The following is a 56,035-nucleotide window of genomic DNA, read 5'->3' as shown; positions in this document are numbered from 1 at the left end:
CCGGCGTGGGTCAGTCCTTACCCCGGACCACGGTGACAGGGCAGTGCGCATGATGCAGCAGGGCCTGGCTGACCGAGCCGAGCAACATGCCCGTGAAACCGCCGCGTCCACGTGCACCGGCCACGACCACTTGAGCGTCACGGCTGGCCTCGAGCAGAGCCGGGCGGATCCGGGAGCGCACCAGGCGTCGCTCAACAGCAACCCCGGGACAGCGCTTCTCCCATTCAGACAGCGTCTCGTCGAGCAGCCGCTGCTCCTCCTCACGGAGCCGCTCGATGTCGACCACCATATTGAGAGGGTCGCCGGGCCCCTCGTAGGCCCGTTCGCTCCAGGTGTTCCACACGTGCACGGCCAGCAGGCCCGCGCCGCGCAGTGCGGCTTCGGAGAAGGCGAACTCGACGGCTGCTTCGCCCGCCGGTGAACCGTCGACCGCCAGGAGCACGGGACCGGCAGGCTTCGGAGTGCCGCGTACCACCAGCACCGGGCAGCGGCCGTGTGCGGCCAGATGTACCGCGGTGGATCCGAGCAGCAGGCTGCCGAACGCACCCAGTCCGCGGCTGCCGACCACGACGAGCGAGGCGGTGCGCGACTCGATCTCCAGCACCATCAGCGGCTCACCGACGGTGACCTCGCGGATGATCTCCACGTGCGGCTCGGCCTGGCGCGCTCGCTGTTCGGCCTTGATCAGTGTGCCGTCCACCAGCTCGCGCACACCCGCCATGGCCGGGTTCCACGGGGGTCCACCGGGCGGTACATGGATAGACGGCCACCCAAAAGCGTGCACCAGCCGCAGCCCCGTCCCGCGCAGTGCAGCTTCCCGCGCTGCGACTTCCACCGCGTCCAGGCTGGACGGGGAACCGTCCACACCCACCACGACCGGATCTGTCATCCTGCACCTCCCCGTCGAGCAGCGTGCGCTGCTCGCACGTCCTGCTCCATCCAGCGTCCGCCAACCTGTCACGCATCGCATAGGGCCAGGCGGGCCAACAGAGCCACATGCTCCACGCGACCCGCCCGACTGGCCCACACCCTTCCCGGTTACGGCGCCGACAGGGTCCTGACCGACGCAGCCCTCACCTCGACTTCGACCAGACCGGTCCTGCTCATTGCGCTTGTGTGGCTCGGTGCCCTCACGCTGGCCGCTGCCGCACTGTTCCACCGCGCCGTCGCATCCTCCGCCAGCGGGAACCGGGGACCTGCAAACGTGCGCAGGACCCGGGGTGGCTTGCACATCCGGTGTCGACAGGACCCAACTGCGCCTGCGTGAGGTCATCGAGGCGATCGGCTGCACCTACGAGGCTCTGGCGAAGGACATTCGGCGTCTCGCGGCCGAGGAGGGCGAGATCCTCCAGTCCCACAAGTCGGCCGTCTCCGATTGGGCTGACGGCGGCATACGTCGGCCGACCGGGAGGACCGGCCAGTACCCCCTTAGGTGCTGTCCCGCCGGACAGGCGGCCCCATCGCTCTGGACGAGATCCGGCCGTCCCACACCTCCACGGTCACCGATGCGGTGTGCGTGTGGGCGGCACTTTGACATCCTCGCCCTCCTTTAGGTGGGCGAGGATGTCAGATCAGACAGTCTGTCAGAACGCGATCGAGCGCTGCCCGGCCAGCGGGTCCCCATGTCGGCTTGCCGCCAGGAAGGCCCCGATCTCCGTTCTGGCCCATGAGCATGAGGAACAGGCCTTTCATAGCAGCCAGCCCGCGGGCACGCCGGATCGTCGCCTCGTCCGCATGCGCGTACACGTCGAAGAACCGTGAGGCGGCGCCCGAGGGAAGGAGTACCCATGCGGCCGCGAGGTCCCAGGCCGGATCGCCGGCGAACATGGCGTCGAAATCGATCACGCCCGAGAGCGTCCCGTCCGAGACGACGACATTCGCGGGATGGAGGTCACCGTGCAGCCATACCGGTGGGCCCTCCCACTCGGGGGCCGCTACGGCATCGTCCCAGACGGCTCGGACGCCGGCAGCGGTGTCGCCAGGGTCAACGGCTTGCAGGAACTTCTCGAAGCCGTCCGCGCACTCCTTGGGGTGACCGCCGCGGTCCGAACTGGCTGGTGCCTCGGCGGGCGCCTCCACGTGGAGTGCCCTGAGGAAGCCCGCCAGAGTGTCGGCCGCGTGGTTACCGCGGCTGATCGAGGTGCAGTCCAGCGGCTCGCCGGGAACCCACGTCATCACAGTCCAGTGCTTGGGGAAGCGCGCAGACGGTTCACCGATCCGCACCGGGGTCGGCACCGGGAGCGGCAGGCGCGGGGCCAAGACGGGCAGCCATCTGCGCTCCTTGAGCAGGAGCTCTGGGGTGGGGGCCATGCGCTGCATGCGCACGGCCAACTCGTCCCCGAGCCGCCACATTTGGTTGCCCCAGCCGCCCGCCACCTCGCGGATGGCCAGCCCTGCAAGGTCCGGATGCTGCTCCTGCAACAGCTCGCGGACCAGGTCTGCGGTGATCTCGATCTCGGAGTTGGTCATGCGAAGCCACGGTACTGGGGCAGGCGAGGCGGCTCTTGCTGTCCGGAAGATCCAGCCACTCAACCTTCGCTTCAAGAGCTCAGCAGGCACCCTCCGCGGCCGAGAATGCGCCCTTCGACGGCACCCAGCGGCGATCCGGCAGAACCTCGGTCAGGGAGAGACGCTCGGCGCGGCGGAACTTACGGTTTGTGGGTTACCCAGAGCAGTTCCGCCGGCCAGCGGTGTGCCCAGTCGGGTGGGTCGGTTTCGTTGTAGCCGTTGGGTGTTCCGAGTTCGGGCCGCGGCTCGATGAGGTCGTCGATGACGAGACCCGCGCCGCGCAGGACCTTGACCCAGTCGCCGTAGGTGAGCTGATAGCTGGTGGCGCCGTCGCCTTCGGCGATGGTGTTCAGCCCGAAGTAGTCCTGCTGCAGCGTCGTGGTCACGCGGCCGGCGGATTCGTCGTAGCAGGCTTCGAACCATGGGCTGGCGACGTTGAACACCAGGCGCCCGCCTCGGCCCAAGACGCGTGCGGCCTGCGGGACGGCCAGGTGCGGGGGCGCCCAGCTGAGCCCACCGAAGTCGCAGAACACCAGGTCGAAGCTGCTGGCGGCGAAGGGGAGTTGTTCGGCGGCACCTTGCACCAGCGGGTAGCGGGCCGCTCCCATCGCGCGGGCCGCTGCGGCGAGTTGGGCTTCGGACAGGTCGAGCCCGACCACGACGGCGCCCTCTGCGGCGAGCGCCCTGGACCACTGGCCGGCGCCGCAGCCGAGTTCGAGGACGCGTTTGCCGGTGACGTCGCCCAGGGCGTGCAGGTGCGCGTCGGGGATCGAGTACATGCCCCACAGGCGGGGTGCGGCGCCGATTTGCGGGTCGTGCTCGTGCTGGTAGGCGCTGCTGATCTGGTTCCAGAGCCGCCGGTTGGCGGGGATGCTGTCCACGTGCCGACTCCAGCACTGCCTGCCGGGGGCGGTCAACACGATTAGATAGCTTGCGGGCACTGACTTCTTCCTTCCGAAGGTCAACGCGCTGGCCCAGATCGTGCGCGGACCCACGCCGCCGAGCCGCCGACTGCTCGCCTGGCGCATCGTCCAGAAGCTCCCCCGTCAGCATCGCCGAGGTCGCCGACCGCATGGGTCAGCCTCGCGAGCGCATCGTGGAACTCGTCGAGCAGCTGTCCCGGTTCCACTCGCGGCCGCCGATGAGGACGAGTGGCCTCACCTGCTTGTGCTGTTGACGGCGTGGCGCTCCGTCGGAGCCGGTCCCGAGCCGTTCGCGGGATGGTCCCAGTTCTGGGAGGACCCTGCGCGACCACATGGCCGACCGCACCGACGCCGGCCTGGAGGACGTCATCATGGCCCTGGACTCCTCACTCCTCGACGGCCCCGCGCCGAACCACACGTAGCGGCAGCAGTCGAAGTCATGCCCGAGATCCTCGCTGATGCCACTGACATCGGTGGCTGAGGCTGAAACTCCAGGGGTGCGGTCTGCTCGGCGGTCTCCTGGACCGAGTGCGCGAGGACGCGTAGCTGGCGCAGGAATCAAAGCACCAGGCCGGTGTTGTCGGAGCGGCGGACGAAGAAGTCCGGCGTATGCCGCACCCGCTGCCCGTGGCCAATCGCGACCGCCTCGGCGCCTGGGCGGACTCACACCAAAGCCCCCGGCGATTAACGGCCGGGGACTCGGGTGTTTGTGTCTGCCCCGTGTGCGGCGGCGATGAGCTCTTGAAGTCGGCGTACATCTCACCGGCCGCCGCGTCCACGGAGAGGATGAGGGTTCGAAGGGGAGGAAAGCCTGAATCAGCCCGGCGTAGCGGTGCAGGCGTACCGTCACCCCGGCCGTGCGAACGACCTCGGCACGAGTTCGCCACCCTGGAAGCCTCGTGCGTGCCGGGCAGGCCCCGAATTCAGGGGTGGATCACCAGGCCATCTCACCGTGACGGTCACGGAAGGTTCCGGTCGGTCCGTCCGCCCCGACGGTGGCGAGTTCGACGATCGCGTCGGTCCCCTCGGTCACCGTCTGCGGGCCGCTGTGCCCGTTGAAGTCGGTCGCGGTGTAGCCCGGGTCAGCCGCGTTCACCTTCACATCCGGCAAGGACTTCGCGTACTGCGTGGTCAGCATGGTCACCGCGGCCTTCGACGCCGTGTAGAGCGGCGCGAGGTTCCTCGACTCGACGCGCCCGGGGTCGTGAGTGGCCGCGAACGACCCCATGCCGCTGGACACATTGACGATGACCGGGTTCGCGGCCTTGCGCAGCAGCGGCAGGAACGCGTGCGTCACCCGGACGAGCCCCACGACATTGACCTCGAACACCTCGCCGGCGTCAGCGGCCGTGATCTGGTCGGCGGGGCTGTGTGTCCCGAAGACACCGGCGTTGTTGATCAGGACGTCGATGCCGCCCTCGAGAGCCGCGATGTCGGCGGCGGCCGCGGCGACCGACGCGTCGTCCGTGACGTCGATCTGGACGAAACGGGCACCGAGCGAGTCGGCGGCTGCCCGCCCGCGCTGCGGATCACGCGCACCGATGAGGACGGTGTGGCCGGCCTCGATCAAGCGGCGGGCGGTCTCGTACCCGAGGGACTTGTTGGCTCCAGTGATGAATGTGGTCGTCATGCGTCCACTCTCGGCCCGCGACGAGAGGCCGGCCAGTGCCCCCTGCGACGGTAGGACAGCCAGTACCAGGCACGACGACGGCCCGGCGGACACAATGGCCGAGTGGACGAGACCCTGGGCACGGCACTGCACCGCTGGCGCGACCGCCTCTCTCCCGCCGACGTCGGACTGCCTTTACGGCCCGGACGACGCGCTGTGGGGCTGCGACGCGAGGAACTGGCCGACCTTGCCGGGCTGTCGGTCGACTACGTGGTCCGCCTGGAACAGGGCCGCGCCAAACGCCCTTCGGCGCAGGTCGTCGCGAGCCTGACCAGGGCACTGCAATTGCAGCCCATGGAGCGCGATCACGCCTACCGGCTGGCCGGCCTTCTCCCTCCCCAGGAGGGAACGGTCTCCACGTATGTTCCGGCCGGCATCCAGCGGATGCTGGCCCGCCTCGGGGAGCTCCCCGTGGGCGTGTTCAGCGCCGACTGGACCTTGCTGTCCTGGACCCCCGCATGGTCAGTACTGATGGGCGACCCCAGCGCACGGACACACGACGAGCGCAACCTGGCACGGGCGGTCTTCGCCACAGGGCCCAGCCGGCTCGCGTCCTGGCCCGTGCTCCAGGACGACGACGCCCTGAAACTCGCCCTCATCGCCGACCTGCGCACGGCTCTCATCGACTACCCCCGCGACCGCGGCCTGACCGACCTTGTCGAGGAACTGCGTTCCACCAGCGCGGAGTTCGCCCGACTGTGGGACGAGGGCACGGTCGGCCCGCACGTCTCGGCCCGCAAGACCGTCGTACACCCCAAGGTGGGTGAGGTGATCTGCGACTGCGACGTGCTCACCGTCCCGGGCTGCGACATCCGACTCGTCGTCTACACGGTGGCCGCGGGTTCCGCTGACGCGGAGAAGCTGGAGTTCCTGCGGGTCACCAACGGCGTCCACGCCGACGGCCCCGCGTCTTCGGGACCCGGCCTGTTCTCCACGCCGTGACGATCGGGCCGGCCGCATCTCGTCGATTCCCGACTTCCAGTGGACAACGGACAGCGCCAAACCCTGTCCATGACTTCGGCTCCAGGGTCCAGCCCGGCGACTCGGGGAGGGCAGTGACGGCGCGGGCAAGGCTGCCCACGGCCACTGCCCGCTGGTGGTGGTGCGAGGGCGCCCCGACCGGCCGGTGCGGCGCTGCTGGCCGTGGACGGCTCGCCAGCGGGACAGGCGGCGGTGGAGTTCGCGTTCGCGGTGTTGGCGGCCTGAGGCCCACGCGGTCCCGGATCCGCGGTGTCGAGCGGCCGTGGCCGCACAGGAGTCCTCCGACCGAGCCGCCTCGGACCCGATCGGGCGGATCGTAGACTTGGTCGCGGCTATCGAGCGTGAGCCGGAGCCCGACCCGGTCCGCGCCCTCGGTCGTCAGCGTCGCGGGCGGCCGCGCCAGGTTACGCCGCCTCGCGTCACATCCGGCCGGGCATCCCAGCGTGCTTGCCGACGGCCGCTCGCCGGCACCCCCGTGCCACCGGTGACCTGCTCATCGGAATCCTTCCGCGCTCCCGCGGCCACCTGTACTACGTGGCCGCCGAGATCGCCGGGATCGTCGCCCTGCTCTGCCTCGGGGTCAGCCTGCTCACCGTGTGACCGGGCCCAGCGTTCGGTGTCTCTATCGCGATCACACGCGGTCGTAGACGAGAAGCCCGTCACCACGCAGACGCGCGCCTGTCGTTGGACGGTGCTCGGTGAGCCGCCCGTCGTGTCCCAGGTGCAGCACGCGGGCATGCGAAGCCATGACGGCAAAGTCGGCGATGATCCGCCGATGGCAGCGCCACCACAGGGTCTCCGCGCACATGATGGCCGTACGGACGGCGGCCGCCTGCCGCAGCACGTCCTCCATGGCCGAGAGGAAATCCGGGTGGCGGGTGTAACCCGCGTACCCCCGGAAGGAGTCGTTCTCCCAGAAGACATCGGGCGAGTCGCGCTCGACCTTGCGAAAGCCGCCCAGCCGCTTCTCCCACCGGTAGTCGATCCCCTGCGCCGGCAGCCACTCGCGGAGCACTTCCCTGCCCACGTCGGGGTTGCGCCGGCTGCCCGGCGCGGTCCGCACGTCGATGACTGCCCCTACACCGGCACCGTGAAGCAAGGCGGCCAGTGGCTCGCGTGTGGCAAGGCCGTGTCCGAAGGTGAGCAGCGTCGCGGGAGACGTCACGGCACGCTGTTCGCAGCGCACGCCGATGAGTGGATGACGGCGTGCGCCGGCTTCCGGCTCTGCAGGGCGGGTTCCCACTCGGCTGCGGTGGTCGATGAATCGCGGGGCCGCGTACGGGGTGTGAGGGCCGCCCACATTCGCGAGCAGCACCCGTGCTGCGTTGCGAGCGAGTCCGCACGCCTCTGGTTCTCGGCGCCGGTGAACTGTTCGGCGTCAGGCGCACGCACGATTGGCTTCTCCCTTCCGAGTCCGTGGGATGCCGGGGCTGTGGCTGGTGGCTGGTTGAGCGGCCATGTTCCGCGGCGAGACGGCGACTCCCCCCTCTCTTACGGTCCCATCACGGGGCGCGCCCGGCATCTCTCCTGCCGGGCGGGGTGTTGTCAGGCTTCTGGCAGGGCAGCCCGGCAGCGGAACTTGCATGGACGGGATGGCGGCGGGACGGTGGAAGGGTGTTCCGTTGGCGGGTTGGTCGTGCCGTCAGTGCCGTCGTACGCGCTCAGTCAGTGCGGTCTGCCCCGTGCTGTTCTGCGGATGTGAGGTGGGCCAGGCACAGCGAGGGCTCGACGAACGGCTCCAGTCGGTCGACGCCCAGGGGGGCGCGTACTTCCTTGAGGGCTCCGCGCATGAGGCCCAGGTGTAGGGAACACACGACGTCGCGGTGCTCCCCCGCGATTTCCCTGAACGGGCAGTGGCGCAGCGGGATGACCGCGCCCGGCCGGTTCTCGGCGGGGCCGGGGTCGAAGCCGACGTCCGCGAGCACTTGGGTCAGCCGCCGGATGGCCTCTTCGGTGTCGATGCGCTGGGCGGGAGAGGGTGTGTCGGCGAGGTAGCGGCCCCATGCCTCCCCGGCGTTGACCGCGGCCTGCGCGGGTTGCGGCAGCGCTTCGGTGATGAGGCCGGTGAGCATCTGGGCGAGCAGTTGGTAGCTGCGGCGGCCTGCCGGTACCCGGGAGGCGGCGGCGCGGTAGATGGTGCGGGGCCTGCCCGGGCGGCCGAGTCCCTCGGTACTGCTCTCGGCGAGCCCCTCCTTGACCAGCGTGTCGAGGTGGAAGCGGACGGTGTTGGAGTGCAGGCCCGTCTGTGCGGCGATCTCCCGGACGCCCACTGCTTCGGGCGTGGCGCGCAGTACGTCGAGTACATGGGCCCGGCTCTCGCCCACGGCGGGAGTGCCGGTCGGATCATGCAACGTCTGCTCACTCATTTCACTGATTTTACCCAGCGTGCGTCGTAGAAACGAGGGAAAAATCTGTCGGGTGCTTTCGGCTGTCCCCGGCGTTCGTCTTCGGGGTCGTCGAGCCGGGCAAGCCATGTCGCGAGGCGGTCGATGGGGATCTCGGACTCCGGGTTCAGGTCGACGAAGTACTGCAGCCGGTCGGCGAGCCAGGCCATGCTCACGGCCTTCCTCTCCCCGGTGGTCCTGGAGTTCCCTCGATCGCCTGGTCGAGGAGCTGTATCGCTCACTTTCCCGCGGGCCGTGGTGGTGTCACTGACTGTCGGGCTGCGCCGCTACCGGGGTGGGTTCGGAGTGGCGGCGGATCTGCATACCGGGGCGGCGGCGGTGCACCGTCACGTAGGCCAGGCCGTGGGAGCCTGCGGTGATGCTGCGTGTCGAGCCGTGGGGCAGCCACAGGAGTGCCCCTTCGGCCAGCGGCAGCGCGCCTTCGGGGGTGTCCATCACGCCGTCACCGGTGACGACGAGGACCAGGACGTCCAGGTCGGGTTCGGTGTGGGTGCCGATACGCTCCCCGGCGGCCAGCCGGATCAGGTTGGCGTCGAGCTGGCGGCCGGACTCGGCCAGTTTCCACAGGACGCCGGCGGGCTCGGGGGATGTGCCGGTGAGGGCCTGGACGTCGCACAGCATGCGTGCCACGGCCGCCTCTCCCGGCTGCCCGGCGGTCTGTGCCTCAGACATCGCCGTTCACCCGTGTGATGCGGATCTGCCACTGCTCGGGCCCGGACCGGACGTACTCCCAGGTGAAACAGCCGGGGTGGGTGGCCTCGAACTCGCGGCGCAGCGGCTTTGGGTCGTGGTTGTTGACCAGGACGAAGGACTCTCCGCTTGCGAGGCGGGCAAACCGGGTGAAGATGCGCGGGTGGCGCCAGCCGTGCGGGATCTCGCGCACGTCGACGACCACCGGATCCTCCAGTCGGCCGCCCTGAAGGACGGTGGCGAAGTCGCCGACGAGGGCGGACAGGTCGGCTCCCGGCAGCTCCGCCAGGGCGGGCAGGAGCACGGCACGCTCCATTCCGAGATGGACGGTGAGCATGCCCGCGAGGGTGCGGGCCGCCCCGGCGTGTTCAGCGCGGTCGGCCGCGGCGGTCAGTGAGTCGGCATGCCGGCCGATCGTGACGGCTGCAGCGCGAAGTGCCCGGACCAGCAGCCGGGTTTCGGCCGCGCCGGACGCCGCGGCGTACAGCGTCTGCTCCGTGGCCGTCAGGAGGCGGTGCATCTGCCCGGCGAACGCGAGGGTGAGCTCCTCATGGGGCTCGGTGAGCGCGGCCAGCCGTTCCAGCAGCTGCCGGTGGGCCTCCTCGACGACGGCCTGTGCCCGGACGTCAGGGTCGGTGTCGGTTGCCTTGATGAACACCTCTGCGGCGGGTGGCATGCGTGGTCCAATCTCTTGCGGCTGGGGCGGGAATGTTCGCGAACATCCACTCAATTATTACATGTGGCGTCGTAAAAATGCTGCGTGGTCGGCGGCTCCGATGAGTATCCCCGTCGTGTCAGTGAGCGCGCGGTCGCGGCATCGACATGCAGGATGCAGGACTCCGTCGGGTTGATCACCGCTGATTGCCGCGTCGCCGCGGCAGCCGCAGCATTGCCCCGTCGCTTCGCCGTCGGCCCGGCGGTCGGTCTGCCCCTTCTGCCGTCAGTTGAGTGGACAAGTCTGTCAGCAGAGCCACTTGGGCCAGCCCGGCTGCGTCGTGTCGCCCAGTGGGGCTGGGGCGTGCCGGGCCGTTGCCGTCGGGCGCTGTGCTGCGCGCGGCGGGTCGGTGCATCGGGAGGGCGTCGGCGGACCGCGAGACAGGACAGGCCGGTCTCGCCTGCTGTGAGGTCGGCCGTGGACCCGTGCGGCAGCCACAGCAGCGTTCCCGTGGTCAGATGTCGCGGTCCGTTTGGGGTGGTGAGGGTGGCGTCCCAGGCGAGGATCAGCAGGAGGACGTCCGGGTCCGCTTCGTGTAGTTGTTCACGCGTTGCCCGGACAGCAGGCGGGTGACGCCGGCGTCGAAGCTTCGCCGCGGGCCATGCGGGAGTAGCGGGCCAGGACGTGCAGACGGCGCCGGTCGTGGGGGACGCCGGTGACGTCCAGGGCGGCTGCGTCGTCGAAGAGGGTCGTGAAGTCCGCGGCGAGGGTGGCGAATTCGCCGTCGGTCAGGGCGGCGAGGGCGGGCAGGAGCACGGTCTGCTCCACCGTGAGGTGGGTGGTCAGGTGCGCGTCGATGCTCTGGGCGATGGCCTTCGCTCGGTGTGCGTCGTCGGTGCGGGTGAGGGTGTCGATGTCCTGGTCGAGCGCGGCGGCGGCGGTACGCAGGGCCTGGATGAGCAGGCGGGTTTCCGGGAAGCCTGCCGCGGGGGCGTACAGGGCCTGGTCGGTGGCGTTCAGGTGGCGGCGCACCGGGCCGGTGCAGAAGTCGGCCAGGGTCGCCAGGGCGGCCTCCCGCGCGTCGGCGCCCAGTTCCAGTTTGGTCAGCAGTGCGACCTTCGGCCGCAGCGCGGCGAGCAGCCGCTGCTGGCCGGCGCGGATCACGCTCCCCGCCTTGGTGGCCGGGGCCCCTCGGACGTCAGCGTCGCGGCTGTGCCCCTTCTGTCCCGCCCTGACGGACGCGGTCAATTATTACATGTATTATTTGTAGAAACTTGATGCGCTAAACCTCTGCCGATGGGAGGAAGGTGCGCCGATGACCTACGTGATCGCGCAGCCCTGTGTGGATGTGAAGGACAAAGGCGTGCGTCGAGGAATGTCCGGTCGACTGCATCTACGAGGGGCAGCGGTCGCTGTACATCCACCCGGACGAATGCGTGGACTGCGGGGCGTGCGAGCCGGTCTGCCCGGTCGAGGCGATCTTCTACGAGGAGGACGTACCGGCCGAGTGGCGGCAGTACACCCGGGCGAACGCCGAGTTCTTCGACGCGCTCGGGTCGCCTGGCGGTGCGGCCGAGCAGGGATTGATCGAGCGTGACCATCAGCTGATCGCCGCTCTTCCGCCACCGGGGGAGTGAGGGGGCCGGAACCCGTCATGCGCTGGGCGCCGAGCCCGACACCCGCCTGTGCCGCTGGGAGCGTGCCGGTTCCGCTCGGCCCGCACCGCGTTACCCGTGCACCGAGGAAGGAACATCATGTACGTCACCGAGATCGCCACCTCCCCCCGCCGCCGCCCGCCCATGTCGGACGGCCCGACAGCGGCCCTGCTCACTTCCGCGGAAACTTCCGATCAAGTCGCCGTACTCCACGTCGAGTTGCCCGCGGGCGCCGTCATGCCCGAACACGACCACGGTGCCTCGCAGATCGTGCTCATCCCCCTGACCGGTTCCGTCGAGCTGCACCACGACGGCCAGGCCCGGACACTGACGGCCGGTACGGCCGCGGCGCACATCGCCACTGGCGAACGCGTCAGCCTGGCCAACCCCGGTGCGGAGCCGGCCTCGCTCATCGTCGTGGCCTCGCCACCGGAGTTCGCGGGCCGGCTGGCATCCTGGCCGCTGGCCTGATTCGCCACACCCGACAGCCGTCCTTCGCCACGGTAGAGAGGCAACGCATCGATGAACACCACGTCGTCCGCGACCGCGGGCGCGGTCACCTTCCTCTGGCTCGGAATGGTGCTGGCGATCTCCTTCCTGGAGGCGCCGTTGAAGTTCCGCGCTCCTGGAGTGACCATCCCCATCGGGCTGGGCATCGGCCGCATGGTCTTCCGTGCGCTGAACCTCGTTGAGACCGTCCTGGCCGCCGTCGTTGTTGCGGCGGTGGCCGTCGGCGACCCTCCGGCGGCCGTCCTGGTGCTCACCACCGTGGTGGCGGTCCTGCTCGCCGTGCAGTTGGGGGTGGTCCGCCCCAAGTTGAACCGCAGGTCGGACCGGGTTCTTGCCGGGGAGGACCTGCCCCGCTCGCGTGGACACGTGTACTACGTGGCCTTCGAGACCGCCAAGGTCATCGTCCTTACGGTGCTGGGGATCAGTCTGCTGGCGCAGTAGCCCGTCGCCGGGCCCGGCCGCCCGGGCCGGGCGGGCAGCACGGGGAAAAGGTTCCCTGCCGTGCGCTCCCACACACCGTCACTGCGCCCTCGGCCACGTGGCAGCGTTGCCTGCCTGGCCCGGATTTCACGCCCGTCGCCGCCCGCGGTTCATGGTCGGCCATGACTCCCGGACTCGGCGCCTCCCCAAACACTTCGCCGGGTCACATCGTCTCGGGCACGAGTGGGTGGGTCGGATGACAGCGGTACCCACGGATCCTGATCGTGGGCGGCAATGGGGGCTGGGTCGGTACCCGTGTGGATGGCCCGCCACGCGCACTGCCCCCTCGTCATCGTGCCCTGAGCCCGCTCCACATGTGGTCCGCGCGGCAGGCAGCGGCCATCTCGGACGGGAGCAGGCAGCGCGCCGTTGAGGCCTGCTTCCGACCAGGTGAGCGCGTAGTGTGACAGAGCAGGGCGACGTGATGATGTGCCCGACGGCGCCGGGAGGAAGCACCATGGCGCACGACCCGTGGCAGCAGCGGGGCCGGGACCGGGTGGCCGCGCGGCCACCGCAGCGTGCTCTGGACCGGCGGCAGCTGCGGCACCTGCTGGACGGGGTCACGGCGGTCAGCGCCGACCTGGATACCCGCAGCATGCTGCACCGCATCGTGGAAGCAGCCACCGACCTCGTCGCCGCACGCTATGGGGCACTGGGTGTGCTCGACGAGAGCGGCAAGGTGATCGACCTGATCACCGTGGGCATCGACGACCCGCGTCTGTGCGTAGTCATGGGACTGCCGCAGGGCCATGGCCTGTTGCACACCATGGTCGACGACCGGGAGCCGTTGCGAGTGGCCGAGGTGGCCGCGCACCCTCGTTCGGCCGGCTTTCCGCCCGGGCACCCGGTCATGCGGACGCTGCTGGGCGTTCCACTCCTGATGCGCGGCACGGTCTACGGTGACCTGTACGTCGCCGACAAGACGGACGGTACGCCCTTCGATGACGACGACGAGGGCCTGCTGACGGCGTTGGCCAGTGCCGCGGGCGTCAGCCTCGAAAACGCCCGCCTGTACGAGCACCTCAAACACGCCGCCGAGCACTTCCAGCGCCGTATGCTGCCCGTTCTTCCCGACCTGGCACCGCTTTAGGTCGCCACCCGTTATGAGCCTGCCTCCGAGCTGCCCAGGCTGGGCGGGGACTGGTACGACGCCATGGTCCTGCCTGACGGCGCCACGTGTGTGGTGGTCGGTGACGTGACCGGCCACAATGTGGAGGCCGCCCCGCTGATGGGACAGATCCGCAACATGCTGCGGGCGATCGCTTTCGACCGAGGCGAACCGCCCGGCCTGGTCGTGGCCCGACTGGACCGGGCCCTGACGATGTTCGACGAGCCGCCCACGGCCACCCTGGTGTTCGGCCGCATCGAGCGCAGCCGGACAGAGGGCGGCCCGTACACGTTCAGCTGGAGCAACGCCGGGCATCTGCCGCCGCTGCTGGTCGGCGCGGACGGCAGCACCCGCTACCTGGCACCCGCCCGTCACGGAATCCCGGTGGGCATCGAGACGTCCGTCGCCCGGTTCAGCCACGAACACCTCCTCCCGCCCGGCAGTACCCTTCTGCTGTTCACCGACGGGCTGGTCGAGCGCCGCGATCAGGACATCGACACCGGCCTGGACGACCTGGCCGAGCAGGCCGCCCGCTTGGCCACGGCCCCGCTGGAAGAACTGTGCGACGCGCTGATCAGCCGGAGCCGTCAGGTGTTCGACGACGATGTCGCTCTGCTCGCCCTGCGCACCCCTTCGGACGGCCCGTCCTCGGCCGGCATCGATGGGTCGTAGAACGCACCGTCGCCTGGCTCGGGTTGGGAGTTCTCGAGCCCGCGGGGCGATACGTGGCGTGATCCCTCATATACGTAACCACCGTCGCAGGTGGGGGTAGTCGTATCCCTTGTCCCCGTGGAGTTTCGCCGGGCGGCGTCGGCGTGGGCCACGGCGTGAACGGATAGGAGGTATGCCTCGGATCAGTGACTCGAAGGCCTGGCTGTCGTGCACATTGGCGCCGGAGACGCCGATGGAAAGTGGTAGGCCGTTGCGGTCGACGATGGGGTGGATTTTCGATCCACTCTTGCCACGGTCAGTCGGATTCGGTCCCGTCAGCGCCCCCCCCTTTGACCGCGCGGACACTGGCCAAGTCGATGGCGCACAGCGACCAGTCGAGCTCTCCCTGACCGCCGAGTTCGTCCAGCACCAGGCGATGCAGTTTGGCCCAGACACGGGCCCGGGACCACTCGGTGAACCGCCGGAACGCGGTGACGCCCGACGGCCCGAATCCAGGCGGCAACTGGTTCCATGTGCATTCTGACGTGGCCACGAACACGATCGCGGCCAGAACCTCCCGGTCACCGTGCGACCGACGACGGCCTTCGCCCTGCGGTCGCTCCGGCGCCGGCGGCACCACCCTCTGAAAGAGCTCCCCCAAACCGTCCGGCACCAACCGCTCGACAAGCTCGCTCGCCATACAGCCAGCATCCCGCAAGATCACACCAAACGAAATGGCCTGTAAGCCGCGTAACCTGCCTTCTGGCGTGCCGGACTTGGCGCGGGCACCGGGCCCGACGGGAGGCGCTCAGGTGGGCTAGTGCCGCATCAGGCAACATTCGCCCTGTCGATGGCTACTCTGACGACGTGGCCGATGAGAAGGGCAGTGAGAGCGGCTCGATCCGACGCCGCTCGTGGGACCACCCGGTAGTGTCCACCGCCGCGCTGGAACTGGGCGGCCTCGCTGTCTCCGGGTTGGTCGCTCTGGTGGGGTGGCCGTTCGGGTGGCTGCCCGACACTGATTTCGTCCTCCTCGTGACGGGCCTGATCGCGATCGGGCCTGCGGCTGAGTTGTACCGCGGGGCGGGCCCGCCGCGTCGGCTTGCTGTTGTTGCCGCTCTCCTTGCGCTGGCAACGGTGAGACTGCTCCTGGCTGCAGCAGTGAACTGGGCCTTTCCTGCGCTGGCTGATCCGGGCGTCGGTGTCCTCGTCGGCTACCTTGTTGCGTTACCCATCGGCGTGGCTGTGTTGGCTTGGTTCCTCACCAGGGCGAACGGTGCTTGATACGGCACTAGGGCGTGTATCGAAAGTGGATCTTGAACGTGAGATGATCTTGGTTCGGGACACGTGGAGATCTGGCGGATGCGCAATGGGCGGTGCTGGAACCGCTGTTGCCGAAGGGCAAGAAGCCCGGACGGCCGCCGACGTGGGCCAGGCGGCAGCTGATCGACGGCATACGGTTTCGGGTCCGCACCGGCATCCCCTGGCGGGACCTGCCAGCCGAGTACGGGCCGTGGGGCCGGGCGTACGACCTGTTCCGCCGGTGGCAGCGGGGCGCTGGCATCGGATCTTCACCGCGCTGCAGGCCTGGGCCGACGCGAAAGAGCTGATCACCTGGGACATCAACGTCGACTCCACGGTGTGCCGGGCCCACCAGCATGCCGCCGGGGCGAGGAAAAGGGGGAGCTGCAGAAGGAGCCGCCCGGCGGCGTCGCCGTCGAGCCGGACGACCACGGGCTCGGGCGCTCGCGCGGTGGCCTTACCACCAAGCTGCACCTGGCTGTCGAACAGGGCCAGAAGCCCATGTCCATCGTGATCACGGCCGGGCAGCGGGGTGATTCCCCGCAGTTCGAGCCTGTCCTGAACAAGGTCCGTGTCCCGCGTCTCGGGCCGGGCAGGCCGCGTACCCGGCCAGGTCGGGTGCGCGCCGACAAGGCGTACGCCTCCCGGAAGAACCGCGCTTACCTGCGGCGGCAGCGGGATCCTCTGCACCATCCCGGACAAGGCCGATCAGGCCCGCAACCGCAAGAAACGCGGTTCGCGCGGCGGCCGGCCGCCGAAGTTCGACCCGCAGGACTACAAGGCTCGGCACGCGGTCGAGTGCGGTATCAATCGCCTCAAGAGGCACCGTGCCGTGGCCACGAGGTACGACAAACTCGCGGTCCGCTACGAGGCCACTGTCCTCGTTGCCGCCATCAACGAGTGGTTGTGACGTACTGGTCCGACGACAACTCGAACACCCGTACTCGCCGACCCCCGGTGGGATTGACCGTCTCACGGACCGGATGCATCCCCAGTTTGGTCATGATTCGTTCGGAGGCGTCGTTGCCCACTTGAGTGATGCTGACGATCCGCTCCAGTTCTCGCTCTTCGAACCCGAACCGTACAGCGGCCGCAGCGGCCTCGGTGGCCAAGCCCTGTCCCCAGTGGGAACGTCCCAGCCGCCAGCCGACCTCAACCGCCGGCAGTACCTCCGGCAAGAAGTTGGGCACCGAAAGGCCGGTGAACCCGGCCAGCTCGCCGGTGGACCGGATTTCCACGGCGAACAGGCCGAAGCCCTGTGACTCCCACTCGCTCTCCCATGCCTGGACCCGGCCGCGAGTCTGCTGTTCGTCAAGGACTCTGCCATCACGGATCCACCGCATAACCTCGGGGTCGGCATTGACGGCAGCCATGGGCGCAACGTCTTCCTCGCGCCAGCGACGCAGGATCAAACGGGGAGTCTCAAGCGTGACCATCCAGTCATTCTGGATCACAAATGGGCTGTCCTCCATCCTCACCAGGCACTTTCGATACACGCACTGGAGGGGGGCCTCCCCCTGACTGGTGGACACGCTGATACTGGATCTGCTTGATCCGGAGGAAGCGAGAAGACCGCCGATGGCGATGAAGGACTACTCGGACGAGTTCAAGGCCGATGCCGTGGCCCTGTACCAGTCCACACCCGGGGCGACATACAAGAGCATCGCCACCGACCTGGGCATCAACCGGGCCACCCTGCGGGAGTGGGTGCTACGGGACCGCGAACGCCGCGGTGTCACCGCTGCGGCCGCGCAGCCGGCCGTCCAACCGGGGGCAGCGGTGCCGTCCGACGATCCCGACGAGCGGATCAGGCAACTTGAGGCGAGGGTGGCCGAGCTCGAGGCGAGCGAGCGGAAGCTCGCCACTGAGCGGGACATACTCCGCAAGGCAGCCAAGTATTTCGCCGGAGAGACGAACTGGTGAGGAGCCGCTTCCAGTTCGTCGACGACCACCGGGACATCTACGAGGGGAAGCGGCTCTGCCAGGTCCTGGACGTGAACCGGTCCAGCTACTACAAGTGGCTTGCCGGCCGCCAGGCGAGGACGCTGCGGCAGAGTAAGGACCGGCTCCTGGCCGAGCGGATCCGCGAGGTCCACCGCGAGTCCGCAGGCGCCTACGGCTCCCCACGGGTGACCGCCGAGCTCCGGGACAAGGGCCTGCGGGTCAACGAGAAACGCGTCGCCCGCGTCATGCGGACGTTCTCCATCACCGGCATCCGCCTGCGCAGACGCGTCCGCACCACGATCCCGGACCCGGCTGCCGCGCTGGTTCCCGACCTGTTCCAGCGGGACTTCACCGCCCCCGAACCCGGCCTGAAATACATGGGCGACATCACCTATCTGCCCGTGGAAGACGGAGAGTTCCTCTATCTCGCGACCGTGCTGGACTGCTTCAGCCGCAAAGTCGTCGGCTGGTCCATCGCCGACCACATACGCACCGGCCTGGTCACCGACGCACTGCAGATGGCGGCCTCGACCCGCGACGGCCTGGACGGCGCCGTGTTCCACTCCGACCACGGAGCCCAATACGGCTCGCGGGCCTTCGCCGATCTCTGCGACCGGCTCGGGGTCACCCGGTCGATGGGCGCGGTCGGCACCAGCGCGGACAACGCGGCCTGCGAGAGTTCCCACGCGTCCCTGAAACGCGAGACCCTCCAGGGCGCCCGCGACTACGGCGACGCCGGCACCTGCAGAAGGACGGCATTTGCCTGGCTGGCCCGCTAACACCCGCCGCCGGCACTCCGCCAACGGCAGCTCAGCCCCAACGAATACGAACGCCGACATCACGCGGCTAAGCTCACGCTCGCCGCGTGATCAACGAAGCGTGTCCACCATCACGGGGGAAGGCCCGGGTGCGCAGGGCAGGATGCCCGCCATGGCGGTAGTAGTCGGCCTCGGTGGGAGTGTCGATGCGTACCCGCGCGGTGAATGGGGTGGGGCCGGCGGTGACGGTGGGGTGCCGAACCCGAGCCGCACCCGTGAAGCCACCACGGTTGCCAGCCTCACGCCACCGTCCCTCACCGGCGCGATGCCTCAAACCAGGGCGCGCTGCTTCAAGCCGGACGAGGCTCGGCCAACGCTACGGGAGAGGGAAGCAGGCCGTTCCTGTGAGCGTTCCTCAGGTTGATTGGCGAGGCCAGTGTTTCAGGTTGCCGGATGAAGGTGTGGACTGCGTCGCTTCCGCTGTTGAGGGGTAGATCTCGTAGCTCTCGCGCATGCCGCTGAGGTCGAAGAGCCTGAGTATCCGGCCGGAGACGGACGCGATACGCAGCGAGCCTTCGTGTTCACGGATGCGTTTAGTGATTGCCACGATCACGCCCAGCCCCATCGAGTCCATGAAGGGGACGAAGCTCAGGTCCAGGACGAAGTGGCGGTGGCCCTCGTCGAGGAGCTTGATCACGCCTTCCCTGATCATGGGGGCGGTGTGGGTGTCCACCTCACCGTCGACCTCGACAACGCTCCAGCCATTGACCACGTCGTAGCTCACCATCACGCTCTCGCGCCGGATGATGTTCGTTCGCATTGCCTTCCCTCTTCACGTCTGCGGGCGGCGCACGGTGGTGCGGTGCGGCGGAGGCAAGGGTGAGTTCGCGTGAACGACGGTGACCGCCACTCCCGTTTCCTCACGTGCTGGTCACCGGGTCCTACTTGGTCAGCCACTCCGCGAGGACAGCGGCCTGGCTGTGGTCCACGTCCTTGGTGGCGGTCAGCAGCATCACCTTGTCGTGCGCGGCCAGGTCACGCAGATGTTCGGCCGCCTCGCGGTGCCCGGCGTCGCGCAGCTCCGCCAGGTAGCGGTGACGGAACTCGGTGAAGCGGCTGGGCTCATGGCCGTACCACTTGCGCAGTTCGCTGGAGGGGGCGACATCACGCAGCCACTCGTCCAGGTGCGCGTCCTCCTTGCGCATACCCCGGGGCCAGACCCGGTCGACCAGCACGCGCTTGCCGTCCTGCGGCGCGGTCTCCTCGTAGACTCTGCGACAGGTGATCTGTTTGGCCATCATGGCTGCCCTTCCAGATCGGTCGTCCACCCGCGCCTTGATCGGGTGGACAGTTCCGTGCCCTGCCGCGAAGCGGGTGGTCCCGACTCGCCCATTTTATCGGGGACAGCTCATGCGAACCCATCGGGATCCTGCCGGTCCACCCACCACAAAGGGACGGCGTCGGGTACGGCGTATTGACGAGGAGCATGCTGTGCCCAGCAGACGTCTCCCGTCCGCATCACACGACGTTCCCGCGCAGACGGCCCCGGGGTTGAGCTCCCTGAGCGCACTGGACGCGGCGGTGGCCACCTGCCGGGCGTGCCCCCGTCTGGTGGCCTGTCGGGAGGCCGCCAGGGTCAAGGTCAGGGCGTTTCGAGTCTGGAAATACTGGGCGCGTCCCGTAGCCGGATTCGGCCCGCCGGAGGCACCGCTGACGATCGTCGGTCTGGCGCCGGCCGCGCACGGCGGCAACCGGACCCGGACCGGGCGGATCTTCACCGGCGACCCGTCCGGCGACGCGCCGCCCGCCGCCCGCTACGACGTCGGGCCGGCCTCCCAGCCGACCGCCACCCACCGCGGCGACGGTCTGGAACTGTACGGGGTGCGGATCCCGGTACCGGTGCGCTTCGCCCCACCCGACAACCGGCCCACCACCACCGAGCGCGACACCTGCTGCCTGTGGCTGGCGCTGGACACCTTGGCAGACCAGCAGGTCGCCAAGCTCGAGAATCGCGTTCGTGGTGGATGCCACCGTCCAGACCCGCTCACGCAACGTAACGAGGGGCCTCAAGATTCTTGATCCTGTCGCGCGTGCTTCTGGGCCGGTGTCCTGTCCGAGGGCGGGTCGTCTCGCTCGCCGGTAACTCAGTGTGGATGCTCGGTCGTATCTCCACGATGGCGTCGGCGTCCTTGTCGTCGCTCTCCGTTTCGCGCCAGAGGAGGACGCGCACGGATTTCGCCTGGTGAAGCCCGGCCGCCTTCCACTCTGTCATCAGGGCGGTGATGACGAGGGAGAGGGCATATTGAGGGTTCTCGCTCGAAGCTTCGGCGGTGATCGTGCCTCGCCATCGTTCGGGGTCGGTGCCGTAGGGGCGCCATCCCTGTGAGCCGTGCGGCTCGTCCACCCGGTACGCCCAGTTGGTCTCGGTGCCCATGGCACGATCCTGTCACCAAGGAGTCCCATGCGCCGTGTCGGATCGACGCCTGCCGAGCGCGCTTGGACCGGGTACAACATTGCCCGGACGTCATCGAGCGCGAGGACGGTGACTTCGTCGTCATGGGGAAGCTCGCCTTTGGGGCTCGGCCTCGGCGGGGGCATCGCGCTGCTGTCTTGGCTGAAGGTGTCCGTGCCCGGGAGGGCAGGGTGTCGTCGTACTCGATCGATGTGACGCGCCCGCCACTGGCGGTATCACCGTCACGTCTGATTCGGTGCCGGTGGCTCCGCCCACCCGTGTCGGACGGCGTGGCCGCCGAGCTGCATGCGAGTGCGGACTCCGGCAATGTCCATGAGGTGGCGCAGGCGTCGGTGCAGTGTGCGTGGTGACAGACCGAGCTGTGTCGCGGTCGTCGGGTCGGTCACGCCGGCCAGCAGGAGCGCGAGGATCCTTCGGTCGAGGTCGGTCGGGCCCTCCGTCCCGAGCTCGACAGCCCGTTCGGCTTCTCCGCCGGTGACTGACAGCTCCAGCGGGTGGGCGGTGCGCCATACCGTCTCGAACAGCGCGTCCATCGCGTCCAGCAGGCCGCTGCGGTGCAGCAGCACCGCGCCGGGCTCTCCGGTCGGCGTGGTCGCGAGCGGGACGAGGCCGAGTTCGGCGTCGGCCAGCATGAGTTTCATGGGCAGCTGGTCGGCGACACGCAGGTGCACGCCGTTGCGCAGGGAATCGATCGCGTCCTTGACGATGCCCGGCTCCGCCAGCACGGCCCGGTCCAGTACCGCCCGGAAGTGCACGCCGCGGCCGATGGCCATGGGTTCGGCCGTGTTCTCGTCGGGAGGCAGGGCGACGAACGGTGCGGTGATGAAGGTGCGGACCTGTGTGCGGGCCGCCTGTTGCACCTGGAGATAGCGATGGCGGATGGCGTCGACGCCCGTGACGACCTCGATCAGATCGACGATGCTGCTTCCGGTCATCGCCGCCCGGTGTTCCTCGGCGAAGGTCACCAGGGCATGCTCAGCCGCGCGCAGCCCGTCCCGGCGCTGACTGATGAGAGCGCCGAGCGCCATGGCCGGCGGCGCGGCGGTGAACTGCTCGTCCGCCGACCTGATCACCAGTCCCCACTCGACCAGTCGGGACAAGGCCTTGTCGACCTGCGCCTGCGCCATGACGAGTAGATCCGACAGCAGCATCGCGGTGGAGCTTGGCCGTCCGATCAGCGCTCGGTAGACGCGCTCGTCATCGGGTTCGAGGCCCAGAACATCCAGCATCGGCGACCGACTCTCTTCCGCTTTCCGCAGCTGGGGGAGTATGCACCATGGCGGCAGACTGCGAATAGTCCCTGGTGGGAGCAGGTGTGACGGGACGGGCCCCGGAGAGTCGTCTCCCCGGGGCCCGTCAGGGCGGTTCATCGCAGGCCGTACGCCCGGATGATCTCGTTCTTGACGCCGAAGCCGCCGCTCGCCTCGGCGCTCGCGCGGACCGAGAGGAAGCCGCCGGGCTTCTTGGCCGTTGTGAACGAGCCCGTCCAGGAGCCGTCGGCACCCTTGGTCAGGGCCACCTTCTGCCAGGTGGAGCCGTCGTCGTACGAGACATCCAGCTTCACCGTGGTGACTTTGCCCGGCACGGCGCCGCCGTCCATCGACACCGGCTTGAGCGCGATCTTCTGGGTCCGGTGGGCCTGGACGTCGCCGTGCAGGTCCGACTCCAGCTTGTAGTCCAGGTTCAGCACCGAGAACGGCTCGAAGAAGTCCGAGTCGACGGTGTCGGACATGAAGGTCCACTCGGTGTGGGTGCGCGTCGACAACCGGAAGACGTCGGCAGGCCGCTCCGCGTCGAGTACAGCGCGGTAGGGCAGGTTGCCCGCCGGCACCTCCACCCACTGCATGTCTGTGCTCGACGGGTTGTCGTGGATCAGCGTGTCGCCCTGGAAGACGTGCAGGTGGGTCGGTGTCTCACCCCACGGCAGGAAGCCGCCCAGCCGCATGTTGTCGCTGGCGGAGGCCCACGCCTGCACGTTCCAGGTCATGTAGTTCTGCCAGCGGGAGTTGTACACGCCGAAGGCCTCTCCCTGGCCGGGCCGGGTCGCCGGAGCGAACCAGTCCAGCCGGGTGGTGCTGCCCCTGGCATACGTGTTGTCGCCCGAGACCATCACCCACGGCAGGGCTCCGTCGACGCCCTGCGCGTGGAACTCCCTCCAGACCTGACCCGGAGTCACCCATTCGGTACGGGTGCCCGGGTGCCACTCGGCCTCGGGGAGGTTGAACGACGGGCTGAGAGTGAAGTCGGAACGGTAGCCCTCCGCCGGCTTGCCGCCCGTGGCCGAGTAGTAGCGGGCATCGATGCGGGCGAGGTCACCGTTGGCCGGCTTGTAGACCAAGGCCCGGTCCGGCACCTGGCCGGGGTAGTTCCGGGTCAGGTCGTAGACATACGGCGTGTACTCGGTCTGCGTCGTGGTCAGTTTGAGTCTGCCGGCATTGGCCATCGAGACGAGGCTCTTGCCGGCGTCGCGGTGCACGGTGGCCACTGGGATGGTGGACTCGCCGACGTATTCCATCAGGGCACCGACACCGTCGTTGACCACGATCAACGCCTTGGCGCCGGCCTCGATCGCGGCCGCGGTGCGCTCCTGCGGCGAGACCTCGTCGCTGCGCTCGACGACGACGGCCTTGCCCTTGGCCTTGACCTTCTTGTAGGCGGCCGCCGCGCCGTTGCCCGCGTAGACGGCGTCCAGTCTGTCCGTGGCGGTGTCCAGGGCGCTGCCCGTCTGCACCATTGCGTCGAAGCGGCGGCGCCCGCCCAGCGCGCTCAGGCTGAGCTGAGGCTTGCCCTTGCGCCAGCGGGTGGTCAGCATGAACTCGCCCTGCTTCATCGGCTTCGTGGGCGAGACGTAGACGTCGTCGTACGTCGGCGGTAGCACGTACGCGCTGCGGTAGTCCGTGTACGAGTCGTGGCCCGTGTAGTGGACGTTGAAGTCGACCTTGCGCTGACGGTCCTCGGTGCGCTGCGGCGCCTCGGTCTGCAGCAGACGGGCCTTGCTCGCGTCCAGCACCACGTCCGCGGAGCCGTCCTTGATCACGGTCTCCGGGGCCACCAGCACGGCCAGACCCGCACGGTCCGCCTTCTCACCGGCCACATCGAGGTATCCCGCGACGGTGTAGGTGCCGGGTGCCATGCGCATGGTGGTCGAGCCGTCGACGTAGACCGACCACGGCCAGAGGTCGCCGGCCAGGTTGACCGTGACCGTGCCGGTGGCAGGCTTGCCGTCCCGGCCGACCAGCTTGATGTTCAGGTCGTAGCGCTCCTCCTCCTTGAGCAGCGCCACGGACGTGCGGGTCACCGGCTTTCCTGTGGCCGCGTCGGTGGCTGTCACGTAGCCGACGTGCCGGCCTGCCGAAGCGGATTGCGGGTCACCGGTCACCGGGACGGCGGCGCTACCGCCCGCCGGGACGGTCACTTTGGTGGCTCCCAGCGCGAACGGGCCGCCGTCCTCGTTCAGCGCCAGGTTCAGCGTGACATCGGCGGAACCGGTGTTGGTGAAGGTCAGGTCCTTGGTGACGGCGACGTCGCTCGGCTCGTGCGGCCATCTGTAGTTGCCGAAGAAGAGCGATCCGGTGCCGCGGACCGTGGTGCGCACGGCGGCCGCCACGTCGAGACGACCGGTGCCGACCTCGTAAGGCGAGTACCCGTTGTCCAGGCCCTTCGCGGTGCTCATCAGGTGTTCCTTGAGCTGCGCGCCGGTCCAGTCCGGGTGCTGCTGGGCCAGGATCGCCGCCGCGCCGACCACGTGCGGGGTGGCCATCGAGGTGCCGCTGAGGGTGCGGTACATGCCCTCGCCGCCGTCGGTCATCTCCTGCGAGCGGGCCGCGGTGATGTCCACGCCGGGTGCCGCGATGTCCGGCTTCATCCCGCCGGAGTAGGCCAGCGGGCCGGTGCTGGAGAAGGACGCGAGCCGGTCCTCCTTGTCCGTGGCGGCCACGGTCAGCGCCGAGGCGGCCGCCCCCGGGGAGGAGATGCTCTCCGGGCCCGCGTTGCCGGCGGCGATGACGAACAGCGTGCCGTACTGCGCGGACAGCGCGTCGACCGTCTGTGACATCGGGTCGCTGCCGTCCGTCGGGTAGGTGTCGCCGAGGCTCATGTTGACGACGTCTGCACCGGATTCGGCGGCCCACTGCATGCCGGCCATGACCCAGGAGTCCTGGCCGTAGCCCTCCGCGCCGCCGAGGACCTTGCCGACGATCAGGTCGGCGCCGGGGGCGACGCCCTTGTAGTCGCCGCCGGAGGCGGCGCCCGAGCCGACGATCGTGCCGGCCACATGCGTGCCGTGCCCGTTGAGGTCGGTAACGGCCTCACCCGGCACGAAGCTGGCCGTGCCGTCGATCACGCCGGCGAAGTCGGGGTGGTTGACGTCGACGCCGGTGTCGAGCACCGCGACCTTGGCGCCCTTGCCGTTGTATCCGGCCGCCCATGCCTCGGGCGCGCCGATCAGCGGCACGCTCTCCTTCAGGTCGGCCTTCACACGACCGTCGAGCCACAGCTTCGCCACACCCGCGCCCAACGTCTTGCTGTCCTGTGGCGCGATGGTGTTCCAGAAGGTGCGGGCCTGCCGCTTCTCGGCCTTCAGCGCGGCACCGCGGATGCCCTTGAGCTCGCGGGTCAGCTTGCTGCCGCGGGGGGCCGTCGGCTCGATGGCCGAACGGGACTTCGACGGGGCGTACGTCGCGATCAGCGGCACCGCGGCCGACTTCGCGTCGTCGTAGCCCATCTCGATGAGGTCGGTGACATTGAACAGGCGCCTGTCCAGCTTGTCCGCGCCCAGCAGCGGCGCCGCTTCGTCCGGGATGACGAACAAGTCCCCCTTGATCTCCTGGAGTTTCACGCCGCCGACGGCGCTGTCCGGCCGGTCGACATCTGCGATCTGCTTGCCGTCGGCCACCGTGGTGACTGAGACGACGTCCCCGGTGACCAGAGTGACCTTGTGGGTCGTCGTCAGCTTGGCGGGAGCGGTGGGCTTGCGCGGAGCGGCTTGTGCGGGCGCTTGCGGGACTGCGAGTCCCGACGCCAGCAGCGGCACCGCGGTGACGGCCGAGATCAGCCGCCAGCGTCTGCGCCGCAAGGCGGAAGCCTGAGAAGGGGAGGACATGCCCTGGGTCTATCGGCCGCCTCATGCCGACGTGAAGACCGGACGACGGCAAGTCTTCGCCATGGCAAGGACTTGCCAGCCACAAATTGCATGTAGTCGCGCAAGTAAGCACTTTTCTCGCCGGTGCCGGGTTGAAGTGGGTGAACTCCAGGCGACCCCACCGAGTGACGCAACCTCCCGCGCCTGTACGGGGATTGTTCATGCATCCCGGATGCGACCCTGACATGGGCGGTGGCTCACTCCAGGCGCAGGCTGATGGGGAGGCGGTCCCCGCCCGGGCCGAAGCAGTCCGGGCGGAGTCCGTCGGGGTCGATCCTGGAGCCGAGGGATCTGTAGAGATGTAGGGCCGAGGTGTTGCCCGGAGCCACCACTGACAGGGCCTCGCGAACGCCCTCTTCCCGGAGGGCGCGCAGCAGTTCGCTCATGAGGAGCCGTCCCAGACCGTGCCCGCGCTTGGGCGGGGTGACGCCCAGGCTCAGCAGCCAGCACGAGCCGTCGCGTTTCGTGGCGGCGGCCATGATGTAGCCCGTGAGCGTGCCGTTGTCGTCGACGACCAGCATGTGGTCATCGCACGCGTCGAAGAACTGGCGCAGGGCGAAGTGGGGTAGGCGTCGGCAGCGAACGCTTCTCGGTCGAGCCGGTGCACGTCCGGCAGATCGGTTTCCACGGCCCGTCTGATCAAGTGTCCTGGACGGCCGTGAGCTGAAGCGAACAGGGCAGCGGTGGGTGAGAGACGATCACCATCGTGTGCGGTCATGCCAGTCCTAAGGCCGTGTCCTATGTGGTGAGGCGGACGAGTCGCTGGTAGCAGCAAAGGGCGGCGGCGAGTCCGAGAAGACGTCGTTCGCCAACGGCCCTTGACACCCCGCCGAGTACCCTGCATGAACGTGAGGTTGACGTGACACGCGACGTCACGCTCGGCGGGAGTCCTCCAGCGTGCGCAGTCGCGACCTTCGGCGGAGGCTCCACTGAGCAAGGGGTGCCAGGGCGTCCACGAGCGACCGGCCGTCCGGAGTCAGTTGGTAGTGCACCTGCACGGGCGTGGTGGGTATCACGGTGCGCTCGACGAGGCCCGCCGCACCCAATTCCCTCAGCCGCTGGGAGAGCAGGCGGTCGGAGATGCCCTCGATGACAGCCCGGTACTCCCCAAAGCGCCGAGCGCCCTGGCCGGCCGCGTGCAGCACCGATCCCGTCCAGCGGCGCCCGATGAATTCAAGGGTGCCCTCGAAACTCGGGCACGTGTCATCACGAATAGTGTCCACTTACAAAAGATTAGCACCTTACCTGCTGTTTTGCCGGTGCGGGGGTCCGGGGCACCGTAGACGCATGACCGACTACGAACGCCCACTTTCCTTCGGAGCGAGCCTGGACCCCTCCGCTGGGACTTGGGCGCAGACCCGACGCCTCGCCCGCACGGCGGAGGACTCGGGCCTGGAGTACCTCGCCGTTCAGGACCACCCCTACCAGCCGGGCCACCTCGACTCCTGGACCTTGATCGCGCACCTGTCCGCGGTCACCGACCGCATTTCCTTCCTCACTGACGTCGCCGACCTGCAGTTGCGTCCGCCGGTGATGCTCGCCAAGGCCGCCGCGTCGTTGAGCGTGATCAGTGACGGACGGATCCGGCTCGGTGTCGGTGGGGGCGGCATTCCCGACGCCATCGCCTCAATGGGCGGCCCGGCGCGCCGAGGCCGGGACATGGTGGCGTTCGCCGAGGAGTCCTTGGGGCTGCTGCGCAAGGCCCTGGCGGGACATGTCGTACGCCTGCACAGCCCGTACCACTCCGTCGACGGCTACCAGGCGGGTCCGGTGCCCGCAACGCCCGTCGAGGTTTGGCTCGGCGCCCAGAAGCCGCGGATGCTCGCGGTCACTGGCCGGCTGGCCGACGGCTGGATCTCTCCGCTGAACATCTATGTTCCGCCGCACGAGGTGCCCTCGCGGCAGCGACTCATCGATGAGGCGGCTGCCGACGCCGGCCGCGACCCGCGGGCGCTTCGACGCGTCTACAACGTGATCGGTGTGATCGGCAACAGCGGCGACGCACCGGGCCTCGTCGGCGACGTGCAGCAGTGGGTGGACACCCTCACGGAGTGGGCCGTGGATCTCGGCTTCGACACCTTCATCTTCTGGCCTGCCATCGATCCCGAGCGACAACTCTCCCTCTTCGCCGATGAGGTGGTGCCCGCTGTCCGCGAGCGCGTCGACGCGTTCCGGAGCGGGCGATGACCGGCACTCTCGGCACTGTTCCGGCCGAGCTCGCCGGCAAGCTGGTCACGCCCGACGACCGGCGCTACCGGCTGCTCCGTTCCACCTACACCACCGTCGGCCACCCGACCGCAGTCGTGCTGCCCCAGTCCGCAGACGATGTCGCGGCAGCCCTGCGCCTCGCACGGGAGGCGGGCCTTCGCGTGGCCGTCCGCAGCGGCGGGCACGGCCTGTCCGGCAGCGGCACCAACAACGGCGGACTCGTCATCGACCTGAGTGCGCTGCACCGCGTCGACGTCCTGGACCGCAGCTCCCGCCTCGTCCGCGTCGAGGCGGGCGCCCGCTGGGCCCAGGTCGCCCAGGCGCTCGCTCCGCACGGACTCGCCATCAGTTCGGGCGACCACGGCAACGTCGGTGTCGGCGGCATCGCCACCGGCGGCGGCGTCGGCTGGCTCGTACGGCAGTACGGGCTCACCGTCGACCACATCCGTGCCGTCGAGGTCGTCCTACCCGACGGAACAGCCGTACGCGCTGATGCTGCGACCGACCCCGACTTGTTGTGGGTGATGCGCGGGGCGGGCGCGGGCGCCGGAATCGCGGTCGCCTTCGAGATCGAGGCCACAGAACTTCGTGATGTCGGCCTCGCGCAACTCGCCGTCGCGGTGGACCCTGCCGGGGAGACACTGCGGCGCTGGGCAGCCGTAATGGCACAGGCGCCGCGCGAGCTCTCGACGGCGGTGACACTCTCCCGGCAAGACGTCACCACCGCGTTCATCACCGCGGTCGTGGCCACGGACTCTCCGGCCTTCATCCGCGACGCTGTTGAACCGTTGCTCGGCATCGGTGACGCATTGGCCGTGCAGGCCCATGTCGTCCCCTACACGGAGTTGGTCCCGTCGGCGCATCTGCACGCGAACTCCGGGCAGATGCCCTCCAGCACGACCAACGGACTGCTCACGGACATGACCCCGGACGCTGCTCGCGCCCTGGTGGCGGCATCGACTGCCCCCGATCCCGTGCTGATCCAGTTGCGTTCACTCGGCGGCGCCAGCCACGACCCGGACCCTTCGTCGATGGCGTTCGCACACCGTCACCAGAACACCCTCGTCGTCGCTTCGGCATTCCCGCCGAACGACCGAGCCACGATCGCCGACGCCTGGCCCTCCATCGTTCCGTACACCGACGGCGCCTACGTGAACTTCGAGAGCGCCCCCGACAAGGACACGTTCGCTCGCGCCTACCCCGGACCGACCGGAACGCGCGTCACCGACTTGTGGAACCGCTACGACCCCGACGGGGTCCTGCGTTCTCGGCCGCCGGCCTGACGCCGGCATCAACCTCGCGACGCACGCATTCCCACTCTCACGTAGCCCTTCAGAAGCTGGCCATGGCCACCTTGCTGCACATCGACACGCCAGTCTTTCAGGGTGAGGCGTCCACCTCGCGCTGTCGCGGAGACCTTCCGAAAGACCTGGCAGGAGCAGCACCCGGAGGGCACGATGATCTACCGCGACCGCTCCACCCGTCCTGTTCCGCACATCAGTGCCGACGCCCACACCGCCGGTCTCGCGGATCCGGAGACCCACACGCCCGAGGACACCTCGCCGGAGTTACGGTGAACCCCGTCGACTTGAGGACCACCCATTGCCGTGCCTAGTCGCGGCGATGCAGGTGTGAACGGGTTCGGACGGCCCGTTCACGGGCAAGGCCTTCCGCGCGGCCGGATGGGGCGACGCCCGCTCCACCGGGCGCGGACCCCATCCGGCTGCCGGGTCAGACCATGAGGCTCACTCGCTCGTTCACATCCAGCAGTGTCTTGCCGTAGACCTCCAGGCCGACGGCAGGGATCAGGCCGGCGTGTCGGGCCGCGGTGTTCGCATCACGCCAAATGCGCTGCAGAGTGTTTGCCTCGGCGAAGGCAGAGGCGCCGTGCGCGTCCAGCAGGATGCCGATGGCCTCGAGGATCTGGCGGGCCGCGTAGCCCGCCTCGGCCCTGATGTGGGCGCGCGCGGCATAGTCCAGCGGACCGGCGGCGGCCGCCTGGTCGACCTGTGAGGCCGCGCGGTGAGCATGCAGCCGGGCCGTCTCGATCTTCAGCGCGGCCTCGGCCACCTGCATCTGGATCCCCACCGAGTTCGCCTGCCGGCCGTGAACGGTGAACGACAGCGGCTTGGATGCCGCAGCACGTACCACCACGTCCAGAGCCGCCTTGCCCAGCCCGAGCAGCGGACCGAGCAGGCAGAGCAGCAGCATCGGGCCGAACGAAGCGCCGTAGAGCTCCTCCTCGCGGGACGAGCGCGGGTATACCCCCTCCGCCGCCGCCGGGACCGACAGGACCCGGTGCGCGGGAACGAACACATCCTGCGCGACGAGGGTGTTGCTGGCGGTACCCCGCATCCCGGTGGTGTGCCAGGTGTCCTCGATTGCCACTTCCGACGCGGGGATCAGCACCAGAGCCTGATCCATGACCGCACCGTCCTCGTCCTTGAGGAGTGCGCCGACCGCCGCCCAGGTTGCGTACGGCGCGCCGGAGTTGTACGACCAGCGGCCGCTGACCCGCCAGCCTCCCGGCACCCGCTTCCCCATGCCTGTCGGTGCCGCCACACCGGTCACGCGTGCATCAGGATCGGCCCCGAACACCTCCTCCTGCGCCTGATCCGGAAACAAGCACGCCAGCCAGTTCGTCACAGAGATGATCATCCCGACCCAGGCCGCCGAGCCGTCGGCTTCGCCGAGCGCCTCCGAGACGTCGGTCAGGGTGCGCAGGTCCGCCTCCTGGCCGCCGTACCGCTTCGGCGTCAGCAGCCGGAAGACGCCGGCCTCGGACAGCGCCCGCACGACCTCGGCCGGTACGACGCGGTCCCTGTCACCCCGAGCGGCGTGCTCCCGCAGCAGCGGCTGCAACGCGGCCGCCGCTGCGACCGGCCCGGACCCGGGACAGGCATCGACCGGCCCGCCGGGCACTCCGTGGGACGTGGTGCTGTGCATAAGTGTCTTCTCCGTCGTGGTCGTTGAATGTGCTGCTCGAGAAGTGACGCCGCCGGTGGGAGACATTCGGTTTGGCGCCTCTCGCCTCGGCCCCGGCACGGGACATGCCGGAGCCTCGAGTCGAGGGCTGCTACTCAGGGAGTCCGGGACGTCGAAAGTCGGTGATGTCGTCAACGCTGCCGACACAGCCTTCATCGGTCAATCAGATGGTAAGTAGCTAATTCCTGGTTAGTGATGTTCGGTGTGGCCCCGCCCGCATGGCGGCCGGCTCCTGGCGGGGTGCGTCATCCGAGGGGAGCGGCATCGGCGCCGGCACGGGCGAGCCCAGCCCGGACTCTTGGTGCCCAGCCTCGTGAAGGAGTGGAGCCGACGCCGATGCGATAGCGAGCGTTCGTTAAATTTTCTCCTCAGGGCTGCCCGCACCCCAGGGGAGAAAACGGCGTACCGCGCCAGGTCAGCCGAGGGTCTGCGCGCTCTGCTGCCGGGAAGCGTTGCCAATCGCCTCCATCAGCTCGTGGCGCGTGTGGGCGTAGGTGAAGTCGGGGGCTGTGCGGGTGCCTTCGCGCAGGTCTCGTCCCAGGTGGGTGTAGAGCGCGGCGACGTTCCTGGCGGGGCCGACGAGGCCGTCGGGGATGTCGGCGGAGTACTCGGCGGGTACTTCGAGCCTGGATACGGTGGCGTCCTCGCCGAAGCCGGCCTGGAGGGTGAGGTCGGTGACCTGGATGTTGCCCCAGGGGGCGGTCAGGACGATGTCGCCGTCGGTGCCGTTGATCTCCCAGCGGAAGTTGTCTCCGCGGGAGGCGCCGCCGCGGTAGAAGACCGAGGCCGCGGCGCCGTTCTCCAGGGTGCCGATGACCGAGATCTGGTCGGGGGCTGTGACGGGGAACACGGTGTTGCCGTCGTCGGTGACGATCACCTCTGTGCGGCCGTGTACGAGGTTGGCCGACAGGTGGTCGAACTCTCCGAGGGTGACGTTGAGCGCGTCGATGGCGTGCAGGGCGGCGCCGGACAGGGGGGTGGCGCCCTGGGACTCGTCGTACCAGTAGGTGTGGGCCTTGGTGGTCTGCCCGTTCCAGACCATGCCGGAGGCGACGAGGGAGGTGCCGATGACCCGGCCGATCCTGCCGTCCTGGATCAGGTCGCGCACGTAGCGCAGTTCGGGGTGGAAGCGCCCCTGCAGCCCGATGGCGGTGCGCACCCCGGCGGCATCGGCGCGCTGGGTGAGTTCGGTGGCCTCCTCCAGGTTCAGGGCCAGCGGCCATTCGCTGTAGACGGTCTTGCCGGCGTCGATCGCGGCGGAGATGAGTTCCCGGTGGTGGGGGACCTTGACCGCCACCACGACGATGTCGATCCCCGGGTGGGCCAGCAGCTCGGCGTGGTTGTCGTAGGCCGCCTCGACGCCGAACTCCCGCACGGCCGCCTCTGCGGACTCACGGCGGGAGGTGCTGACGGCCCGCAGTGTGAAGTCGGGCAGTGCCTTGAGGGCGGGGATGTGGCTGATGGAGGCCCAGCCGCCCGGGCTGCCGCCGATGATGCCGACGCCGATGGTGCTCATGTTTTCACTCCTGTTGATACGGGCCCTGTGCGGGCCGGGGGAAAGGCGGTTGTCGGTACTACTTCTTCGGTGCGGTGGACGGCGTCCAGTTGGGAACGGTGTCCACTCGGAACCGGGACAGCACGCTGCTGGAGATGTACCAGTGACCGTGGATCCGCTGATAGGTGTCGCGGTACTCGCCGTAGCCGTGGAAGCCGTTCTTGTAGCTGGATCCGGCCGGGAAGCTCACGTAGTCCTCCATCGCCCAGATCGCGGTGGCGCGGTTTCCGTTCACCTGGATCTCGGGCAGGAAGCCCTGGTGGGCGGTGGGGGCGTTCCCCAGGAGCGCTGCCGTGTTCTCGGCGAGCTCCTTGCCGCTGCTGTACTTCACGCCCACGTCGATGGTGGGGTGGGCGGTGAAGAGAGCGGCCAGCTTGGACCACTGCTTGCTGTCGAGGTAGCGGAAGTAGCGCGCCTTCACCTGGCGAATGTCCTCGATGTCGGCCAGCCGCTGCACGGTGGCCGCGTTGTGTGCCGCAGCGGACTGCGCCGGGTGGGGCGCGGCGGACGCGGGCTCGGAGGCCCAGGCGGCCGCGCCCGCACCCCCGCCGGCCAGCAGTGCGGCCACGGCGGCTGCGCCGACCACACGTGAACGCCATGCGGAGGGCGTGCGGGATTCCTGCTTGCTCATGTTGTGTCCTTTCGGCGCCGCATCCGCGCGCGGGCGACGGTCGTTGAGTTCCGGGCCCGTGGGCTACCGACTTGGCGCTCGCCGAGGAGGCGCCGCGCTACCGGTCGGTCGCGACCCGGCCACGTCAGCCAGTGAACCCTTAAATGGAACGAAGTGTCAAGAAAATCATTCGAACCTCCTCGTTCCTCTACCCGGCGAGGGGGGAGATCCGTAGCAATCTGTATCGATCGTTCGGGATCGGCGAATGGCTTTAGAAGGGGGTTGCCACCGGGCGCGACGGAGCGACGGGCGCGGTACGGAGGTGTCGGCCCCTGGGCCGATGCCCGAGATTCCGGGGGCGGCGGACGGGATGGCGGCATGGAACGCTCCACGAAAATCCGTGGGCCGCCGTCCTCGTTGATCATGGCATCGGCCAGTTCACCCGCCCGCTTGCCGAAGACCTCGCCGAGCCGACGCAGGAGAGCGCCAGGACGGCATGATCACCGCCGGCACCTCCTCGCAGATCTCCGACGGCGCGGCCGCGGTCGTCGTGAGGAGCGGGGCCAAGGCCGAGGAGCTGGGCCTGGAGTGGATCGCGGAGATCGGGGTCCACGGCAACGTGGCGGGTCCGGACAACTCCCTGCACTCGCAGCCGCCCAACTCCACGCGCACGCCACGAATAAGAACGGCCTGTCGGTGGGCGACCTGGACCTCATCGAGATCAACGAGGCGTTCGCCGTGGTGACCGTCCAGTCCATGAAGGACGTGGGATCAACACCTGAAAACGGCGAGTGAGCCGAAGGGACACGGCGCCCGCCGAAACGGGCTGACCGGTTTTCCGGGTGGCAGCAAGCCCACGTCGACGTCCGCGCTGTCTTCGCGTACCGGAAAAGGGGCAAAGCGGGTCGGGGTGCCGACAAGAATGCCCCACTCGCTCGGCGGACGCGAGTAGCACTTCAGGATGCATTCCCGTCTCATAGGGATGGCGACGACGGCCAGGACATATCGGACGAGAACCCATCGGCGGGTCGGCAGCACGTCGCCCCCACGCGCCGGCCTCGGCACGGACGCGGCACCTCTTGGCCCTGGGCCGGGGAGTGGAGTGGATCGCGTGCAGACCGGTGTCCCGGCCCGTCGGCAGGACAAGGAGGCACCCGATGCGCGCACTGGTTCTGGAAGAGTTCGGCACTCCGCTGGTTCTCAAGGAGATCGCCAAGCCCGTCGTGGCCCCTGGCCAGGTCTTGGTCAAAATCAAGGCCAGCGGAGTCAATCCGCTGGATGTCAAGATCCGCGAGGGAAAGGCAGCTCATGCCCGGCGTGAACTGCCCGCGGTGCTCGGGCTGGATCTGGCCGGGGTCGTCGAGCAGGTCGGGGAGGGAGCGACGGGTTTCACCGCAGGGGACGAGGTCTACGGCCTGACCGGCGGCGTGGGCGATTTGCAGGGCTCGCTGGCCGAGTATGCGGCGGTCGACGCCCGCCTGCTGGCCCGCAAGCCCGCGTCGCTCGATATGCGGCAGGCCGCAGCGCTGCCCCTGGTCTTCATCACCGCCTGGGAAGGCCTGGTCGACCGGGCCCAGGTCAGCTTGGGGCAGAAGGTCCTTGTCCACGGCGGGGCCGGCGGCGTCGGTCACGTGGCGATCCAGATCGCCCGCGCCCGGGGCGCCCAGGTCTTCAGCACCGTATCGCCGGCCAAGAAGGAAGTGGTCGAGCGCGCGGGGGCGACCCCGATCGACTACACCACCACGACCGTGGAGGAGTACGTCGCACGGCACACCGGCGGGGAGGGCTTCGACGTCGTCTTCGACACCCTTGGCGGCGCCGTACTCGACGCGTCATTCGCCGCGGTCCGCACCTATACCGGTCATGTCGTCAGCGCCCTGGGCTGGGGGAGCCACAGCCTGGCACCGCTGTCCTTCCGGGGGGCCACCTACTCCGGAGTCTTCACCCTGCTGCCCATGCTGACCGGCCGCGGACGCGAGCACCACGGGCACATCATGCGGGAGGCAGCGACCCTCGCCGATACCGGAGCCCTCACTCCCCGGCTCGACCCGCGGCACTTCACTCTGGCCACCGCGGCCGAGGCCCACGCCGCCGTGGAGAGCGGTACCACCGAAGGCAGGATCGTCATCGACGTCGAGCAGTGACCACCCTGGTACAAGCGCAAGAAACAATCAGCAGGCCAGCCGGCATAGCCTCGTATGCAGGGGGACCGGCGGTAGGAAACTCGAAGCGGGGAGCTGGGGCGCTGACTTCCACCCCGAGCTCTCACCCGGCGACGGCGACGTTGTCATCGCGCCGCACAAGAACATCGACGTCCTGGCCAACACCGACCATGAGGTCCAACTGCGCCAGCACAACGTCGAGTACATCGCCATCGCCGGCATGGTGGGCACGATGTGCGTGGAGTCGACCGCTCGCAGCTGCAAGGAACACGCCTACCACGTGACCACCCTCACCGACGCCACGGCGGCGGCCGGCGGACGGGCCGCGTACGACGCAATGGTGCTGCGCTACCCGGCGATCTCTCACCCTCACAGTCGACGAATTCCTCGCCGCCACGAGCAGGGCGAAAGCCTGACACGAGGGCGCCTCACGGGACCGGCCGACTCACGGGACGGCCGACCTTGCACGGCTCCGATCAGCTCCGGGTCTCGCGGCATGGGTGGGCACAGGACCGTGCCGTGCTGCGCCCGTCCGCGGCCGGCATGGACGGGCGCCGCAGGCTCTACAGCCCCGCGGAGAGGTGTGACGGCCCGGCGATCCTGCGTCGGCGGACCACTGTGACGAGACCTGCCCCCAGCGATGCGGCGCCGGCAGCCAGGCCGACCAGCCGCCAGGTATGGCCGCCGGTGGCCGCGAGGCCCGGGGCGGTCACCGAGGGCAGGTGGGCCGCACGCTCGATGAGCTGGGTGATGGCCTCGGGGTGGGAGACAGGTGCGGCGTGCGAGGACGGCACTTCAACCGAGACGGCGTTGGCTCGCTTGGCCATCCAGCGCTGCGCCGCGGCCGGGATGTTCTTGTCGTTGCTCGCGATCAGGTCGAACGACGGGATGTGCCTCCACGCCTCACCGCTTGCCTTGTCCTCGAGGGCCTGAGCGGCCACGGGGCGTTGGGTGACAGCCATGACCGTGGCCTTTGAGGACGGGACGTCGGCGGCGAACTGTTTGTGGAACAGCTCCTGCTTGATGTACAGGTCAGTCCCGGTACCCCCGGCGGGAAGCGGGAAGGGCACCTGCCTCAGAGTCTGGCCCAATGTGCTGCCGGGGTACTTGGCCGCGAGTGCGCTTGCGCTCTCGCCCTTCGCCGGGAGGAAACCGGCCGCGAACACCAGAGCCTTCACGTTGGGGCTGCTGAGAGCTGCCTCGTTGATGACCGAGCCGCCGTAGGAGTGACCGACGAGGACTACCGGGCCCTTGATACTGCGCAGCACGCTCGCGGTGTAGGCACCGTCGTACTGCAGACCTCTGAGTGGGTTGGCCGGAGCCATGACCGGATACCCGGCGGCGCGCAGCCGCTCGACCACCCCGGTCCAGGCCGAGGCGTCGGCGAACGCGCCGTGCACGAGGACGACGGTGGGCTTGCCCGTGGTCTCGCCGGGCTGGGGTGCGCCGTCGGCGAAGGCCGGCGACACCGTCGCACCACATGTCGCGGTGAGGGCCGCGAGCAAGCCCATGCCGCGTGCGAAGCCGTCGGATATCGAGGAAATGTCTGCGCTCATGAGCGGCCTTCCCTAGGCAGGTCCGGCTTCTGAGTGTCGGAATGCCATGGCTGGGAGGCACGCGGGGAGGTACATCCGGGTGACAAGACGGGACGCCGGCCAGTCGGGGCCGGAGGCGCCGGCAGCGTGCGCCGGCAGGCCGAGTGAGCACGGCATGCCACTCGCGCCGCACAGGAACGGGCATGCGCCGCGGAGGCCGCAAGTGCCGGAGTGCCGGAGTGCTGCGATACCGGCGACTTCGGAGGCCGCTCGACGCGGAACCGCACGGTCATGGACCCGGTGCGTTGAGCGAACGATCGGGCGGCGATGGTGCAGGTTTCTCCGTCACGAGGGTGTGACGCGTCCACGCGGCTCGGGGCGTCCGGGATGAGCAGTTCCTGGCCGCCGACGGCAGGGCGCACGTGCCGTGGCCCCGAGCGGTCAGCCAGGGCGGTGGACGGGTCGTTGTGCCGCGCCCGCCGGGACAGATCGGTTGGCCATCCACTGGACCAGGGGTTGCAGTGCGTTCAGGAGCGACTGGCCGTCCGGTGTCAGGTCGTAGCGGATCTGTACTGGTGTGGTCGGCGTCACCGTGCGCTCGATCAGTCCCTCGGCGGCCAGTTCCTTCAGGCGCTGCGTCAGCAGGCGGTCGGAGAGACCACCGACCATCCTCCGGTACTCACTGTGGCGCCGGGCCCCATGTGCTGCGGCCGCCAGAATTCCTCCCGTCCAACGTCGCCCGACGAGTTCCAGCGCGCCCAGCAGATTCGGGCAGGTGCTGTCGTCGATGGTGCGTTCCTCGCACTGCGCGGATGGCGAAGCGGGCATTCGAAACTCCCATTCCAGGTCGGTTGCCTGTTGACGGGGACTGGGCGCCGCCGTGCGGGGACTCAGCACACCTCCCGGCACCTGGCTGCCGGCTCGGCATGTTGTTGCACGACGGTTGCTGTACCTGTTGGAGGGTTGTGCTGCTGCCGTTGTCAGCGCCGGCAGGCACGGGCACGGTCCTCGACTTCTCGGAAGGAACAACGGTGGGACAGCGCGTTCCCTTCCCCTGATGGGTGGGCCGGGGGTGCTTGTCACTCAGCCGGACGTCGCAGAATGGCGAGTGGACGTGCTCACCGCGGCACGGGCGGGTGACGACGGGAGGGCATCGCACCGCATACGCCCAGGGGCGGGGGGCTTGCCGGGGCCGTCGGCGACGACGATCTCGGCGGCGGTGACGTGGTCGATGGTCAGGCCGTGTTGCGTGCCAGGTATCCCGGACCGCCGGCGGTGGCGCGGCCGCCGACACCGACGTCGCCGCAGCCGCCGGAGCTCATGGCCAGTCCGTGCTGTGCCAGCGCGCGGGCGACATGTCCCCGGCGTGCGCCGGGGCCGACCCGGATACGTCCGGTGGCCCGGTCCAGGACCTCGACGGAGTTCATCTGCGACAGGTCGATGATGATGCCCCCGTCGCTGGTGGACCGGCCGCTGATGCCGTGGCCCCCGCTGCGCACCGACAGGGCGACGTTCTGAGCGCGCGCGTAGGCGAGGGCGGCCACGACGTCGTCGGAGTTCTCGAAATGCCGTCGCATTCCATGCGTGTGGGGCAGGACACCTCACGCGCCCCGGCGTGCTCGGGCCGTGGAACGCCGCCGGCCGCACCGTTCGCGGGCATACGGTGCGGCCGATGATGCTCCACCGTTTGTCACGGGGTGGTGTTGCCGGGGGCAGGCTGGTCGGCGGCGGCCGGTGAACTGCCTGCACGGTCTGGGGCGTGCATGCTGGCGAGCAGGCGCAGGCGTTCCTCAGAGGCGCTGCCCGGCTGCGCGTGGTAGGTGATCAGCGTTTGCCCGGCGCTCGGTATGAGCAGCTTTTCGTAGCGCAGTTCCAGTGGGCCGGCCTGCGGGTGGCGGAACCGGGTGGTGCCGGTGGTCTTGTGCTTGACGTCCTGGCGGGCCCAGAGCGTACGGAAGCGTTCGCTGCTCAGGGAGAGTTCGCCGACGATCTCGACCAGACGCGGGTCGTGGATGTCGGCGCCGACGATGGAGCGCAGGTAGGGGACGACCCGGGCGGTCATGTCTTCCCAGTCCTGATGGAGCTCTCGCATCTCGGGTTCCAGGAACGCGGCGAGGATGCCGTTGTGGCCGGGGGCGTTGAAGGGCGAGAGCGCGACGGCGAGGTCGTTGGCGGCGAGTACGTCCATGTACCTGCCGTGGACGTATGCCGGTGTGAGGGGCCAGGAGTCGATGAGGGTGCGAATGCCGTCGCTGACCTTTTCGGACCTGCGGGGCCGTTTGCGCTGGGCGCTCTTCGGTGCGGCGATCTGCAGCAGGTAGGCCGTGGCCTCCTCGTCCAGTCGCAGGGCGCGGGCGATGCTGCGCAGGACCTGCTCGGAGGGATTCTTGTCGCGGCCCTGCTCCAGGCGGTTGTAGTAGTCGGAACTGATCCCCGCGAGGAAGGCGACCTCCTCGCGGCGCAGCCCCGGGACGCGCCGGTTGCCTTGATCGGGAACGCCGGCCTCGTCCGGTGAAATGAGCTCCCTGCGCGCGCGCAGGTAGCGGCCCAGTGCGTTGGCGTCTTCGGTGGCTGGCATGTTTCCAGCGTACGAAGGCATTCCGGTTCCCTGGGTGGCCCTGCCAGTCCCAGTCTCAGCCCGTCCTGGTCCGCCTGGCGGCATTCGGTGCAGCCTGGCGGCACAGTCCGCGAACCAGGAGGAATGCATCACATGTCCCAGCTCTTCACCACCGCGTTCAACCGCGACAGCACCGCCTCCGAGGTGATCGAGGGCGTCGACCTGTCCGGCAGGCGGGTGGTCGTCACGGGTGCCAACTCGGGCATCGGCGTCGAGACCGCCCGCGCTCTGGCGGCCGCCGGCGCCGAGGTCACGCTCGCCGTGCGCCGCCCCGAAGCCGGCGAGCAGGCCGCGGCGGACCTGCGCAAGGCCACCGGGAACGACGCGATCCACGTCGCCCGCCTGGATGTGTCCGACCTGGAGTCGGTCCGTGCGTTCACCGCCGCCTGGCAGGGCCCGCTGCATGTCCTGATCAACAACGCCGGAATCATGATGCCGCCGGAACTCGAGCGCGGCATCGCCGGCCACGAACAGCAGTTCGCCACCAACTACCTGGGGCACTTCGCCCTGGCCCTGGGACTGCACCGCGCGCTCGCCGACGCGGACGATGCGCGCCTGGTCTCGGTGTCCTCCGGCGGCCATCTGTTCTCTCCCGTCGTCTTCGACGACATCGACTTCCGCTTCCGCCCCTACGACGCGCTCGCCGCCTACGGTCAGTCCAAGACCGCGGAGGTCCTCCTGGCCGTCGAGGCGCAGCGCCGCTGGGCCGGTGAGGGCATCACGGCCAACGCCCTGCACCCCGGTGCGATCGCGACCAACCTGCAGCGCCACACCGGCGGCCTGCGGACCCCCGAGCCGTACCGCAAGACGGTCGAGCAGGGCGCCGCGACCACCGTGTTCCTCGCCGCGTCGCCCCTGGTCGAAGGGGTCGGCGGCCGCTACTTCGAGGATGTCAATGAGGCGCCGGTGGTCGACGCCCGTCCCACGCAGCTCGGTGTTCCCGGTGTGGCCCGCTACGCGCTGGACCCGGCGAACGCCGAGCGCCTGTGGGAGTTCGCCGGCGACATCGTCCGCTGAGCGCGGAAGTCCAGCCCCCATGTCTCACCCGCTCCGACGAAAGAACCCTGCAATGAAGGTGACCATCGAGAAGATCGGCTTCATCGGTCTCGGTGACCAGGGCGGCCCCATGGCCGAAGCCATCGGCGAGCACGGCTTCGAGCTGCACGTATGGGCCCGGCGCCCCGCCTCGCTGTCCGCGGTGGAGAAGGTCCCGCACACCGTTCACGGCACCGTGGCCGAACTCGGGGCGTCCGTCCAGATGATCGGGTTGTGCCTGCGCGACGACGCCGACCTCTGGGACGTCCTGGACGGCCAGGGCCTGCTGGCCGCTGTCGCTCCCGGGACGATCATCGTCAACCACGGCACCGGCGACCCCACCGAGGCCGTACGCGTCGCCGACCACGTCGCCCGGGCCGGAGGGGTCTACCTCGACGCGCCCGTGAGCGGCGGCAGTCCCGGCGCCCGCGCCCGCACCCTGACCACCTTCACCGGCGGGTCCCGGGACGCCTTCGAGGCGGCCCGGCCGGTGTTCGCCACGTTCAGTGACACGGTCAAGCTGATGGGGCCGGCCGGCGCGGGGCAGTTCACCAAGCTGTTCAACAACGCGCTGACCATCACCAACATGAAGAACGCCGAGGACGTCCTCGGTCTGGCCGCCCAGGTCGGTCTGGACGTTGCGGCCCTCATCGACGTGGTCTCCGCCAGCAGCGGCGCAAGCGCGGCGCTGCGCGCCCTCGGCGGAGACATCACACCGGAACTGGCCGAACACGTCCACACCCTCATGCACAAGGACATGCACCACTTCGCCGACGCCGTACGCGCAGGTGGCGGTGACCCCTCCGAGGTGCTGGAACGCGGCCTCGCCGGCGCCGCGGGCCTGGTCGAAGCGGCCCGCATGGTGGCCCGTACCCGCAAGAACGCCACAGCGCAGGGGGGTGACCAGTGACCGCCGGGATCCCGGCGACCAGCCGCGCGGCCGTACTGACCGCCACCGGCGAAGCACTGCAGGTGCTGGACGTGGAGATCCCCGCGGTCATCGAGCGGGACGCGCTGCTGGTCCGCATGACCGCCGCGACGCTGTGCGGCACCGACGTACACGTCGCGGACGGCTCCGCAGGCGACGTCGGCGGCGCACTTCCCCTGGTCCTCGGGCATGAGATGGTGGGCCGGATCGCGGCCTTCGGCGACGGTCCGCGTACCGACTCGCTCGGCCGGCCCCTCGCGGAGGGCGATCGGATCGTCTGGACCCACGGCATGTGCGGCCGCTGCCGCGCCTGCGTCATCGACGGCGAGCCGAGCCTGTGCGAGAACCGGCGCCGTTACATGACCGAGAGCGCTCACACCTACCCGTTCCTGCACGGCGGCTTCTCCGAATACGGGTACGTGTACCCGACTGCTGGGAGGGTCCGCGTCCCGGACGAGGTCCCGGACGCGGTGGCCTCCGCCGCGGCGTGCTCGCTGCGCACGGTGATGCACGGCTTCGAACGGCTCGGCCGAATAGCCGCGACCGACACGGTCGTGGTGCAGGGCGCCGGACCGGTCGGACTGTTCGCCGCGGCCAAGGCGGTCGCCGAGGGTGCGGGCCGGGTCATCGTGATCGGTGGTCCAGCCGAGCGGCTCGAGGTCGCCGCCCAGTGGGGCGCCGACGTGTGTGTCGACGTGGCCGAGGTCACCTCCGGCGCGGAGCGCGCGGCGCTCGTGAAGGACCTGACCGACGGCCGGGGCGCCGAGGTCGTGCTGGAGATGTCCGGCGTCCCGTCGGCCTTCTCCGAGGGCATGGACATGCTCCGGCCCGGTGGCCGCTATCTCATCGTCGGCCAGGCCCATCAGCGCGACGTGCCGTTCAACCCCAGTGTGATCATGCACAAGCAGGCGACGCTGATCGGGTCCCGGTCCGCCGGCGTCGACCACTACTGGAAGGCCCTGGACTTCCTTCGCACCCACGCGGACCGCTTCGCCTGGGACGCCCTGCTCTCGAACCGGTACCGGCTCGACGAGATCAACACGGCGTTCGAGCGGATGCGCACGTGGAGTGAGATCAAGCCCGTCATCGAATTCGACCGGGCCTGAGGTAGCGGTGAATCCCATCCCTACCGTGAGACACACCGCCCCGGTCTCCCCTGCGCGGGGGGACCGGTGGCGGGTCGCCGGTCTTCTTCTGATCACCCTCGTGGGCGCCCTGGTCAGCAGCCTGGGCGCCCCGCTCATGCCGGCCATCGCCCAGTCCACGCAGGTGTCCCTGGCGACGGCGCAGTGGACCCTCACCGTCACCGTCCTCGTCGCGGTGGCGATCACCCCCGTGATGGGCAGGCTCGGTGACACCCGTCACCGGCGCGTCGCGGTTCTGGTGGCACTCACGCTCGTGGCGATCGGCTCGGTCGTCGCCGCCCTGGGAACCTCGAACTTCCCTGTGCTCCTGATCGGCCGCGCCCTGCAGGGAGCCGGGCAGGGCCTGGCACCGGTGACCATCGCGGTCGCGGGCGACACCTTCTCCGGCGATCCCGCTCGGCGAAAGCGCGTCGTCGCGATCCTCTCGATCGTCAACGCGGCGGGTGTCGGGCTCGGTTACCCCCTCACCGGGGTTCTCGCCCAGGGCGCGGGCATTTCCGGCGCCTACTGGTTCGGTGCCGCGGTCACCGTGGCAGCCCTGCTCACCGCGCCGGCCGTCGTCCCCGCCCCCCGCGACCGCCCTGCGTCAGCGATCGACGTGCCTGGCGCCGTCCTGTTCGCCCTACCGGTCACGGCTTTGATCCTGGCCACCTCCGAAGGCGGGAACTGGGGCTGGACGTCGCCGGCCACCCTGACGGCCGGCGGTACGGCGCTGCTCGTGGGCGCGGCCTGGGCCTGGTTTGAGACGCGTATGCCATACCCGCTGGTCGACCTCCGGCAGCTGCGGGTACGTCCGGTGCTCAGCGCCCACGTCACCGTGCTGCTGGCGGGGATCGGCATGTACCTGCTGCTGTCCGTGAGCACCCGCATGATCCAGGCACCGTCGACGACCGGAGGGCTCGGCAAGTCCGCCGTGGTCGCCGGTCTCCTCATGCTTCCGCAGGCGCTGGGAAGTCTCGCCGCCGGATGGACCACCCGCCGACTGGGCAGGTGGCTCCCGGCACGCTGGACGCTGCCGCTGGCCGGCGTCGTGATGATGGCCGCGATGGCGTTGTTCGCCCTCTGGCGGCACAGCCTGCCGGGCCTGATGGCCGCCATGCTCGTGGCGGGCATCGGAATCGGCATCATCTTCTCCACCGCCCCGGGGCTCATCGTGGAGAACACCGGCAGCGATCAACGCGGCAGCGCGCTCGGCTTCAACCAGGTCTTCCGCTATGTCGGTTACGGCTTCGGCAGCGTGCTGACCGCCGTCGTCCTGGAATCCCGCACACCGCATGGATCGCCCTACCCCGATGACGGCGGCTACGTCGTGGCGGCTCTCGCCGGAGTGATCATCTGGCTGCTCGTCGCCGTGGTGAGCGGCGTGACCGGTCGCCGGCGCCCCGTACAAGCCTCTTCAGGAGAAAAAGCATGACCGCGACACCCGCACCCGGCGAAGCCGTGCGCCTGGGGGACCTGAATGTCCGCTACCTTCCCGACGGCATCATCCGCGCCCATCCTCTGCAGGCCTACCCGGAACATGTGCACCTCGCGCTGGATTCCGAGCTGAAGCTGCTCGACGAGGACGGCATGCTGCTGCTCAGTGTCGGCGCGCTTCTCGTCGAGACACCCGCCGCACGCATACTCATCGACACCGGAATCGGGCCCCGTGTCATCCCCATACCGTCCCCGGACCCCGCCCTGGCCGCGGGCGTGATGGCGGGCGGGCAACTGCTGGACAGTCTCGCGGAGGCGAACCTGCGGCCGGACGACATCGACGCGGTCCTCCTGTCCCACCTCCACGCCGACCACGTCGGCTGGATCACTTCCGACGACATCTCCACCGAACCCACGTTCCCCAATGCCGAGTACTTCGTCGGCGCCGGCGAATTCGACTTCTGGGGTCGGCCCGCCAACACGGCACGTCTGACCGCACCGACCCGCCAGCAGTACAGCGTCATCGGCTCACGCCGCCACGACCTGCGCACCGGCGACCAGCCCTACCCGGGAATCGAGGCCCTTCTCACACCCGGGCACACCCCGGGACATGTGAGCTTCGTCCTGTCCGGGGAGGGCACTCAACGCGCGATCGTCGTTGGCGACGCCATGCACACGACGGCCGAGGTCCTGCACCCGGACAGGTGCTGGACCGGCGACCTCGACCCCAAGGCCGCGGTCGCCTCCCGGCACGCGCTCGTCGGGGAACTCTCCCGGCCCGGCACCGCCACCATCGGCCCTCACTTCACCGGAACGGTGTTCCCCACCCGCGCCTGGTGGCCGGGTAGTGACACCTGATCCGCACCGGGCGGGTTCTGCCTCCGCGGCCGGAAACTCAGCGCGGCGCGTTCCAGGCGTCGCGCTGAGTCCCCCCGAACGGGCGATTCGCGATGCGAGGGGCCAAGGATCCGGTGCCGCGGCCGGCCGCCTCCGCGGTGAGTCCAGCCCCAGGGGATCAACGGGGTGCCGCCGGCGAGGCGGGCACGCAGCGATTCCCCTGCGGGACCTCGCCTGACCTTCGGCTCCAGGAGTCGTCACCTACTCCCGTCGTCCGGGACAGGAGGACGCGGGCGGAGGCGGCACAGCGGATCCAGCGCGGGCCCGTCGCAAGGTGACTCACCCGCCTTGGCCCCTGGTGCCGCCTCCGCGAACGCAGACGGGGAGGTTCAGAACTCCAGGACGAGGCGACCGCGTACGCCGCCGGCCTCCATCAGACGGTGGGCCTCGGAGGCCTGTTCGGGAGGGAAGGTGCGAGCCACGCGCAGGGTCAGCTTTCCAGCTTCGGTCTGTTCACGCAGGTCATCGAGTCGGCTGCGGTCGCCCAGGTAGTCCGGTACGAAGGCCATGCGCACGCGCAGAGACCGCTTCCGCATCTCGTCGGGGCTGAGGGCGCTGGTTCCTTCGCCGAGGACGGTGACGATGACGCCGCCGTCATGGACCGCCGGGGCCACCGCCGCCGAACCGATGACCGCCGCGTCGATCAGCCCTGCCACTCCCGCCGGCACGGCCCGCAGGATGTGCTGAGCAACATCGGTACCCCGGGGTACGACGATGTCGGCACCGAAGGAGCGCACGAGCTCCTCATCGGCCGGCGAGGCGTCCGCGACGACGGTGAGTCCGCCCGCTTTGGCCATCTGGGTGACGTAGCCGCCGACGGCTCCCGCTGCGCCGGTGACCGCGAGCGTCTGCCCCGCTGAGAGCCCGGTCAGGTCGACAGCGAGCCGCGCGGTCAGCCCGTTCATGGGCAGGGTTGCCGCCTCGGCATGGGCCGTGCCCCGCGGTGCGCGGGCGACCTGCTCCGCGGGCAGGACGACGTATTGCGCGTAGGCGCCGCCCAGGGCACTGGTCGGGTCGGCCATGGCCATCACCCGGTCCCCCAGACGCAGATCGGTCTGCGTGCCGGTGCCGATCTCGTCCAGCACCCCGGCTGCTTCCATGCCAGGGACATACGGGGGTGCGGGGGATGTGGGGCCCAGCGCCCCGATACGCAGGTAGCGGTCACCGGGGTTCACCGTGGCGGCGTGGACCCGGACGCGTACCTGCCCGGGACCGGCATGAGGCTCGGGCACCTCGAAAACGCGCAGGGCTTCCGGCCCTCCGAATTCGGATACTCCCACTGTTTTCATCTTTGTCCTCTTCATTCGGGCCGAAGTTGAGTATGTGTAGCGTGGTGGTGTCGTGCCCGGCCGGGGCGTCCGGCCGGGTCATCCGAAGATGCGTACTGCCCGTTCGGCCGAGGCGCTCTCGACGGCGTTCATCAGGCGGTGGCGTGGGTGAAGTCGGGGGAGTGGGAATGGCGCTTCGTCCAGGCCGGGCCGGATCCATTCGGCGCCGACGAACAGACAGGGTTGCCCGTGGCGGTCGCGTACGGTCTCGTCCGCCTCGTGCGGGAGGGAGCGCGGCAGGGAACCGAACAGGGCGGTGGCACGGGCCGCAGTTCACAGATCTCCAACGAACTCGGGATGGCTCACACCCTGGCCCGCTGGCGTACGCGGACACTCGATCGCGGGCACGCGCGGGCCTCGGCGGCAACTGACGGGCACTTCGACGTCGGTCACCGCAGTGGGTCAGCAACGGAGAACGGCGGCTCGGTCGCCGCGCGCACCATGTCGACAGTGGCGCCGTGGCCGAGTTCCACCAGATGCAGGCCGTCGGCAGTCACGTCGAAGACCGCCAGCTCGGTGATGATCCGGTCGACGACACCGCGGCCGGTGAGCGGCAGGGTGCACTCCTGAACGATCTTCGGGGAGCCGTCGCGGGCGGTGTGTTCCATGACCACGACAACCCTGCGGGCGCCGTGGACGAGATCCATGGCGCCGCCCATGCCTTTGACCATTTTCCCGGGAATCGTCCAGTTGGCCAGGTCTCCGCCGGCGGACACCTGCATGGCGCCGAGGACCGTCGTGTCGATACGGCCGGAACGAACCATGCCGAAGGATGCCGCCGAGTCGAAGTAGGCGGCGCCGGGCAGGACGGTGACGGTTTCCTTCCCGGCATTGATCAGGTCCGGGTCCACCTCCTCCTCGTACGGGTAAGGGCCGACGCCGAGGATCCCGTTCTCGGCGTGCAGCACTACGTGCACGCCGGGGGGAAGGTGATTGGGGATCAGGGTGGGCAGGCCGATGCCGAGGTTCACGTACTGGCCGTCGGTCAGTTCCCTGGCCGCGCGTGCGGCCAGCGCGTCGCGCAGTTCGCCGCTGTGGGTCCCGGTGGTCGTCACTGTTCCTCCTGCGTCGTGTCTGTGGCGGGTGTGTGATGTCGAGGGTTGAGTCAGACGTCGCCCGGCTCGCGCACCGTGCGGCGCTCGATGCGCTTGTCCGCGACGTCGGCGGCCACCACGCGGTCGACGTAGACGCCCGGCAGGTGGACGGCGTCGGGCGGAATCTCACCGGGCTCGACGATCCGGTCGGCCTCCACCACGGTCGTCCGGCCGGCCATGGCGCACAGTGGATTGAAGTTGCGGGCGGCGGCGTGGAAGACGAGGTTGCCGTGCCGGTCTGCGACCGCCGCCCGGACGAGCGCGAAGTCGGTGGTGATGGCCTCTTCCAGCAGGTACCGGCGGCCGCCGAATTCCCGCACTTCCTTGGGCGGGGAGGCGACCGCCGTGCTGCCGTCCGGCGCGTAACGCCAGGGCAGTCCGCCCTCTTCCACCAGGGTTCCTGCGCCGGCAGGGGTGTAGAAGGCCGGGATGCCCGTGCCGCCGGCGCGCAGCCGTTCGGCGAGGGTGCCCTGGGGCACCAACTCCACCTCGAGCTCGCCTTCCAGATACTGGCGGGCGAACTCCTTGTTCTCGCCGACGTAGGACGAGGTCATGCGGGCGATGCGACCGGCCCGCAGCAGTAGTCCCAGGCCGCCGTCGTCGACACCGCAGTTGTTGGACACCACGGCCAGACCGGAAGTACCTGCGGCGACAAGAGCCGAGATAAGGGTGGAGGGGATGCCCGAGAGCCCGAAGCCGCCGACCGCGAGGGTGGCACCACCGGGGATGTCGGCCACCGCGTCGTGTGCCGAGCCGACCACCTTGTCCATCTGACTTTCCTTCACTTCGAATTGGGCGCACGCGCGGGATCACCGCCGTGCTGGCACACGGATGGGGCGCGTCTGCTGCCGAGCACCTGGCCGGCGGCAGACGTACTGCCTAGTCCGGGGCCGTGGGAGCCAGGCGCACCGGGTTGCGGAGCCGGCCCAGCCTCTCGATCTCCACGGTGACCACGTCACCGGAGCGCAGGTATCCGCCGCTCGCCAGGGCGACGCCGCCTGGTGTCCCGGTCATCACCACGTCGCCGGGCAGCAGGGGCGTCGTGGCCGAGACATGGGAGATGATTTCCGGAACAGAGAAGATCATCTCGCTGGTACGGGAGTCCTGGCGCACCTCGCCGTTGACATACGTGCGGATCGCCAGATCGAAGTCGGTCCCGGTCTCGTCCACGGTGACCAGTGCCGGACCCATGGGCTTGAAGTGCGGGAAGGACTTCCCCCTCCGAACTCCGTCGATGTCGGTGACGACGCCGTTGGTCATCGCCGCCAACTGCACGTCACGGGCGGAGACGTCGTTGACCGCGATCAGCCCCGCGACGTGGTCCCACGCCCGTCCCACCGGGATGTCTCGCCCCGGTCGGCTGATCACCACGGCGAGTTCTGCCTCGTAGTCGACCTGCGAGGGGGCCTCGGCCGGCAGCCAGATGGGGTCGTGCGGCCCGGTCGCGCTCATGCCCGTCACAGTGATGAACGCCGGGGCGGTGGGGGTCGGCATGCCGGCCTCCGCCACGTGATCGCGGTAGTTGGCACCGGCGATCACCAGCGTGCCCGGAACCGCCACCGGGGACAGGAGCACCGCATCCTGGAACGGAATCTTGCTGCGGACACGGGCGCATCGGGCCTGTTCGATGCCGTCCGACAGCAGATCGGCGACATCGAGGTGGGGGAGGTCGAGAAGAGTGAGTTCATCGCCCTCGCCACGGGCCAGCCCCGCGGGTGTGCGGTACAGGCGCATGGTCATTCACCTCCCGCAACGATGTCGACGACTCGCCGGGCGATACGCCAGCGGCCGTCGTCGCCCTTCACGAACCGGTCCGTGAGCAGCGTCACCGCACGAGGCACCGGCGCGGTGCCCGCCCGCTGGTCGTCCTGCCGGTACAGATGCAGGTACGTCCGGACCTCCGCCTCAGCCGGCGACAGCAGGTGGAAGGAGGAGGCGGCCGGGACGTGGACGCCCTGCTTGCCGCTGTCCTCCTGCCGGGCCCGCATGGCCGCGGCCAGTGCGGTTCCCGAGAAGGACGACGAGCCCATCACCAGTTCGCCGTCCGAGGTGAACAGTTCCACGGTGCGCGCGGCCTCGCCGCCGTCGACCCGTCGGAAGAACGCCTCGATCACGTCCAGGCACGCCGCCCGGGCCTGCAAGGCCGCCAGGTCGGGTTCGGTACCAGGCTGCCGCTCCGCAGCGGTGGTTGGTTCGGCCATCACTGAGCCTCATCTTCGGGGAAAGGGGGTGCGTCGTTCAGTGAGCCTGGTCAGTGGCCACTTTGGGAGGGTGACGCCCCGGGTGTGACCGACACGCCCCGCCATCTGCCGCGCGGGGTGTCACCCTCCTGAATGCCGGCTCACCCGAAGGGTGGACGTTCCGAATGGGCTCAGTGGCCGAGGGTCCAGGCGCCCTCGGTCAGGCCGAGCTTGTCCGTGTACATGTCCACGAGCAGGTGGTCGCCCTTGAGCTGCGCGACCGAGGCATCGTCGAGCAGATCCTCCTGGTGGACCAGCCAGCCGGTTCCCCTGCCGGGGCCGAAGGGCACGACGAGGTGCGGGAAGGGGTCCGCGAACACGGCGTCCTCGCCCTCCTCCTCACCGACGATGTGCCGCCGGATGTTCTTCGCGGCCACCTCCGCCTGGATGTCGGCGAGGAACGCGGTCGGCAGGCCGAGATCGGCGATGTCGCCCACCGCGTACACGGTCTCGTGGCCCTCGACCCGCATGTCGTCGCCCACCCGCACGGTCCCCGAGGTGTTTCGCGCCCCGGTCAGGCTCCCGGCGAGATATTCGGAGGGCACCGCCCCGCCGAAGCAGCGCAGCCACAGGTCCGCCTCGATCGTGCGGCCCGTGGTGGTCTGCGCCGTGAACGGCGCCACCACCCCGGCCGGCGCCTCGGGCAGTTCCGTCAAGCCCTCGCCCAGGCGCAGGTCCACTCCGGCCTCGGTGATCATCTTCCGCAGTGCCGTCCGCAGCTTCTCCGGGTAGTTGCCGCCGAGCACGTCCGAGGAAGGATCGAGAAGAGTGACCTTCTTTCCCGGCCACTGCGCCAGGATCTCACCGACCATCTCGATACCGACCGCACCCGCACCCAGGATCACCGCGTGGTCCGCCTGCTCCAGCTCCTTGGCGGTCCTGACGTAGTTGTCCTTGGACCTTTCGCTGCTCTCCTCCCCGTCCTTGGCCGGGAAGGGGTACCGCGATCCGGTCGCCAGCACCAGGAAGTCCGGACGCAGGACCTGACCCGAGGCCAGCTCGACGCGGCCCGGCTCGACCCGTGCGGCCCGCTCGTGCACCACCCTGCCCCGGGTGAGCAGGCTTTCGTAGGACATGAAGATGTTGTGCGCCCAGTCCGGCTGCACCGTCGCGCGCAGTGCACCGATGTTGTGGCGGAAGGAGTCGCGCGGCTCGACGAGGATGACGTCGGCGATGTCGTCCAGCTCCCGGGCCGCACGGATGCCGGCATAGCCGCCTCCGATCACAACGACACTGGGGCGGTTTTCGGATTCCTGGGACATGAGCTGCTTCTCCAATTCGGGTGTTGCGGGAAAGAGTTGGTTTCCTCGCTGCGGGAGCGAGCACGACCGGGACCCGCCGCGTGATGTCACGCTGCACAGCTCCACGAGCTGCGGCGACAGTCGTCGACACACGACAGTCCGCCGGGACCGTCGGTGAGGGGGGAGAGGGAGGCCGGTGCGGCGGGCGGCTGTCCGTCCGGATCGTCCGCCGCACCAGCCAGGGCCCGCGCGAGGGTCGCCGCGGGCGACCTGCCTCTCGTGTACACGCACAAGGACGAAAGGCAGGTGCTTTCAGGAGGTCACCAGGTCGGCTTGACCAGATCCTCGAAGGACTCGCCGGCCCGGAAGCGCTGTACCAGGTCGTCGAGGTCGATGGGGGCACCGCCGGGGCGGCGGAGCCAGACCTCGCCCTGCATGAAGTCCTCGGCCTCTTCCGCCGTGGCGAAGTTGTCGATCTGCAGTTCCACCAGGTTTTCCTCGGGGTCCCGGTAGTACATCGAGGTGGTCACGCCGTGGTTCATCGCCAGGACCGGCCAGATCTCGGCGGCGGCCAGCCGCTCGTAGGTTCCCAGCAGTTCCAGGATCGTGTCGTAGGTGAAGGCGATGTGGAACAGCCCCGTGGCAGGACCGGCGAGTGCCTGGAAGATGTCGGTGTCCGCGGTGACGGGGGCGGGCTTTTCCCGCTTCACGATCGGCCGGACCGGCTCGGCCTGATCGGGGTTCTCCAGGTCGGCCATGTTGGCCAGCGCGATCCGGTGGTGCTCATCGTCATAGGTGATGAAGGCCGAAGCCGGGTCCTCGTGCATGACCTTGCCGTCGAGCACGGTCACATACCATTCCCGCATTTCCTTCAGGTGCTGCGTCCGCAGGACCACATGTGCGAGCTTGGCAGGAGACGCCATCGTCTTTCCTCCTTGTGTGGGGACGGCCATTGGGCCGGACCGACGTTGACCGCATGCTTGGGCGCGGCCGCGCCCGGGATGAAACCGCCGCCTGGGGCCACGATCGGGCCCTGTCAGCGAAGACCGGCACCCCGGTGGTGCCGCACGTCAGAAGTGCGGTGGACACGTGATTGCGCAGACCGAGCAGTCACCGCGGCCCGTATGTGTTCGCCGTCGGCCCGTCTCCGCCGTCATGCGGACGGCCGCCACGGTGACCAGACGTTGCGTCAGCGACGGCGGACGGGCTGCCGGCCGGTGAGGGCCGGACGTGCTCGGTCATGCGTCTCATGGTGCGGCCGTAGCTCATCGTGGCCAAGAGGGGCATTAGTCACTAATGAAAAGTAAGTAGCGGTGGGTGGATGCGCAGCCCGCAGGCGCCACTCGGGTGCCCCAGTACGGCGCGACCGTTTCGCGGGCACCACCTTGTCGGCCGTCGCGGCTATGGCCAGAGCCTCGTCCGCATCGGACGGATTTGTCTGTTGGTTTTGCCGCCGCGGGGCCGCTGGCGCCCGGTGAGGGCGGGGGTGGTTGCGGGCGAGCGGCTGAAACCCTGCCCTGCAGCAAGTCTCCGGCATCGGAGGCCGCCTGCTGGCGTCGCATCTCGTTTGAGCGATCTCGAACTGTCACTCCCGCCGTGACGCCGTGCCCTGCTCATCGGACCTTCGAGACCAGGCGTCCGTCCCACCCGCGCCCGCCCAAGGCCCATCTCGCAGCGGCCGGCGATGACCGGCGGCTCCGCAAGACTCTCCGCATTTATTTGCCGATCGTTCCATCAAAAGGTACGGTCGGTTGTATGGCACGTACTCGCGAGTTCGACACCGAAGCCGCCGTCACCGCGGCGATGCAGGCGTTCCGGCGTACCGGGTACGGTGGCACCTCCGTGCGTGACCTGGCGAAGGCCATGGAGATCGGCAGTGGTTCGATCTATGCGGCCTTCGGCAGCAAGGAAGGTCTCTACCTGGCTGCACTGGACTTGTACCGGCGGCACTACGCGCTGCCGTTCATCGAGATGCTGCGCGCCGGCGGTGACGCGCGGGAGACGATCCGTGCGGCTTTCGCGGCAGTGATCGACGAAGTGACCTGTGGTCCCGGTCAGGCGTCATGTCTGATTGTGGGGGCGGCGATGGAGCGTGCGCACAGCGACGCGCAGGTGGCCGAGCGGCTCCGCGCAACGACGCAGCTGCTTGAGCTCACACTCTTCGAAGTCATCGCAGAGGCGCAAGGACGGGGCGAGATCCCGGCCGACCAGAGCGCCGCAGACCTCGCCGGATTCCTCGCCATGACCTTCCAGGGCATGCGGGTCATGGGTGCCATAAATCCCGATCGGGCCGCGCTGACGCGGACCGCGGAGGTCGCCCTGAACTGCCTTCGCTGAGTGTGCGGGGCCGGGTTCCGACCGGTCCTTGGCGCCGCGTGACAGCTAGGCATTTTTATGTGCGCTTAATTTAATGATCGTTCGAGTTAGAATGGAGTGAGTGACCCCGGTTCCGCGGAGGGACCACTGCCAGGCCTCCCACTACACATCCCCGCGATCACGGCGTCGCCGGCGTTCCGACTCCGCGACGTCAGCACATCGCGACAGGGTTCGGCGCGGCCCGCCGCAGCCGCGTACAACGACCGTGAGAGCCCCTGATGCAAGTCGCCATTGACTCCTGGCCGGCGCCTGGGGCGCGGACACCGCTGTCCGCACCCCTCAGGTACCGGCGTCGTGCGCGGGGGACGACGGCACCCGGGCCGACCTCGCTCACTCCATGGGCGGCAACGGCGCCCGCCCGTCCTCCCGGCTCGCCCGGGACCTGGGCCGCCGGCGCCAGCATGGCCCGACGCCATGCCGTGTCCCGGCGCGGCTGACCGATGCCACCGAGTGCACCCGCACCACCGGCACGGCGCAAACCTTCCATCGACGTAGTCCGGCCGAAAAGGCCTGGCCGACAACCGACACCTTCAAGGAATGCCAGTCATGTCCCAAGACGTCCACCATCCCGACCCCCGGCGCTGGTTGGCCCTGCTGTTCATCGCCATCGCGCAGCTGATGGTCTTCCTCGACGGGGCGATCATGAACATCGCTCTGCCCTCCGCTCAGCATGACCTGCACTTCACCGACGGCGGCCGGCAATGGGTCATCACCGCCTACGGCCTGGCTTTCGGTGGTCTGCTCATTCTGGGCGGGCGCCTGGGCGACCTCTGGGGCCGCAAGCGGGTGTTCGTCATCGGACTGGTCGGCTTCGCCGTGGCCTCGGGCCTCGGCGGCGCGGCGCAGAACCTGCCCACGCTCCTCACGGCCCGTGCCCTTCAGGGCGTCTTCGGCGCGCTCCTCGCTCCCGCAGCCCTGGCGCTCATCTCCCTGGCGTTCACTGATGCCAAGGAGCGTGCCAAGGCCTTCGGCATCTACGGCGCCATTGCCACCGCGGGCGGTGCCCTCGGCCTGCTGCTCGGTGGAGTGTTCACCGAGTACACCGACTGGCGCTGGGGCTTCTACATCAACCTTCCCATCGCCGCCATCGGCATCATCGGCGTCCTGACCGTGGTGCGCGACCCCGGCGCGCACGCGGATCGTGGTCGGCTGGACGTACCGGGGGCCATCCTCGCCAGCGGCGGCGCGGTCGCCCTGGTCTTCGGCTTCGCCAAGGCGGAGAGCGACGGCTGGGACGCAGGCGTGACCATCGGCATGTTCGTCCTGTCCGCCCTCCTCCTGGCGGCCTTCGTACTGCTGGAGGCCAAGGTGACGTCCCCGCTGCTGCCGCTGCGCGTCCTCACCGAACGCAACCGCGCGGGCTCGTATCTCTCCCTGGCGTTGTCAGTCATGTCCATGTTCGGCATGTTCCTGTTCCTCAGCTACTACTTCCAGTTGGTGAAGGGATACTCGCCGGTGCAGAGCGGGGCGGCCTTCATTCCGATGGCCGCCGCGCAGGCCATCGGCTCCACGCAGATCGGTGCCCGCCTCTCACACCGGGTCCGCCCCGGCCTGCTCATGGGCGCCGGCTACGCGGTCTCCGGCGCCGGCGTGCTGATGCTCGCCCTGCTTGACGTCGATTCCTCGTTCGGGTTCATCGCGGTTGCCGAGATCGTCGTGGGCGTCGGCATCGGCACGGCGTTCATGCCCGCCTTCAGCCTGGGCGCCCACGGTGTCGAACCGCGCGATGTCGGGGTCGCCTCGGCCATGACCAACACCTCGCAGCAGATGGGCGGCTCCATCGGCACCGCGCTGCTGAACACCATCGCCGCGAGCGCCAGCACCGGATACGTCGCCTCCCACCACGGCTCCGCGTCCCTCACCGACCTGTCGCTGGTGCACGGCTATTCCGTGGCCTACTGGTGGGGCACCGGATTCCTCGCCGCCGCCGCATTGGTCGCGTTCTTCGCCGTCAATGCAGGCAATCCGAAGCACCGGCCGAAGGTCGCGGCCAGGAGCGCGGAAACCTCGGAACTCCAGCACGCGGAGTGACGAGAACTGGGCCGGGGCGCCGCGCAGCCGGCGGCGCAGCCCTGCCCGTACTCGGCGCATCACCGGCGGACCGTCTCAGGGGACGACTCCACCGCGCTCGGGTGTCGGCTCCCCCGACCTCGCGGGCCGTCACCCACGAGGTCGCGAGGCGGTCCCGCCCTGCCGTCCTCTGCGTGCCTCGACGGCACCCTGCCCGGTCCCGGTCCGCGGTGCCCACGCGAGGGACAGGCCGTCGTCCTCGCCCATCCCCAGGATCGCGAAGAGGTCCTCGGTGTCGAGGCCGCTGAGACTCGCGGGCAGGAAGAGGGCCGCTGTCGCAGCGAGTTGGTCCGGAAGTCTGCGGGGCAGCGACACGCTGCGCACGACGTCGTCGAGGTTCGCCCGTCGTGCGGCTGTTGCCCAGGTGAGGGTTGGCGAGGGCTTCGATCGTGTCGGGGGCCGGAGGTGAGCGTGGGATGATCCTGTCCTGTCCGGTACGCCTGGCGACGCCACGTGGACCGGATCGCCGGTGGCCGACGAGAAAGACGAAGGATCGATGACGCTGAACGTGGGCCAACGGGTGCGGCTGGCGGCGGATCTTCGGTTGGCCGGGTCGGTGACCCCAGCCGGTGAACCTCCGCAGGCGACGGGTGCCTTCGCCGCCTCCGTGGCCCTGGCAGCAGGCATCGAGGGCACCGTCGAGCGTGTGGACGAGCATCACCGGCAGCAGAGCCACGAGGTCCGTGAGTACCTGCGCCTCAAGTCGCTCCTCGACGACTTCGGCCACCAGATGCCGCCGGC

The 56,035-nt window shown here is 69.3% G+C and carries 48 protein-coding genes and 12 pseudogenes; 26 read left to right on the top strand and 34 right to left on the bottom strand.

Features of this window, described 5'->3' with window-relative positions; translation table 11 throughout:
• Positions 1-10: 10 nt before the first annotated feature.
• The 4 genes from H305_RS0131545 to H305_RS0131525 all read right to left on the bottom strand — a co-directional run bounded on the left by H305_RS0131545 (position 11) and on the right by H305_RS0131525 (position 5,061).
• A complete protein-coding gene (locus H305_RS0131545) occupies positions 11-889 on the bottom strand; it encodes a universal stress protein (protein ID WP_028803960.1) in 879 nt (292 codons plus the stop codon).
• 677 nt (positions 890-1,566) lie between these two features.
• On the bottom strand, positions 1,567-2,469 hold the full coding sequence (locus tag H305_RS0131540) for an aminoglycoside phosphotransferase family protein (protein ID WP_028803959.1): 903 nt from the start codon (positions 2,467-2,469) through the stop codon (positions 1,567-1,569).
• A 179-nt stretch (positions 2,470-2,648) separates the two neighbouring features.
• Positions 2,649-3,389, bottom strand: a complete 741-nt coding sequence (locus H305_RS0131535) for a class I SAM-dependent methyltransferase (protein ID WP_028803958.1) — start codon at positions 3,387-3,389, stop codon at positions 2,649-2,651.
• A 976-nt stretch (positions 3,390-4,365) separates the two neighbouring features.
• The gene (locus tag H305_RS0131525) at positions 4,366-5,061 is read right to left on the bottom strand and encodes an SDR family NAD(P)-dependent oxidoreductase (RefSeq protein ID WP_028803957.1); all 696 of its coding nucleotides are present in this window, start codon (positions 5,059-5,061) and stop codon (positions 4,366-4,368) included.
• Between the two features lie 102 nt (positions 5,062-5,163).
• Between H305_RS0131525 and H305_RS0131520 the strand changes: the two genes are divergently transcribed.
• Both H305_RS0131520 and H305_RS53580 read left to right on the top strand, forming a co-directional pair.
• Complete coding sequence (locus tag H305_RS0131520) at positions 5,164-6,042, top strand: helix-turn-helix transcriptional regulator (protein ID WP_028803956.1); 879 nt, start codon at positions 5,164-5,166, stop codon at positions 6,040-6,042.
• Positions 6,043-6,528: 486 nt separating this feature from the next.
• Positions 6,529-6,681 (top strand): hypothetical protein, encoded by a 153-nt coding sequence (locus H305_RS53580; RefSeq protein WP_158690601.1) that lies wholly within the window; start codon positions 6,529-6,531, stop codon positions 6,679-6,681.
• 31 nt (positions 6,682-6,712) lie between these two features.
• Here H305_RS53580 and H305_RS0131510 read toward each other — a convergent pair whose 3' ends face one another.
• The 6 genes and pseudogenes from H305_RS0131510 to H305_RS47595 all read right to left on the bottom strand — a co-directional run bounded on the left by H305_RS0131510 (position 6,713) and on the right by H305_RS47595 (position 10,995).
• Positions 6,713-7,246 (bottom strand): DUF488 family protein, encoded by a 534-nt coding sequence (locus H305_RS0131510; RefSeq protein WP_028803955.1) that lies wholly within the window; start codon positions 7,244-7,246, stop codon positions 6,713-6,715.
• A 496-nt stretch (positions 7,247-7,742) separates the two neighbouring features.
• The gene (locus H305_RS0131505) at positions 7,743-8,447 is read right to left on the bottom strand and encodes a helix-turn-helix transcriptional regulator (RefSeq protein WP_028803954.1); all 705 of its coding nucleotides are present in this window, start codon (positions 8,445-8,447) and stop codon (positions 7,743-7,745) included.
• Between the two features lie 74 nt (positions 8,448-8,521).
• Positions 8,522-8,684, bottom strand: a pseudogene (locus H305_RS55145) (DUF6104 family protein); the annotation flags it as partial.
• Positions 8,685-8,729: 45 nt separating this feature from the next.
• Positions 8,730-9,158: a cupin domain-containing protein gene (locus H305_RS47600; protein ID WP_051371159.1), complete on the bottom strand. Its 429-nt coding sequence runs from the start codon at positions 9,156-9,158 to the stop codon at positions 8,730-8,732.
• Complete coding sequence (locus H305_RS0131490) at positions 9,151-9,852, bottom strand: DUF2249 domain-containing protein (protein WP_028803953.1); 702 nt, start codon at positions 9,850-9,852, stop codon at positions 9,151-9,153. Before H305_RS0131490 ends, H305_RS47600 begins: the two co-directional genes overlap by 8 nt.
• A gap of 582 nt (positions 9,853-10,434) precedes the next feature.
• Entirely contained in the window at positions 10,435-10,995 is a 561-nt protein-coding gene (locus H305_RS47595; protein ID WP_051371158.1) for a hypothetical protein, read from the bottom strand.
• A 151-nt stretch (positions 10,996-11,146) separates the two neighbouring features.
• Between H305_RS47595 and fdxA the strand changes: the two are divergent.
• From fdxA to H305_RS56465, 6 genes and pseudogenes are all read left to right on the top strand, one after another.
• Positions 11,147-11,468 (top strand): annotated as a pseudogene (gene fdxA, locus H305_RS47590) (ferredoxin).
• Between the two features lie 117 nt (positions 11,469-11,585).
• The gene (locus tag H305_RS0131475; protein WP_028803952.1) at positions 11,586-11,957 is read left to right on the top strand and encodes a cupin domain-containing protein; all 372 of its coding nucleotides are present in this window, start codon (positions 11,586-11,588) and stop codon (positions 11,955-11,957) included.
• Positions 11,958-12,008: 51 nt separating this feature from the next.
• A complete protein-coding gene (locus H305_RS0131470) occupies positions 12,009-12,437 on the top strand; it encodes a hypothetical protein (protein WP_028803951.1) in 429 nt (142 codons plus the stop codon).
• Positions 12,438-12,933: 496 nt separating this feature from the next.
• Entirely contained in the window at positions 12,934-13,566 is a 633-nt protein-coding gene (locus H305_RS53575; RefSeq protein ID WP_158690600.1) for a GAF domain-containing protein, read from the top strand.
• A 63-nt stretch (positions 13,567-13,629) separates the two neighbouring features.
• Positions 13,630-14,154, top strand: a pseudogene (locus H305_RS53570) (PP2C family protein-serine/threonine phosphatase); the annotation flags it as partial.
• 29 nt (positions 14,155-14,183) lie between these two features.
• Positions 14,184-14,273 (top strand): annotated as a pseudogene (locus tag H305_RS56465) (IS5/IS1182 family transposase); the annotation flags it as partial.
• 58 nt (positions 14,274-14,331) lie between these two features.
• Here H305_RS56465 and H305_RS52720 read toward each other — a convergent pair.
• A pseudogene (locus tag H305_RS52720) lies at positions 14,332-14,935 on the bottom strand (IS5 family transposase); the annotation flags it as partial.
• Between the two features lie 167 nt (positions 14,936-15,102).
• Here H305_RS52720 and H305_RS0131455 point away from each other — a divergent pair.
• Both H305_RS0131455 and H305_RS51240 read left to right on the top strand, forming a co-directional pair.
• Positions 15,103-15,519 carry a hypothetical protein gene (locus H305_RS0131455; protein WP_051371156.1) on the top strand — a complete coding sequence of 139 codons (417 nt, stop codon included), beginning with the start codon at positions 15,103-15,105 and terminating at the stop codon, positions 15,517-15,519.
• Between the two features lie 71 nt (positions 15,520-15,590).
• A pseudogene (locus H305_RS51240) lies at positions 15,591-16,447 on the top strand (IS5 family transposase).
• On the opposite strand, the gene H305_RS0131445 reads toward H305_RS51240, so the two are convergent.
• Positions 16,431-16,973 (bottom strand): GNAT family N-acetyltransferase, encoded by a 543-nt coding sequence (locus H305_RS0131445; protein WP_028803948.1) that lies wholly within the window; start codon positions 16,971-16,973, stop codon positions 16,431-16,433. The pseudogene H305_RS51240 and the gene H305_RS0131445 overlap by 17 nt on opposite strands.
• 142 nt (positions 16,974-17,115) lie before the next feature.
• Between H305_RS0131445 and H305_RS47575 the strand changes: the two are divergent.
• Positions 17,116-18,300: pseudogene (locus tag H305_RS47575) on the top strand (IS3 family transposase); the annotation flags it as partial.
• A 354-nt stretch (positions 18,301-18,654) separates the two neighbouring features.
• On the opposite strand, the gene H305_RS47570 reads toward H305_RS47575, so the two are convergent.
• Positions 18,655-19,059 carry an STAS domain-containing protein gene (locus H305_RS47570; protein ID WP_051371155.1) on the bottom strand — a complete coding sequence of 135 codons (405 nt, stop codon included), beginning with the start codon at positions 19,057-19,059 and terminating at the stop codon, positions 18,655-18,657.
• A gap of 121 nt (positions 19,060-19,180) precedes the next feature.
• Entirely contained in the window at positions 19,181-19,537 is a 357-nt protein-coding gene (locus tag H305_RS0131425; protein ID WP_028803946.1) for a DUF488 domain-containing protein, read from the bottom strand.
• A 193-nt stretch (positions 19,538-19,730) separates the two neighbouring features.
• Here H305_RS0131425 and H305_RS47565 point away from each other — a divergent pair.
• Positions 19,731-20,207: pseudogene (locus H305_RS47565) on the top strand (uracil-DNA glycosylase); the annotation flags it as partial.
• Between the two features lie 76 nt (positions 20,208-20,283).
• Here H305_RS47565 and H305_RS0131415 read toward each other — a convergent pair.
• The 5 genes from H305_RS0131415 to H305_RS47555 form a co-directional block, all read right to left on the bottom strand.
• A complete protein-coding gene (locus H305_RS0131415) occupies positions 20,284-20,673 on the bottom strand; it encodes a hypothetical protein (RefSeq protein ID WP_028803945.1) in 390 nt (129 codons plus the stop codon).
• A 260-nt stretch (positions 20,674-20,933) separates the two neighbouring features.
• On the bottom strand, positions 20,934-21,941 hold the full coding sequence (locus tag H305_RS0131410) for a TrmB family transcriptional regulator (RefSeq protein WP_028803944.1): 1,008 nt from the start codon (positions 21,939-21,941) through the stop codon (positions 20,934-20,936).
• Positions 21,942-22,078: 137 nt separating this feature from the next.
• Positions 22,079-25,786, bottom strand: a complete 3,708-nt coding sequence (locus tag H305_RS0131405) for a S8 family serine peptidase (RefSeq protein WP_234021175.1) — start codon at positions 25,784-25,786, stop codon at positions 22,079-22,081.
• 263 nt (positions 25,787-26,049) lie between these two features.
• Positions 26,050-26,406 carry a GNAT family N-acetyltransferase gene (locus H305_RS47560; protein ID WP_420708166.1) on the bottom strand — a complete coding sequence of 119 codons (357 nt, stop codon included), beginning with the start codon at positions 26,404-26,406 and terminating at the stop codon, positions 26,050-26,052.
• Between the two features lie 318 nt (positions 26,407-26,724).
• On the bottom strand, positions 26,725-27,075 hold the full coding sequence (locus H305_RS47555; RefSeq protein ID WP_051371153.1) for a winged helix-turn-helix transcriptional regulator: 351 nt from the start codon (positions 27,073-27,075) through the stop codon (positions 26,725-26,727).
• A 64-nt stretch (positions 27,076-27,139) separates the two neighbouring features.
• On the opposite strand from H305_RS47555, the gene H305_RS0131390 reads away from it, so the two are divergent.
• The 3 genes and pseudogenes from H305_RS0131390 to H305_RS51235 form a co-directional block, all read left to right on the top strand.
• Positions 27,140-28,039 (top strand): LLM class flavin-dependent oxidoreductase, encoded by a 900-nt coding sequence (locus H305_RS0131390; protein ID WP_028803942.1) that lies wholly within the window; start codon positions 27,140-27,142, stop codon positions 28,037-28,039.
• Positions 28,036-29,343, top strand: coding sequence for an FAD-binding oxidoreductase (locus H305_RS47550; RefSeq protein WP_051371152.1), 1,308 nt, complete (start codon positions 28,036-28,038; stop codon positions 29,341-29,343). Before H305_RS0131390 ends, H305_RS47550 begins: the two co-directional genes overlap by 4 nt.
• Positions 29,344-29,405: 62 nt before the next feature.
• Positions 29,406-29,622, top strand: a pseudogene (locus H305_RS51235) (FMN-dependent NADH-azoreductase); the annotation flags it as partial.
• Positions 29,623-29,791: 169 nt separating this feature from the next.
• Here H305_RS51235 and H305_RS0131375 read toward each other — a convergent pair.
• The 3 genes from H305_RS0131375 to H305_RS0131365 form a co-directional block, all read right to left on the bottom strand.
• Complete coding sequence (locus H305_RS0131375; protein WP_028803941.1) at positions 29,792-31,006, bottom strand: acyl-CoA dehydrogenase family protein; 1,215 nt, start codon at positions 31,004-31,006, stop codon at positions 29,792-29,794.
• A 454-nt stretch (positions 31,007-31,460) separates the two neighbouring features.
• Entirely contained in the window at positions 31,461-32,561 is a 1,101-nt protein-coding gene (locus H305_RS0131370; protein ID WP_028803940.1) for a Gfo/Idh/MocA family protein, read from the bottom strand.
• Between the two features lie 58 nt (positions 32,562-32,619).
• On the bottom strand, positions 32,620-33,231 hold the full coding sequence (locus H305_RS0131365) for a nuclear transport factor 2 family protein (RefSeq protein ID WP_051371150.1): 612 nt from the start codon (positions 33,229-33,231) through the stop codon (positions 32,620-32,622).
• A 466-nt stretch (positions 33,232-33,697) separates the two neighbouring features.
• On the opposite strand from H305_RS0131365, the pseudogene H305_RS51230 reads away from it, so the two are divergent.
• The 3 genes and pseudogenes from H305_RS51230 to H305_RS56460 all read left to right on the top strand — a co-directional run.
• Positions 33,698-33,993: pseudogene (locus H305_RS51230) on the top strand (acetyl-CoA C-acyltransferase); the annotation flags it as partial.
• 374 nt (positions 33,994-34,367) lie between these two features.
• The gene (locus H305_RS0131350) at positions 34,368-35,354 is read left to right on the top strand and encodes a zinc-dependent alcohol dehydrogenase family protein (RefSeq protein WP_028803937.1); all 987 of its coding nucleotides are present in this window, start codon (positions 34,368-34,370) and stop codon (positions 35,352-35,354) included.
• 79 nt (positions 35,355-35,433) lie between these two features.
• Positions 35,434-35,994, top strand: a pseudogene (locus tag H305_RS56460) (isochorismatase family protein); the annotation flags it as partial.
• On the opposite strand, the gene H305_RS47545 reads toward H305_RS56460, so the two are convergent.
• The 4 genes from H305_RS47545 to H305_RS0131325 form a co-directional block, all read right to left on the bottom strand.
• A complete protein-coding gene (locus H305_RS47545) occupies positions 35,936-36,928 on the bottom strand; it encodes an alpha/beta hydrolase (RefSeq protein WP_078629341.1) in 993 nt (330 codons plus the stop codon). The pseudogene H305_RS56460 and the gene H305_RS47545 sit on opposite strands and share 59 nt — an antisense overlap.
• A gap of 420 nt (positions 36,929-37,348) precedes the next feature.
• Positions 37,349-37,735: a winged helix-turn-helix transcriptional regulator gene (locus tag H305_RS47540; RefSeq protein ID WP_051371148.1), complete on the bottom strand. Its 387-nt coding sequence runs from the start codon at positions 37,733-37,735 to the stop codon at positions 37,349-37,351.
• 407 nt (positions 37,736-38,142) lie between these two features.
• The gene (locus H305_RS0131330; protein WP_028803936.1) at positions 38,143-38,484 is read right to left on the bottom strand and encodes an FAD-binding oxidoreductase; all 342 of its coding nucleotides are present in this window, start codon (positions 38,482-38,484) and stop codon (positions 38,143-38,145) included.
• A 113-nt stretch (positions 38,485-38,597) separates the two neighbouring features.
• Positions 38,598-39,485: a helix-turn-helix transcriptional regulator gene (locus H305_RS0131325; RefSeq protein WP_028803935.1), complete on the bottom strand. Its 888-nt coding sequence runs from the start codon at positions 39,483-39,485 to the stop codon at positions 38,598-38,600.
• Between the two features lie 132 nt (positions 39,486-39,617).
• On the opposite strand from H305_RS0131325, the gene H305_RS0131320 reads away from it, so the two are divergent.
• Genes H305_RS0131320 through H305_RS0131300 form a run of 5 tightly spaced genes read left to right on the top strand, consistent with a single transcriptional unit; the run spans position 39,618 to position 44,906 of the window.
• Positions 39,618-40,541: an SDR family NAD(P)-dependent oxidoreductase gene (locus tag H305_RS0131320; RefSeq protein WP_028803934.1), complete on the top strand. Its 924-nt coding sequence runs from the start codon at positions 39,618-39,620 to the stop codon at positions 40,539-40,541.
• Between the two features lie 52 nt (positions 40,542-40,593).
• Positions 40,594-41,469: an NAD(P)-dependent oxidoreductase gene (locus H305_RS0131315; RefSeq protein WP_028803933.1), complete on the top strand. Its 876-nt coding sequence runs from the start codon at positions 40,594-40,596 to the stop codon at positions 41,467-41,469.
• Positions 41,466-42,593: a zinc-binding dehydrogenase gene (locus H305_RS0131310; RefSeq protein WP_028803932.1), complete on the top strand. Its 1,128-nt coding sequence runs from the start codon at positions 41,466-41,468 to the stop codon at positions 42,591-42,593. The genes H305_RS0131315 and H305_RS0131310 overlap by 4 nt, the downstream gene beginning before the upstream one ends.
• 25 nt (positions 42,594-42,618) lie before the next feature.
• The gene (locus tag H305_RS0131305; RefSeq protein WP_037765944.1) at positions 42,619-44,046 is read left to right on the top strand and encodes an MFS transporter; all 1,428 of its coding nucleotides are present in this window, start codon (positions 42,619-42,621) and stop codon (positions 44,044-44,046) included.
• Positions 44,043-44,906, top strand: coding sequence for an MBL fold metallo-hydrolase (locus H305_RS0131300; protein WP_028803930.1), 864 nt, complete (start codon positions 44,043-44,045; stop codon positions 44,904-44,906). Before H305_RS0131305 ends, H305_RS0131300 begins: the two co-directional genes overlap by 4 nt.
• A gap of 368 nt (positions 44,907-45,274) precedes the next feature.
• On the opposite strand, the gene H305_RS0131295 is transcribed toward H305_RS0131300, so the two are convergent.
• The 7 genes from H305_RS0131295 to H305_RS0131265 form a co-directional block, all read right to left on the bottom strand.
• Positions 45,275-46,234, bottom strand: coding sequence for an NADP-dependent oxidoreductase (locus tag H305_RS0131295; RefSeq protein WP_028803929.1), 960 nt, complete (start codon positions 46,232-46,234; stop codon positions 45,275-45,277).
• Positions 46,235-46,662: 428 nt separating this feature from the next.
• Positions 46,663-47,328, bottom strand: coding sequence for a 3-oxoacid CoA-transferase subunit B (locus tag H305_RS0131290; protein WP_028803928.1), 666 nt, complete (start codon positions 47,326-47,328; stop codon positions 46,663-46,665).
• A 50-nt stretch (positions 47,329-47,378) separates the two neighbouring features.
• Complete coding sequence (locus H305_RS0131285; RefSeq protein ID WP_028803927.1) at positions 47,379-48,137, bottom strand: CoA transferase subunit A; 759 nt, start codon at positions 48,135-48,137, stop codon at positions 47,379-47,381.
• A 109-nt stretch (positions 48,138-48,246) separates the two neighbouring features.
• Positions 48,247-49,107, bottom strand: coding sequence for a fumarylacetoacetate hydrolase family protein (locus H305_RS0131280; protein ID WP_199791477.1), 861 nt, complete (start codon positions 49,105-49,107; stop codon positions 48,247-48,249).
• Positions 49,104-49,568, bottom strand: coding sequence for a nuclear transport factor 2 family protein (locus tag H305_RS0131275; RefSeq protein ID WP_028803925.1), 465 nt, complete (start codon positions 49,566-49,568; stop codon positions 49,104-49,106). Before H305_RS0131275 ends, H305_RS0131280 begins: the two co-directional genes overlap by 4 nt.
• Before the next feature lie 170 nt (positions 49,569-49,738).
• The gene (locus H305_RS0131270; RefSeq protein WP_028803924.1) at positions 49,739-50,869 is read right to left on the bottom strand and encodes an NAD(P)/FAD-dependent oxidoreductase; all 1,131 of its coding nucleotides are present in this window, start codon (positions 50,867-50,869) and stop codon (positions 49,739-49,741) included.
• Positions 50,870-51,168: 299 nt separating this feature from the next.
• Positions 51,169-51,771, bottom strand: a complete 603-nt coding sequence (locus H305_RS0131265; RefSeq protein ID WP_028803923.1) for a VOC family protein — start codon at positions 51,769-51,771, stop codon at positions 51,169-51,171.
• An 832-nt stretch (positions 51,772-52,603) separates the two neighbouring features.
• On the opposite strand from H305_RS0131265, the gene H305_RS0131260 reads away from it, so the two are divergent.
• The gene (locus tag H305_RS0131260; RefSeq protein ID WP_028803922.1) at positions 52,604-53,185 is read left to right on the top strand and encodes a TetR/AcrR family transcriptional regulator; all 582 of its coding nucleotides are present in this window, start codon (positions 52,604-52,606) and stop codon (positions 53,183-53,185) included.
• Positions 53,186-53,770: 585 nt separating this feature from the next.
• Entirely contained in the window at positions 53,771-55,255 is a 1,485-nt protein-coding gene (locus tag H305_RS0131255; protein ID WP_028803921.1) for an MFS transporter, read from the top strand.
• Between the two features lie 129 nt (positions 55,256-55,384).
• Here the strand turns inward: H305_RS0131255 and H305_RS0131250 are convergent, their stop codons facing one another.
• Positions 55,385-55,618 (bottom strand): hypothetical protein, encoded by a 234-nt coding sequence (locus H305_RS0131250; protein WP_028803920.1) that lies wholly within the window; start codon positions 55,616-55,618, stop codon positions 55,385-55,387.
• A 172-nt stretch (positions 55,619-55,790) separates the two neighbouring features.
• Here H305_RS0131250 and H305_RS0131245 point away from each other — a divergent pair.
• Positions 55,791-56,035: pseudogene (locus H305_RS0131245) on the top strand (hypothetical protein); the annotation flags it as partial.

Source organism: Streptomyces sp. 142MFCol3.1 (genome assembly GCF_000424945.1).
Taxonomy (GTDB): domain Bacteria; phylum Actinomycetota; class Actinomycetes; order Streptomycetales; family Streptomycetaceae; genus Streptomyces; species Streptomyces siamensis.
The sequence above is the reverse complement of the archived record's forward strand: the minus strand, read 5'-3'. Positions and strand labels throughout refer to the sequence as shown.

Excerpts from the sequence above, each read along its gene's own strand:
- H305_RS0131545 (WP_028803960.1), bottom strand. The coding sequence starts at position 889 with ATGACAGATCCGGTCGTGGTGGGTGTGGACGGTTCCCCGTCCAGCCTG.
- H305_RS0131540 (WP_028803959.1), bottom strand. The coding sequence starts at position 2,469 with ATGACCAACTCCGAGATCGAGATCACCGCAGACCTGGTCCGCGAGCTG.
- H305_RS0131525 (WP_028803957.1), bottom strand. The coding sequence starts at position 5,061 with ATGACGACCACATTCATCACTGGAGCCAACAAGTCCCTCGGGTACGAG.
- H305_RS0131505 (WP_028803954.1), bottom strand. The coding sequence starts at position 8,447 with ATGAGTGAGCAGACGTTGCATGATCCGACCGGCACTCCCGCCGTGGGC.
- H305_RS47600 (WP_051371159.1), bottom strand. The coding sequence starts at position 9,158 with ATGTCTGAGGCACAGACCGCCGGGCAGCCGGGAGAGGCGGCCGTGGCA.
- H305_RS0131490 (WP_028803953.1), bottom strand. The coding sequence starts at position 9,852 with ATGCCACCCGCCGCAGAGGTGTTCATCAAGGCAACCGACACCGACCCT.
- H305_RS0131475 (WP_028803952.1), top strand. The coding sequence starts at position 11,586 with ATGTACGTCACCGAGATCGCCACCTCCCCCCGCCGCCGCCCGCCCATG.
- H305_RS0131470 (WP_028803951.1), top strand. The coding sequence starts at position 12,009 with ATGAACACCACGTCGTCCGCGACCGCGGGCGCGGTCACCTTCCTCTGG.
- H305_RS53575 (WP_158690600.1), top strand. The coding sequence starts at position 12,934 with ATGGCGCACGACCCGTGGCAGCAGCGGGGCCGGGACCGGGTGGCCGCG.
- H305_RS0131445 (WP_028803948.1), bottom strand. The coding sequence starts at position 16,973 with ATGGTCACGCTTGAGACTCCCCGTTTGATCCTGCGTCGCTGGCGCGAG.
- H305_RS47570 (WP_051371155.1), bottom strand. The coding sequence starts at position 19,059 with ATGCGAACGAACATCATCCGGCGCGAGAGCGTGATGGTGAGCTACGAC.
- H305_RS0131425 (WP_028803946.1), bottom strand. The coding sequence starts at position 19,537 with ATGGCCAAACAGATCACCTGTCGCAGAGTCTACGAGGAGACCGCGCCG.
- H305_RS0131415 (WP_028803945.1), bottom strand. The coding sequence starts at position 20,673 with ATGGGCACCGAGACCAACTGGGCGTACCGGGTGGACGAGCCGCACGGC.
- H305_RS0131410 (WP_028803944.1), bottom strand. The coding sequence starts at position 21,941 with ATGCTGGATGTTCTGGGCCTCGAACCCGATGACGAGCGCGTCTACCGA.
- H305_RS0131390 (WP_028803942.1), top strand. The coding sequence starts at position 27,140 with ATGACCGACTACGAACGCCCACTTTCCTTCGGAGCGAGCCTGGACCCC.
- H305_RS47550 (WP_051371152.1), top strand. The coding sequence starts at position 28,036 with ATGACCGGCACTCTCGGCACTGTTCCGGCCGAGCTCGCCGGCAAGCTG.
- H305_RS0131375 (WP_028803941.1), bottom strand. The coding sequence starts at position 31,006 with ATGCACAGCACCACGTCCCACGGAGTGCCCGGCGGGCCGGTCGATGCC.
- H305_RS0131370 (WP_028803940.1), bottom strand. The coding sequence starts at position 32,561 with ATGAGCACCATCGGCGTCGGCATCATCGGCGGCAGCCCGGGCGGCTGG.
- H305_RS0131365 (WP_051371150.1), bottom strand. The coding sequence starts at position 33,231 with ATGAGCAAGCAGGAATCCCGCACGCCCTCCGCATGGCGTTCACGTGTG.
- H305_RS0131350 (WP_028803937.1), top strand. The coding sequence starts at position 34,368 with ATGCGCGCACTGGTTCTGGAAGAGTTCGGCACTCCGCTGGTTCTCAAG.
- H305_RS47545 (WP_078629341.1), bottom strand. The coding sequence starts at position 36,928 with ATGAGCGCAGACATTTCCTCGATATCCGACGGCTTCGCACGCGGCATG.
- H305_RS47540 (WP_051371148.1), bottom strand. The coding sequence starts at position 37,735 with ATGCCCGCTTCGCCATCCGCGCAGTGCGAGGAACGCACCATCGACGAC.
- H305_RS0131330 (WP_028803936.1), bottom strand. The coding sequence starts at position 38,484 with ATGCGACGGCATTTCGAGAACTCCGACGACGTCGTGGCCGCCCTCGCC.
- H305_RS0131325 (WP_028803935.1), bottom strand. The coding sequence starts at position 39,485 with ATGCCAGCCACCGAAGACGCCAACGCACTGGGCCGCTACCTGCGCGCG.
- H305_RS0131320 (WP_028803934.1), top strand. The coding sequence starts at position 39,618 with ATGTCCCAGCTCTTCACCACCGCGTTCAACCGCGACAGCACCGCCTCC.
- H305_RS0131315 (WP_028803933.1), top strand. The coding sequence starts at position 40,594 with ATGAAGGTGACCATCGAGAAGATCGGCTTCATCGGTCTCGGTGACCAG.
- H305_RS0131300 (WP_028803930.1), top strand. The coding sequence starts at position 44,043 with ATGACCGCGACACCCGCACCCGGCGAAGCCGTGCGCCTGGGGGACCTG.
- H305_RS0131295 (WP_028803929.1), bottom strand. The coding sequence starts at position 46,234 with ATGAAAACAGTGGGAGTATCCGAATTCGGAGGGCCGGAAGCCCTGCGC.
- H305_RS0131285 (WP_028803927.1), bottom strand. The coding sequence starts at position 48,137 with ATGGACAAGGTGGTCGGCTCGGCACACGACGCGGTGGCCGACATCCCC.
- H305_RS0131280 (WP_199791477.1), bottom strand. The coding sequence starts at position 49,107 with ATGACCATGCGCCTGTACCGCACACCCGCGGGGCTGGCCCGTGGCGAG.
- H305_RS0131275 (WP_028803925.1), bottom strand. The coding sequence starts at position 49,568 with ATGGCCGAACCAACCACCGCTGCGGAGCGGCAGCCTGGTACCGAACCC.
- H305_RS0131270 (WP_028803924.1), bottom strand. The coding sequence starts at position 50,869 with ATGTCCCAGGAATCCGAAAACCGCCCCAGTGTCGTTGTGATCGGAGGC.
- H305_RS0131265 (WP_028803923.1), bottom strand. The coding sequence starts at position 51,771 with ATGGCGTCTCCTGCCAAGCTCGCACATGTGGTCCTGCGGACGCAGCAC.
- H305_RS0131260 (WP_028803922.1), top strand. The coding sequence starts at position 52,604 with ATGGCACGTACTCGCGAGTTCGACACCGAAGCCGCCGTCACCGCGGCG.
- H305_RS0131255 (WP_028803921.1), top strand. The coding sequence starts at position 53,771 with ATGTCCCAAGACGTCCACCATCCCGACCCCCGGCGCTGGTTGGCCCTG.